The 57,671-nt window shown below is 68.1% G+C and carries 44 protein-coding genes and 1 pseudogene; 14 read left to right on the top strand and 31 right to left on the bottom strand.

The window, feature by feature from the left end:
- Positions 1-284: 284 nt before the first annotated feature.
- From ACWEF2_RS22070 to ACWEF2_RS22035, 8 genes are all read right to left on the bottom strand, one after another.
- Positions 285-1,103: a VOC family protein gene (locus ACWEF2_RS22070; RefSeq protein WP_453817931.1), complete on the bottom strand. Its 819-nt coding sequence runs from the start codon at positions 1,101-1,103 to the stop codon at positions 285-287.
- 439 nt (positions 1,104-1,542) lie between these two features.
- The gene (locus ACWEF2_RS22065; protein WP_453817929.1) at positions 1,543-2,322 is read right to left on the bottom strand and encodes an SDR family oxidoreductase; all 780 of its coding nucleotides are present in this window, start codon (positions 2,320-2,322) and stop codon (positions 1,543-1,545) included.
- 123 nt (positions 2,323-2,445) lie between these two features.
- Complete coding sequence (locus tag ACWEF2_RS22060) at positions 2,446-3,963, bottom strand: MFS transporter (RefSeq protein WP_453817927.1); 1,518 nt, start codon at positions 3,961-3,963, stop codon at positions 2,446-2,448.
- The gene (locus ACWEF2_RS22055; protein ID WP_453817925.1) at positions 3,960-5,054 is read right to left on the bottom strand and encodes an ABC transporter ATP-binding protein; all 1,095 of its coding nucleotides are present in this window, start codon (positions 5,052-5,054) and stop codon (positions 3,960-3,962) included. The genes ACWEF2_RS22060 and ACWEF2_RS22055 overlap by 4 nt, the downstream gene beginning before the upstream one ends.
- The gene (locus ACWEF2_RS22050) at positions 5,051-6,091 is read right to left on the bottom strand and encodes an ABC transporter ATP-binding protein (RefSeq protein ID WP_453817923.1); all 1,041 of its coding nucleotides are present in this window, start codon (positions 6,089-6,091) and stop codon (positions 5,051-5,053) included. The genes ACWEF2_RS22055 and ACWEF2_RS22050 overlap by 4 nt, the downstream gene beginning before the upstream one ends.
- Positions 6,092-6,201: 110 nt before the next feature.
- A complete protein-coding gene (locus tag ACWEF2_RS22045; RefSeq protein WP_453817921.1) occupies positions 6,202-7,299 on the bottom strand; it encodes an ABC transporter permease subunit in 1,098 nt (365 codons plus the stop codon).
- A complete protein-coding gene (locus tag ACWEF2_RS22040; protein WP_453818021.1) occupies positions 7,292-8,308 on the bottom strand; it encodes an ABC transporter permease in 1,017 nt (338 codons plus the stop codon). The genes ACWEF2_RS22045 and ACWEF2_RS22040 overlap by 8 nt, the downstream gene beginning before the upstream one ends.
- A 5-nt stretch (positions 8,309-8,313) precedes the next feature.
- The gene (locus ACWEF2_RS22035; protein WP_453817919.1) at positions 8,314-9,822 is read right to left on the bottom strand and encodes an ABC transporter substrate-binding protein; all 1,509 of its coding nucleotides are present in this window, start codon (positions 9,820-9,822) and stop codon (positions 8,314-8,316) included.
- A 1,237-nt stretch (positions 9,823-11,059) separates the two neighbouring features.
- Between ACWEF2_RS22035 and ACWEF2_RS22030 the strand changes: the two genes are divergently transcribed.
- The 3 genes from ACWEF2_RS22030 to ACWEF2_RS22020 all read left to right on the top strand — a co-directional run bounded on the left by ACWEF2_RS22030 (position 11,060) and on the right by ACWEF2_RS22020 (position 15,562).
- The gene (locus tag ACWEF2_RS22030; protein ID WP_453817917.1) at positions 11,060-13,240 is read left to right on the top strand and encodes an acyl-CoA dehydrogenase; all 2,181 of its coding nucleotides are present in this window, start codon (positions 11,060-11,062) and stop codon (positions 13,238-13,240) included.
- Between the two features lie 7 nt (positions 13,241-13,247).
- Positions 13,248-14,645 carry an amidase family protein gene (locus tag ACWEF2_RS22025; RefSeq protein ID WP_453817915.1) on the top strand — a complete coding sequence of 466 codons (1,398 nt, stop codon included), beginning with the start codon at positions 13,248-13,250 and terminating at the stop codon, positions 14,643-14,645.
- Positions 14,646-14,716: 71 nt separating this feature from the next.
- A complete protein-coding gene (locus tag ACWEF2_RS22020) occupies positions 14,717-15,562 on the top strand; it encodes an enoyl-CoA hydratase-related protein (protein WP_453817913.1) in 846 nt (281 codons plus the stop codon).
- Positions 15,563-15,740: 178 nt separating this feature from the next.
- Here the strand turns inward: ACWEF2_RS22020 and ACWEF2_RS22015 are convergent, their stop codons facing one another.
- The 4 genes from ACWEF2_RS22015 to ACWEF2_RS22000 all read right to left on the bottom strand — a co-directional run bounded on the left by ACWEF2_RS22015 (position 15,741) and on the right by ACWEF2_RS22000 (position 19,320).
- Positions 15,741-16,358, bottom strand: a complete 618-nt coding sequence (locus tag ACWEF2_RS22015; protein WP_355599365.1) for a TetR/AcrR family transcriptional regulator — start codon at positions 16,356-16,358, stop codon at positions 15,741-15,743.
- A gap of 316 nt (positions 16,359-16,674) precedes the next feature.
- Positions 16,675-17,490, bottom strand: coding sequence for an amino acid ABC transporter ATP-binding protein (locus ACWEF2_RS22010; protein WP_453817911.1), 816 nt, complete (start codon positions 17,488-17,490; stop codon positions 16,675-16,677).
- 28 nt (positions 17,491-17,518) lie between these two features.
- Positions 17,519-18,403 carry an amino acid ABC transporter permease gene (locus tag ACWEF2_RS22005; protein ID WP_453817909.1) on the bottom strand — a complete coding sequence of 295 codons (885 nt, stop codon included), beginning with the start codon at positions 18,401-18,403 and terminating at the stop codon, positions 17,519-17,521.
- Positions 18,400-19,320, bottom strand: a complete 921-nt coding sequence (locus tag ACWEF2_RS22000) for an ABC transporter substrate-binding protein (protein WP_453817907.1) — start codon at positions 19,318-19,320, stop codon at positions 18,400-18,402. The genes ACWEF2_RS22005 and ACWEF2_RS22000 overlap by 4 nt, the downstream gene beginning before the upstream one ends.
- 481 nt (positions 19,321-19,801) lie before the next feature.
- Here ACWEF2_RS22000 and ACWEF2_RS21995 point away from each other — a divergent pair, with 481 nt between their 5' ends.
- On the top strand, positions 19,802-20,965 hold the full coding sequence (locus tag ACWEF2_RS21995; protein ID WP_453817905.1) for an amidohydrolase family protein: 1,164 nt from the start codon (positions 19,802-19,804) through the stop codon (positions 20,963-20,965).
- A 46-nt stretch (positions 20,966-21,011) separates the two neighbouring features.
- Here the strand turns inward: ACWEF2_RS21995 and ACWEF2_RS21990 are convergent, their stop codons facing one another.
- From ACWEF2_RS21990 to ACWEF2_RS21975, 4 genes are all read right to left on the bottom strand, one after another.
- A complete protein-coding gene (locus tag ACWEF2_RS21990) occupies positions 21,012-21,947 on the bottom strand; it encodes a LysR family transcriptional regulator (RefSeq protein ID WP_453817903.1) in 936 nt (311 codons plus the stop codon).
- A gap of 170 nt (positions 21,948-22,117) precedes the next feature.
- Positions 22,118-23,791, bottom strand: coding sequence for a thiamine pyrophosphate-binding protein (locus ACWEF2_RS21985; protein ID WP_453817901.1), 1,674 nt, complete (start codon positions 23,789-23,791; stop codon positions 22,118-22,120).
- The gene (locus ACWEF2_RS21980; RefSeq protein WP_453817899.1) at positions 23,784-25,298 is read right to left on the bottom strand and encodes a flavin-containing monooxygenase; all 1,515 of its coding nucleotides are present in this window, start codon (positions 25,296-25,298) and stop codon (positions 23,784-23,786) included. Before ACWEF2_RS21980 ends, ACWEF2_RS21985 begins: the two co-directional genes overlap by 8 nt.
- A gap of 89 nt (positions 25,299-25,387) precedes the next feature.
- The gene (locus ACWEF2_RS21975) at positions 25,388-26,239 is read right to left on the bottom strand and encodes an alpha/beta fold hydrolase (RefSeq protein WP_453817897.1); all 852 of its coding nucleotides are present in this window, start codon (positions 26,237-26,239) and stop codon (positions 25,388-25,390) included.
- Between the two features lie 363 nt (positions 26,240-26,602).
- Here ACWEF2_RS21975 and ACWEF2_RS21970 point away from each other — a divergent pair, with 363 nt between their 5' ends.
- The 4 genes from ACWEF2_RS21970 to tcuA are packed head-to-tail and all read left to right on the top strand — an operon-like array spanning position 26,603 to position 30,883.
- Positions 26,603-27,781 carry an FAD-dependent oxidoreductase gene (locus ACWEF2_RS21970; protein WP_453817895.1) on the top strand — a complete coding sequence of 393 codons (1,179 nt, stop codon included), beginning with the start codon at positions 26,603-26,605 and terminating at the stop codon, positions 27,779-27,781.
- Positions 27,778-28,515, top strand: a complete 738-nt coding sequence (locus tag ACWEF2_RS21965) for an enoyl-CoA hydratase/isomerase family protein (RefSeq protein ID WP_453817893.1) — start codon at positions 27,778-27,780, stop codon at positions 28,513-28,515. The genes ACWEF2_RS21970 and ACWEF2_RS21965 overlap by 4 nt, the downstream gene beginning before the upstream one ends.
- A gap of 41 nt (positions 28,516-28,556) precedes the next feature.
- Positions 28,557-29,333 carry an SDR family oxidoreductase gene (locus ACWEF2_RS21960; RefSeq protein ID WP_453817891.1) on the top strand — a complete coding sequence of 259 codons (777 nt, stop codon included), beginning with the start codon at positions 28,557-28,559 and terminating at the stop codon, positions 29,331-29,333.
- A gap of 44 nt (positions 29,334-29,377) precedes the next feature.
- Positions 29,378-30,883 (top strand): FAD-dependent tricarballylate dehydrogenase TcuA, encoded by a 1,506-nt coding sequence (gene tcuA / locus ACWEF2_RS21955; RefSeq protein ID WP_453817890.1) that lies wholly within the window; start codon positions 29,378-29,380, stop codon positions 30,881-30,883.
- A 114-nt stretch (positions 30,884-30,997) separates the two neighbouring features.
- On the opposite strand, the gene ACWEF2_RS21950 is transcribed toward tcuA, so the two are convergent.
- From ACWEF2_RS21950 to ACWEF2_RS21885, 14 genes are all read right to left on the bottom strand, one after another.
- Entirely contained in the window at positions 30,998-32,071 is a 1,074-nt protein-coding gene (locus ACWEF2_RS21950) for an acyl-CoA dehydrogenase family protein (RefSeq protein WP_453817888.1), read from the bottom strand.
- The gene (locus ACWEF2_RS21945) at positions 32,068-33,231 is read right to left on the bottom strand and encodes an acyl-CoA dehydrogenase family protein (RefSeq protein WP_453817886.1); all 1,164 of its coding nucleotides are present in this window, start codon (positions 33,229-33,231) and stop codon (positions 32,068-32,070) included. The genes ACWEF2_RS21950 and ACWEF2_RS21945 overlap by 4 nt, the downstream gene beginning before the upstream one ends.
- Positions 33,231-34,406 (bottom strand): CaiB/BaiF CoA transferase family protein, encoded by a 1,176-nt coding sequence (locus ACWEF2_RS21940; protein ID WP_453817884.1) that lies wholly within the window; start codon positions 34,404-34,406, stop codon positions 33,231-33,233. Before ACWEF2_RS21940 ends, ACWEF2_RS21945 begins: the two co-directional genes overlap by 1 nt.
- Before the next feature lie 88 nt (positions 34,407-34,494).
- Complete coding sequence (locus ACWEF2_RS21935) at positions 34,495-35,352, bottom strand: p-hydroxycinnamoyl CoA hydratase/lyase (protein ID WP_453817882.1); 858 nt, start codon at positions 35,350-35,352, stop codon at positions 34,495-34,497.
- A 45-nt stretch (positions 35,353-35,397) separates the two neighbouring features.
- Positions 35,398-36,921 carry an aldehyde dehydrogenase family protein gene (locus ACWEF2_RS21930; protein ID WP_453817880.1) on the bottom strand — a complete coding sequence of 508 codons (1,524 nt, stop codon included), beginning with the start codon at positions 36,919-36,921 and terminating at the stop codon, positions 35,398-35,400.
- Complete coding sequence (locus ACWEF2_RS21925; RefSeq protein WP_453817878.1) at positions 36,918-37,493, bottom strand: amino acid synthesis family protein; 576 nt, start codon at positions 37,491-37,493, stop codon at positions 36,918-36,920. The genes ACWEF2_RS21930 and ACWEF2_RS21925 overlap by 4 nt, the downstream gene beginning before the upstream one ends.
- A gap of 177 nt (positions 37,494-37,670) precedes the next feature.
- A complete protein-coding gene (gene dapC, locus ACWEF2_RS21920) occupies positions 37,671-38,783 on the bottom strand; it encodes a succinyldiaminopimelate transaminase (RefSeq protein ID WP_453817876.1) in 1,113 nt (370 codons plus the stop codon).
- Positions 38,784-38,897: 114 nt separating this feature from the next.
- Positions 38,898-40,103 (bottom strand): M20 metallopeptidase family protein, encoded by a 1,206-nt coding sequence (locus tag ACWEF2_RS21915; RefSeq protein WP_453817874.1) that lies wholly within the window; start codon positions 40,101-40,103, stop codon positions 38,898-38,900.
- Between the two features lie 62 nt (positions 40,104-40,165).
- Positions 40,166-42,388: an ABC transporter ATP-binding protein gene (locus ACWEF2_RS21910; protein ID WP_453817872.1), complete on the bottom strand. Its 2,223-nt coding sequence runs from the start codon at positions 42,386-42,388 to the stop codon at positions 40,166-40,168.
- A gap of 9 nt (positions 42,389-42,397) precedes the next feature.
- On the bottom strand, positions 42,398-43,411 hold the full coding sequence (locus ACWEF2_RS21905; RefSeq protein ID WP_453817870.1) for an ABC transporter permease: 1,014 nt from the start codon (positions 43,409-43,411) through the stop codon (positions 42,398-42,400).
- Positions 43,412-43,508: 97 nt separating this feature from the next.
- Positions 43,509-44,522 (bottom strand): ABC transporter permease, encoded by a 1,014-nt coding sequence (locus ACWEF2_RS21900; protein WP_453817869.1) that lies wholly within the window; start codon positions 44,520-44,522, stop codon positions 43,509-43,511.
- 108 nt (positions 44,523-44,630) lie between these two features.
- Positions 44,631-46,355: an ABC transporter substrate-binding protein gene (locus ACWEF2_RS21895; RefSeq protein ID WP_453817867.1), complete on the bottom strand. Its 1,725-nt coding sequence runs from the start codon at positions 46,353-46,355 to the stop codon at positions 44,631-44,633.
- Positions 46,356-47,067: 712 nt separating this feature from the next.
- Positions 47,068-48,189: a hypothetical protein gene (locus ACWEF2_RS21890; RefSeq protein ID WP_453817865.1), complete on the bottom strand. Its 1,122-nt coding sequence runs from the start codon at positions 48,187-48,189 to the stop codon at positions 47,068-47,070.
- A gap of 412 nt (positions 48,190-48,601) precedes the next feature.
- Positions 48,602-49,225 (bottom strand): TetR/AcrR family transcriptional regulator, encoded by a 624-nt coding sequence (locus tag ACWEF2_RS21885; RefSeq protein WP_453817863.1) that lies wholly within the window; start codon positions 49,223-49,225, stop codon positions 48,602-48,604.
- Between the two features lie 282 nt (positions 49,226-49,507).
- Between ACWEF2_RS21885 and ACWEF2_RS21880 the strand changes: the two genes are divergently transcribed.
- On the top strand, positions 49,508-50,950 hold the full coding sequence (locus ACWEF2_RS21880; protein WP_453817861.1) for an APC family permease: 1,443 nt from the start codon (positions 49,508-49,510) through the stop codon (positions 50,948-50,950).
- Between the two features lie 14 nt (positions 50,951-50,964).
- Complete coding sequence (locus ACWEF2_RS21875; RefSeq protein ID WP_453817860.1) at positions 50,965-52,788, top strand: serine hydrolase domain-containing protein; 1,824 nt, start codon at positions 50,965-50,967, stop codon at positions 52,786-52,788.
- Positions 52,789-52,958: 170 nt separating this feature from the next.
- Here the strand turns inward: ACWEF2_RS21875 and ACWEF2_RS21870 are convergent, their stop codons facing one another.
- Positions 52,959-53,765, bottom strand: a complete 807-nt coding sequence (locus ACWEF2_RS21870; RefSeq protein WP_453817858.1) for an SAM-dependent methyltransferase — start codon at positions 53,763-53,765, stop codon at positions 52,959-52,961.
- A 434-nt stretch (positions 53,766-54,199) separates the two neighbouring features.
- Here ACWEF2_RS21870 and ACWEF2_RS21865 point away from each other — a divergent pair, with 434 nt between their 5' ends.
- The 4 genes and pseudogenes from ACWEF2_RS21865 to ACWEF2_RS21850 all read left to right on the top strand — a co-directional run.
- Complete coding sequence (locus ACWEF2_RS21865; protein WP_453817856.1) at positions 54,200-55,171, top strand: DUF2637 domain-containing protein; 972 nt, start codon at positions 54,200-54,202, stop codon at positions 55,169-55,171.
- A 341-nt stretch (positions 55,172-55,512) separates the two neighbouring features.
- Positions 55,513-56,016: a hypothetical protein gene (locus ACWEF2_RS21860; RefSeq protein WP_453817854.1), complete on the top strand. Its 504-nt coding sequence runs from the start codon at positions 55,513-55,515 to the stop codon at positions 56,014-56,016.
- Between the two features lie 188 nt (positions 56,017-56,204).
- A pseudogene (locus ACWEF2_RS21855) lies at positions 56,205-57,363 on the top strand (IS701 family transposase).
- Positions 57,364-57,458: 95 nt separating this feature from the next.
- Positions 57,459-57,671 (top strand): transposase domain-containing protein (locus tag ACWEF2_RS21850; protein WP_453817852.1); only part of this gene is annotated, 213 nt, incomplete at its 3' end.

Below are 57,671 nucleotides of genomic sequence, written 5' to 3'. Positions count from 1 at the left end.
TCGGCGAGACCGACGCCGATGCCGGACGGTGCCGCGGACAGGAACGACTCCTGCGGACGACACCGAACGGTGACCACGGGTTGTGCACGCTGACGTCACGCGAGGGAGCCGGCATGACCGATCTCCCTCAAGACGATCTCGGCCGGATCGCTCGCAAGCCGGTTGGTCCGGCTCCCGGAGCACCCGCTCCCGGAGTCGTCACAACCGTTCAAGCCCGGCTTCCGGCAAGGCCGTCCGAGGTGGCTCGGAACGGCGGTGGCTTGGAACAGCGGTGGCTCGGAACGTCAGTCCGAGGTCACCGGGTGATCGACCATCCAGACCGGCGTGTGTGTCAGCGGATCCTGGGGCAGGAGATCGGCGTCGACCCTCCTTGTGGCGATGTCATCGACCGAGAGGGTCACGGGCCCGAACATCAGGTGGGCGACACCGGGGAAGGGCGCTTGCGCCCAGAGCTCGGAATCGCCGGGAGCACCGCTTGCGTCGCGCAGCAACAATCCGCGCGACGGTCCCCACGACAGCCGTGCCCACCCCGGCCCCTCCTCGACGACGTTGCCCTTCAGTACGCCGACGAAAAGATCCTTGGCCTGGTCGAGTGATTCGACGCTCAGGCCGATCCAGGCCACGCCATGCTGTGGCCCGAGCTGTTCCGGGAAGTCCTCCGGCCGCTTGGCGCCGATCTTCATCCGATCCATCGCCTCTTCGTCGATCTGCGCGACCTGGATGAGCGTGCCGACACCGGCGAGCTTCGGGTGCAGAAAGGCCTCCTGCCAGAAGTCCATGTTGGTCCGGCCGCCGAGGACGGAGATATCGAGGTCGCCGATCTCCTCCAGTGCCCTGTCGAGTGAGGGGACCTTGAAGGTGATGTGGTGCGCACCGGGACCGTTACGGTCGATGAAGCGGCGCATGAAGCCGGCGACGCTGTCGCCGGGGGAGATGAACTCAAGCCGCATGTCGTCGCGATACGTCAGCTGGTAGGGCCAGAACTCACCGGCGCCGCCACCGTGGCTCCACCGTCCGCCCAGTTCGACGGCGAAGCGTGGATACGCGTCGGCCCACTGCTTCACGCCGATGGCGAGGTGGTCGAGCTTGAATGGCATGGACATCAGTTACCGCCCCTCGCCGGGCCGAGCGTCCGAGACGCACGCGGGCTTGAATACGCAAAAGATCTAGACTTCAAATTCAATTTGATCACGATGACCCATCGTTGGACGTTGCCGTATCTGCAACGTTAGGTCAGTTCAACGACCACCTGCAAGGACCGTGCCGGCCAAGCACAGCTAAGTGATATTGGATTCTCGTTCTAAGCTAGTGTGTGGGTCACTGTGGTGATTGTGGGCGCTGTGGACTCGCGTCCGCGTCCCCGATGACGGGTGGTCGAGCGGGCCCTGGCCAGGCTGATGCCGCATCGGCGGCCGGCGCGTGATGACGAACGCCGTCCGCCGATCGGCGAGGCGACGGGGTGGGGGGGTGGCGATCAGCGCGCCGCTGTGGCGGATCATCCGAGGATGACCTGCCCGGCGGCCCGGGCCGCGGCTCTTCGAATCAGCGCTGGCCCGCGGTCACCGGCAGTTCGACGCCCGTGATGCGGGCGCCCCCGGGCCCGGCGAAGAACAGCACCGCGGCGGCGATGTCCTCCGGGTCGACGTGGCTGCGGAGCGCGGCCGTCTTCGCGAGCCGCTGAGAAACCTCCTCTACCGGCTCTCCGGTGCGCTGGGCGACGCCGGTGAACAGGCTGTCCAGATTGGGCCCGGTCGTGTAGCCCGGCGTCACCATGTTGACCCGGATGTTCTTCGGCCCGAGTTCCTTCGCCAGGGTCTGCGACGCGGACAGCAGCGCTTCCTTCGTCGAGGTGTACGCCCCCTGACGAACGGGCCGGCTGTGCGTGCCGAACGTGCCGATCTGGATGATCGAGCCGCCACCGTGCTGCATCATGATCTTCGCGGCCAGGCGGCTGAGCTCAAGATTACCGATCACATTGAGCTCGAAAGCCCTCCGCCACCCATCCCAGTCCGCGTCAATGATCGGCGTATTGGATCCACCGCCGGTCGCGACGTTGACCAGGACGTCGAGGCGGCCGAAGCGTTCTTCGGTCTCCGCGATAAGGGTCTTGCAGGACGCGAGGTCTCCAAGGTCGGCCTCTAGGGGGATGATCAGCTGTCCGGTCTGGTCGGTGAGCTCGGAGGCGAGTGTCTCCAAGCGCTCCAGGTTGCGTGCCGCTATGACGACGTTGGCGCCCGCATTGGCCAGAGCGAGAGCGGTCGCGCGACCGATGCCCGGCCCCGCCCCCATCACGACGCCTACCTTTTTGTCCAGATCTCCCATTTCCTTGACCTATTCTCTCCGTGATTGCCGCGCAGAATCGTGCTCGATGTGTTGCGGCCAATCAGCCGCCCCTGCCGGCCTGTTTCGATGTAACTCTGATGTGATGAATCAAGGTTTTCGCAGTCAGGCTTCCGATGCGCCGCCTGACTCTGGATTCCGAGGCCGACGGTTCCTGCTCGCCGACCGGCCCTTACCTATGCCGAAGATGAGCACGGTCAGCGCGAAGGAGACCATCGCGATGCATGCGCCGCCGAGTATCGCCTGCGCGTATCCATGGGCCATGGCGGCGTGACGTACCTGCTCGGTCACCGCGCCGGTGCCCGCGGACTCCAGGTCGTTGTTGGTCACCATGACCGACACCGTGGCCAGGACGGCGAGACCGATCGCGCCGCCCATGCGCTGGCAGGTGCTCTGCACAGCCGAGGCCAGGCCGGCTTCGGCGTCGCTCACGCCGGACACGGCGGCGAGAACGAGCGGGACCATCGCGGTGCCGGATCCGTACCACATAACCAGTTGTGGCAGCAGAATGTCGATGAAGCTTGAATTCGCGTCCATCATGCTGAGCCAGCCCAGCCCGAGCGCGTCCACGAGCGCTCCGATGGCGATCAGCAGATATAACGGATACCGGTTGACCAGCCGCGATGTTACCTGCGTTGCGATGATCACCACGGCGGCGATCGGCAGGAACGACATGCCCGTTTGCAGGGCGCTGAAGCCCAGGACCTCTTGCAGGTACAGGGTGACGAAGAAGAACGCGGCGACGCTGCCCGTGCCCAGGAAGAAACCGACGATGTAGGCCCCGGCCCGGGTTCGGTCCTTGAAGATGCGCAGCGGCATCAGAGCGTGGGGTGTACGTGCTTCCCAGATCACGAAGACGACAAGCAGCGCGACTCCGCCGATGAGCGACCCCAGGACGCTCGCGCTCCCCCAGCCGTTCGACGCGGCGTCCGTCAGACCGAAGACGAGCAGGACCATGCCGGCGGTGACCGTCAGCGCGCCGATGCCGTCGAGCCGCCCGCGGTGGTGCCGGCCCTCGTCCAGCGCGCGCCGGGCGAGGTACATGATGAGCAGGCCGAACGGCACGTTGATGAAGAAGATCCAGCGCCAGCTCACCATGTCCACCAGCAGGCCGCCGACGATCTGGCCGATCGCACCACCGATCGACGACATGCCGGCGTAGGCACCCATGGCCTTGTTGCGCAACTTTCCTTCCGGAAAGTTCGTGATCACCAGGGACAACGCGGTCGGGGATGCGATCGCGCTGCCGATTCCCTGCAGGCCACGTGTGACGATCAAGGAGATGTCGTCGACGGCCAGTCCACCGAGCAGTGACGCGACGGTGAACAGGCCGATGCCGATGATGAAGAGTCGCCGCCGGCCGTACAGGTCACCGATCCGGCCGCCGAACAGCAGGAATCCACTGAAGGTGAGCGTGTACGCGGTTGTGACCCACACCAGGCCGACCGTCGACATGTCCAGGCCGCGCTGAATGGAGGGCAGGGCCACGGTAACCACGGTGCCGTCCAGCACCATCATCAACTGGGTGACGCAGATGACGACGAGAGCGAGACGAAGCCGGCCGGTTATCCGGCCGGAACCGGCTTCTTCGGGTACCTCTACCGTAGGGCGGGAGCCTCTCATCCAGTCGCCTGCGCAAGCGCGGAGGTCGTACCCGCCCGCGCCGTGTCATCCGTTCTCACGAGCTTCTCGCCCGGTTCGAGCGGATGATGGCAGGCCACGAAGTGGCCTTCGGCGTCCGTGAAGGGGTCCAGCGGCGGCACCACGTTGCGGCAGATGTCCGTCGCACGTGGGCAGCGAGTGTGGAACCGGCATCCGGACGGTGGGTTGACCGCCGAGGGGAGGTCGCCTTCGATCGGTGGCCGCTGTGGCTCCCGGGTGGGGTCGGGCTCGGGCAGCGAGGCGATCAGAGCCGAGGTGTACGGGTGCCGCGGCGCGTCGTAGACGGCGTCGCGTGGCCCGATCTCGCAGATCACGCCGAGATACATGACGCAGATCCGGTCGGACATGTGCCGGATCACCGACAGGTCGTGGGAGATGAACAGCAGGGTGAGCTGATACTTCTCCTTCAGTTCCTCCAGGAGGTTCAGGATCTGCGCCTGTACGGAGACGTCGAGCGCCGAGACCGCCTCGTCGCAGACGATGAAGCTGGGCTCCAAGGCCAGGGCGCGCGCGATCGCGACGCGCTGGCACTGGCCGCCGGACAGCTCGTGCGCGCGGCGATCGCCGAAGACCTCCGGGTCGAGCCCGACCGCGTTGAGCAGTTCGTCGACCCGCTTCTTGCGTTCGGCCTTGTTGGGGTAGGTCTTCCAGATCACGAAGGGCTCGGCGACGATCTCCGAGATCTTGCGCCCACTGTTCAGCGCGGACGTCGGGTCCTGGAAGATGATCTGCATCCGGGTGCGCATCTTGCGCAACTTCGCCTTTGAAAGGTTGGCGATGTCGACACCCTCGAAGATGATCTTCGCGTGCTCGGGTTGCGGGAGACACACCAGGGCTCGACCGGCCGTCGACTTCCCGCATCCCGACTCACCGACCAGACCCAGGGTCTCGCCCTTCTCGATCGTGAACGAGATGTTGGAAACAGCCTGCAGACGGCCGGTGGGAACCTGATAGGTGACCGACAGGTTGCGAACGTCGACGAGTACCTCGCCGGTTCGATCGGCGTCGGCGGCGGCGGCGGGGTTGGGTTCTTTTGACCCGGGGGCGTTCACATTCCACCTTCCGTAGCTGCCGGGGGGCCGGTCACGGCACTGACGGCGACGGTGCCGGGCCCTTCGCGGACCTCTGAGGACACACGAATCGCTTCGCCGGTTCCGGCACCGACCAAGCCGCCCGGCACGTTGCGCGGGAAGTGGCACGCCACCGCATGGCCGGCACCGTTGCCGACCAGGCCCGGCTGCTCCGTCCGGCAGCGCTCCTGGGCGTACGGGCACCGCGGGGCGAAGGCGCAGCCCACGGGAATCCGGCCCAGGTTGGGGGGCGCGCCGGGGATGGCGTTCAGCGGAGCGTGCGGGGTATGGCTGTGGCGCGGTATCGAGCTGAGAAGAGCCTCGGTGTAGGGGTGTTGCGGAGAGGCGAACAACGCGCGTGTCGAAGCCGACTCGACGATCCGTCCGGCGTACATCACCTTGACCTCGTCGGTCCGGGTGGCGATGACGCCGAGGTCGTGGCTGACCAGGACCATGCCCATCTCCCGCTCCTCCCGGATCCGGCCGAGCAGATCGAGAATCTGGGCGGCCACGGTCACATCCAGCGCGGTGGTGATCTCGTCGGCGATGAGCAGGCTCGGGTTCGCGGCGAGCGCGAGCGCGATGGTCACCCGCTGACGGAGACCGCCGGACAGCTGATGCGGGAACACCTTGCTGCGTTGCTCCGGGTCCGGAATACGCACGTCGTGCAGGAGCCGGATCGCTTCGGCCTTCGCCTCACCGCGCGACATCCCCAGGTGATGGCGGAGTCCGTCGGCGAGTTGCTGTCCGATGCGCCGGGCCGGCGCCAGCGCCGTCATCGGATTCTGCATGACCATGGCCAGTTCCGGGCCCCATAGCTTCGCGAGTTCCGCGCGGCTCTGTGTGGTCAGCTCCGTACCCTGGAAGCGAACCGAGCCGGTGTATGTCGTGTATCGCCGAGGCAGTACGCCCAGGATCGACCGGCCCAGCACGGTCTTCCCTGAGCCGGTCTCGCCCACCACGCCGATGGTCTGGCCACGGTGAAGTGTGAAGCTGATCGAGTCGTTCGCCCGGATCAAGCCCCGTGGCGTGGTGAACGTCGTGGACAGGTCGGTGACCTCCAGCAGCGGAACATCGCTCGACGCTGAGGCTGAGGCGGAAGGAGAGGCAGAGGTAGCAGAGGTAGTTGTCACCCGAGAACCGACTCTCTCGTGTCCGTGGCAGCTCTTGCGCCCTCACCCAGCCTGTTGAAGGCCACCACGGTAATGAACAAGACGATGGAGGGGATCAGCACGCCCTGCGGGTGCTGCTGCAGGACGTCCTGAGCGTCCGAGATCATGCCGCCCCATGTGGGAGCAGGCGGCGGAATGCCCAGCCCGAGGAAGCTCAGCGACGCCGCGGCGATGATCAGCACCGCGACGATGATTCCGCTGAACGGGAGGAGCACGCGGGCCACGCCGGGCAGCAACTCCCGCGCCATGATGCGCGGGCCTCGCGCGCCGAGTGCCTTCGCGGCCAGCACGTGTTCTCGTGCGGCGAGCCGTGCCGCGGTTCCCCGCGACAGGCGCACCATCGACGGGACGACGAAGAACGAGAAGGCAAGGAACAGCGTGCTGAAGGTCGGCTTCAGCACCGCGACCAGGGCGAGCAGCAGGACGAGCGGCGGAAAACTCAGCAAGCTGTCGGTGACGACCCGAATAATCGCATCGAGGAGTCCGCCGTAGTGCGCCGCGAGGACGCCGATGCTCATTCCGAGTACTACCCCGATCACGGCGCTGCCGACACCGAGGATAAGGGAGACTCGAGATCCGTTGATGACCCGGGAAAGGACGTCACGTCCATTACCGTCGGTGCCGAGGATGTAATCGCCGAAGGGGTTGGCGGAGATCCAGGACGGCGTGTCCAAGGGGAGGTAGGTCGGGCCCTGCAGGGGCAGCAGTGGCGCGATCACGGCCAGCAGGACGATGAATCCGGTCCAGATGGCGGCCATCCACAGCCCGGTCTGGAACTGAGGCCCGAAATGGGCCTTCGCCGCTCTGTCGGTCCCCCGGAACCAGGCGAACAGACCCGCGAAGGCGATCAGCCAGCGCGCCCACGCGGGGAGGTGCGCCGCAGGCAGAATGGCCAGGAACAACAACGCCAGTCCGCCGGCGACGATTGCCAGGCCGAGCCACTTTCGGCGGGTCCGGGTGTGCCGGGTGCCCGCGGGTGGTGTCACCGTTCCGGCGGCTGTTGTGGTGTCGGCGGCTGTGGTGTCGGTGACGCTCTCTGCCGCGGTTCTAGGCATTTCGCATCCTCGGGTCGATCAGGCTGTAGGACAGGTCGACGAGCGCGTTGATCACCACATATGCGACGGCGGTCAAGAGCACGCCACCCTGAACCAGCGGGTAGTCGCTGTTGACGACTGAATTGAGCAGCAGATGACCCATGCCGGGTAGCGCGAAGATGGACTCCACGATCACGGTGCCGCCGAGCAGGGATCCGAGTGTCACGCCCGAGATGGTTACCAGCGAGACGCACGAGGGGCGCAGGACGTAGCGGAACAGAATCGTCCTGATCGGCAGGCCACGAAGCCGTGCGAACAGGACGAAGTCCTCCTGAAGCGTTTGGAGAATTTCCGCCCGGAGTACTCGGGAGAAATAAGCGATCATGGGCATGGCCAGCGTCAGGGCCGGCAGGAATGAGCTTCTGATGCTGCGCAACGGATCGGTGCTGAATGCGACCCATCCTGTACGCGGGAAAAGGTGCACCTGCAAAGTCAGCAGCAGTGCCAGCACGAGCGCCAGTACGAAGGCCGGTACGGCCAGCGAACCAATGCTGGTGGCGTTCAGGATCCGGTCGACCTTTCCGCCGGGACGGTATCCCGCGTAAACCGCGGTGGGGACCGCGATGAGAAACGCGATGAGCAGCGCTATGGCGGCGAGTTGGATGGTGACGGGGAGGGCGGTCTGGATACGCGACGCGACGGTGCCGTACGGCGCGACGAGTGCGTTTCCGAAGTCCCCCTGCAGAGCGTTGCCCATCCAGTTCAGGTACTGGTCGAGCAGTGGCTTGTCCAGACCGAGCTCGCGATTGATCTGATTTATCGCCTCAGGGGTGGCGGACGGGCCGAGGATGGCGGCCGCCGGACTGCCCGAGGAGATGTGGATGAGCATGAATGTGCAGAAGGACACGAATAGCAGGACGATGATCAGGTGGGGGAGCCGGGCCAGGAGCGGCCCGATCACCGGGATCCGGGTGATCGCCCGGATCCCGTCGCCCAACCTTCGCGGGAAGGACATGTGGTCAGGCGTCATTGAGGTCACGACACCGAGACCTTGTCGAACTGGATCATCTGGCCGCCGACCTGCTGCAGACCATGTACATTGGGCTTGTAGAAGAAGTTCCAGGTGGTTGTGCCACAGGAAATCGCGGGGACGGTTTCTATGTAGAGCGCAAGGAACTTCTTCATTACCGCCTGACGCTCTTCAAGCGTGGACGCGGCACCCATTTCGTTAGCAATCTTCACCATCTTCGGGTTGCTGTACCCGAGCGTGTTCGTCGGCGTGACATAGTTGTTGTTGATGCTGCCATAAGGTGTGGCGTCGGCGATGCCGCCGCCCCCGCCGGCCAGGTCGAAGTCATGGTCGGCGTAGACCTTGGTGAAGAAGTTCGCAACCGGAAGGTTCGTCACGTTCAGCGTGATGCCGATGGGGTTCAGCATCGACGAGAGGATTACAGGCTGGTTGGTCTGGGTGCTGGGGCCGACCCAGTTCAGCTTGCCGTCCCACTTGGTTTCAGCCTTGACCTGCTCGACGAGTTGCTTCGCCTCCGCCGGGTCGTAGGGGATCCTTTGCTGGTCGGGGGAGTGGAAGACCGACCCCTTCATGAAGAGCATGTCGCTGGCGACTTCTTCACCGCCGTTGTTTCGCTCGTTCCAAACTTTGGGGTTGAACGCGAGCTGGATGGCCCTACGCAGCCGCACGTCGTGCAACGGCGAGTTCTTCCGGTTGTTCAGCAGGATGGCGACCCCGGAGGTCTGCCTGGTTGAGATCGTCGGGATCTTCTTCTCCCGGATCTCCACGTCCGAGTGGGAGTCGAGCACGATTCCGGCCTGCAACTGCCCGGACTCGAATGCCTGCAGCTGGGCCTGCTCCGTGCCCGCCACCTGGAACTTCAGGCTCGACAGCAGCGGCTTGTCGAGGGCGTACGTCGGGTTCGGCTTCAATGTGAGGCTGCTGCCCGGCTTGAATTCACTCACCACGAACGGGCCCGCGCCGACCGCCGGCGCGGTCTTGTCGCCGCCGTCCACCTTGTCAATGTAGCTCGGTGCCGCGATCATGCCCGGCCCGATGGCGAGCACATATGAGAACTGGGCGTCCGACTGCTTCAGCTTTATGACGACGGTCGCGTCGTCCGTTGCCTCGATCGAATCAACCACCGCGAGCGAGTTCGCGATCGAGAAGAAGGACTTCCGATCCCGGTCGAGGTTCTTCACCACGGCTGCGGCGTTGTACGGAGTTCCGTCTGAGAAGACCATTCCCGGACGCAGCTTCAGCGTCCACTCCGTGTGATTCTCGTTGTGCTCCAGGCTCTGTGCCATGTACGGCACGGCTTCGCTCTTTCCGGTGTCCCAGCGGACCAATGTACCGTAGATGGCGAGAGTCTCGTTGCCTCCGATTGTTATGCTGCCCGTATTCATCATCGGGTCAAGCGAATTGATGCCCGAGTACTCACCCACTACGATGCTCGACGGCCCTGCTGCCGCTTCTTTTGGTTTCGAACTGGAGCACCCTGCGAGGGTGGTGGTGGCGACCGTAGCCACCGCCACCAGAGTGAACCGCCAAGACCCGTTTCTGACCACGCTGTTTCTCCGTCCTGATGTGTGTTCGCAGAGGGGGATCGGGACCAGTGCGCTCGGCACATCACATGGACAAACCCCTAACGGCTACCGCAGGGGCGGGCTGTGGCGCCTATCATGGAACTAGATTGCAGTGTCGTCAAGGCTCAGGCAGGGTCGGACCTGTGGTAGCGCTGCTCCCGGCGGGGCGCGGCCGTGGCGAGAGGCGACGGGTCGCCTTCGCCCGCGTTCAAGGGGAACCGCGTTGTCGTCGGTGCGGGGTGCCGGTTCGCGCCGCGCCGGCGCCATGTCTGGTTCGAGCGTGGTCCCAGCGGCGCCCGCCACGGCATCGCCGCTGGTCGACCGGTGGAATCCGGGAGAGTGGCCTTGATCGGCTCCGGGCCGCAGCCGGGGAGGCCGGGGAGGCCGGGGGGACGGCGGACGTGGACTCCACCGTCGACCGGGCACGTCGGCACGCGGCCGGAGCGCCCCGCCCTCCGGCCGTCGACGCCTCGGAGGTGCCTTTGAGACGCTCGCGCCGCCGCACGGCCGCCGGGGCCGGCCGCCCGCGCCACTCGTGGGAGCCCGACCGTGACACCTCCGGCCAGGCGCGCGTTTTCGCGATGGCGTGATCGGCACTCTCCGCGTCGAGGAGCTCGAACCGGGCGGTTGCCGCGTCTCGCCCGGGAAGAAGGCCGGGGCTTTTTGCGGGTGGCCTCGCCGTCGCGTGGTCCGTGCCGAGGGCCGTTACCCGCTCGCCGCCGATGACGTCGCACCGCGACCGGCAGCGCGTGACCGGGGGAAACAGGCAGGACATCTTGACGGTATTGAATTCTCGTTCCATGATGAGCGTGCGGGCGGTGGGGTGAGAGTGATCGGAGGGAGGTGTCGACCGGTCGGACGTATCGCGGACACCGCGATCGATCGTTCGCCGTAAAACTTCGCCGCTGTGCGACGTCATCTCCCGGCAGACCAAGACGTGCTCGTCTCCTGCACTAATCGGATCCCTCTGGGCACATGGTCGCTCAGGAACATGTGCCCCTGAAGGTCAGGATAGGTAAAGCACACCTGGCGCGGACAAAATGGTTTACGCCGGGTTCTTCCCGATATCCCTGTCCTTTGATCGCAGCTCATCTGATCTACCGCATGTCCCGTCCGGGATGAGATGCGGCGAAGTTTTCTGTCCGAAACGTACGCGGTGTACTTAAGATTGGGGAGCTGGGACTCCATGGGAATCGCCCTGACCGAAGACCAGCTGGCATTGTCTGACGCCATACGCCAGTTTGTGAAGCGCAATATATCGGTCTCGACGACACGGGCCGAGTTCGATGACCTCGCCGCGGGGATCTGGCCGGTCGTCTGGCCGTCCCTCGCGCAGCAGGGTTTCCTCGGGATGCATATAGACCCGTCGGCCGGCGGTGACGGCGCGACCTTGGTCGACGTTGCCATCTTGCTGGAGGAGGCAGGGCGGGCCCTCGTTCCCGGGCCGCTGCTGCCGACCGTTATGACCAGTGTCGCACTCGGCCGCTACGGGTCCGAGTCGATCACCGAAACCATACTTCCGCAGTTCGTCACCGGTGCGACCGGCGCCTGCCTGACGACCACGGAGGGCCTTACGGCCGTGCCGGACGGCGACGGATGGCGGGTCAGCGGCACCAGCGCCCCGCTCCTCGGAGCCGCGAGTGGCCAGTTCCTCATCCTCGGCGCGCAGGCCGCGGAGCGTACGGTGTGGTTCGTCGTCGAACGGTCGGTCAGCGAATCGGTCAAGGTCGAGCAAGGCGTCAGCGTTGACCCGACGCGAGATGTCGGTCGAGTGACCGTGTCCGATCTTGTGGTGCGGCCGGAGAACCTGCTGTCTGCGAGTAGTGACGACATCCGGACGCTCGCAGCCGTTCTCTTCGCGGCCGAGGCCGCCGGGGTCGCCCGTTACCTTCAAGAGTCCGGGCTCGCGTACGCCAAGATCCGGGAACAGTTCGGTCGAACGATCGGCTCGTTCCAGAGCGTGAAGCACAAGTGCGCGCGGCTGTACATGCAGACCGAGCTGATGACGGCGGTGGCGTGGGACGCCGCCCGCGCGTTGAACGACCAGCCCGCCGACCAGGCGAGTCTCGCCGCTGCGGCAGCGGCCGTGTACTGCTTGAACGCAGTCGCCGATATCGGTCTGGAGACGACCACCCTCTTCGGCGGCATCGGGTACACCTGGGAGCACGACACGCACCTGTACTGGCGTCGGGGGTTGTCGCTGGCGAGCCTGCTCGGGCCGGCCCGGGTATGGGACGCGCGGCTGGGACACCTGGCCGCGCGGACCACCCGGCGACGTCCTCTGGACCTGGGGGCCGAACCCGAGGGATTCCGGGCCGAGATCGCGAGCACGCTGGCCACGATCGCGGCCGCGCCGGAGAACCGGCGTCGGGCGATGTACGCCGAAGCCGGACTGGTCTCGTCCCACTATCCGAAGCCCTATGGGCGGGAGGCCGACCCCATTCAGCAGGTGATCATCGCCGAGGAGTTCGCGCGCGCCGGCGTGACACAGCCGTCCACGATCATCGGCGAGTGGGCGCTGCCGACCATCCTGGCGCACGGGACCGAGGAACAGCGAGAGGCCTTCATCGGGCCGACACTGCGCGGTGAAATCGTCTGGTGCCAGCTGTTCAGCGAGCCGGGCGCCGGTTCGGACCTGGCGTCGTTGCGCACCAAGGCCGAGAAGGTCGACGGTGGCTGGCTGCTGAACGGTCAGAAGGTATGGACGTCCGGCGCCCACGAGTCCGACTGGGGTATCTGCCTCGCCCGCACGGACCCGGGCGTGCCGAAGCACAAGGGCATCAGCTACTTCCTCGTCGACATTCACTCGCCCGGCGTCGAGGTTCGTCCGTTGCGTGAGGCGAGCGGCGCCTACCTGTTCAACGAGGTCTTCTTCAACGACGTGTTCGTGCCCGACTCGCGCCTGGTCGGTGAACCCGGTGACGGATGGCGGCTGGCCCGCACCACGCTCGGCAACGAGCGGGTGAGCATGGGTTCTGGCATGGCCGGCATGAGGCGAGATCCCGTACACGTGGCGCTCGCGCTCGGCTCCGAGGGGTTCGAAGAGGTCGTCGGCGAAGCCGGCCGGCTGCAGGCGCAGCGGGAGGCGTCGGACGCACTCGGCCAGCGCACCCTGCTGCGTCAGCTGACCGGCTTGCAGCCCGGTCCCGAGTCGAGCGTCCTGAAGCTCGCATCGGCGTGGAACTCGGCGGCTATGAGCCGTGCCGCGCAAGGTTGGGCCGGCCCCGAAGCGGCGGAGATGGGTGAGCCGTTCAGTGGCGCGGCGCAAGGTCTGGTGTCGGTGGGGCCGTCCCTGCTCGGCGGTGGTACCTCTGAGATTCAACTCAATGTGATCGCCGAGCGGGTTCTCGGGCTACCGCGAGACTGAGCTCAGGATGACGTCGCAGGGCACGATTGCCGTTGCGTCCGCAACGACGCAGCTCGCAGCGCTCAGGTCGGGAGAGCTCTCCAGCAGCGAGCTGCTGGAGGACTTTCTCGAACGCATCACCACGTACGACGGCGATCTCAACGCCGTCGTCACGATCGACGAGGAGGGCGGGCGTCGTGCGGCCGCGGCCGCCGACCGGTCCCGCGCGGCGGGGGAACCACTCGGCCCGCTGCACGGTCTGCCCATCACGATCAAGGACGCGATCGAAGTGGCCGGCCTGCGCTCGACCGGCGGCGCGCAGGAGTTGGCCGAGTACGTGCCCGATCGGGATGCGCCGGCAGTGAGACGTCTGCGAGCGGCCGGCGCCGTGATCTTCGGCAAGACGAACGTGCCGACCTGGTCGGCGGACATCCAAACGTCGAATCAGCTGTTCGGAACGACCCGCAATCCGTGGGATGCCACGCGAACGCCCGGGGGATCGTCCGGTGGCTCCGCGGTCGCGGTTGCCTGCGGCTTCACCGGCTTCGAGCTCGGCACCGACATCGGCGGCTCGATTCGAATTCCCTCCCATTTCTGTGGCACGTTCGGCCTCAAACCCACGTATGGAGTGGTTCCGCAACGGGGCTACCTCGATCGTGTGGGCGGAAGCACGGCCGATACGGATATCAATGTCTTCGGACCCCTCGCCCGCAGCGCGGACGATCTCGCATTGGCACTGGCCGTCCTCGCCGGTCCCGATGGAGCTCAACCGCCCGGCCGGCGTCCAGCCCTCCCGGTCGACGAGCCGCGGCGTGCGCCGGGACGCATCGGGGTGTGGCTGGACGAGCCGTCGTGTCCGGTGGGAACCGCGGTACGACAGCTCCTGTCGGTCGCGGCGACGCGGCTGAGCGAGGACGGATGGGTGGTCGAGGACGAGCACCCGCTGGTGAGCTTTCCACGGCAGGCGCAGCTTGCTCAGCGGTTGATCGGAGCGGCGGTGTCGGTCGGCTCCGACGCCGACATCGGTGACGCGTTCGGCGGAACACACCGCGCGCGGTCGCTCGCGCGGGCCGAGCGAAAGGCGTTCGAGGCCGTCTGGCGCGAATGGTTCGGCCGGTTCGACGCCCTGCTGTGCCCGGTGCTCGGAGTGCCCGCATTCGAGCACGACACCGGGCGGCCGCTGATGGAACGCGCCGTCGACGTCGACGGGCAGAACGTTCCGCACGTCGCGATGATCGGCTGGCTGGGCCTGATCGGCGTCATGGGCCTGCCGTCGGTGGTCGCGCCGATCGGCCGAACGGCGGACGGGCTGCCGGTCGGCGTCCAAATTGTCACCGGGTGGCATCAGGACTATCGCGCGATCGCGATCGCGCGTCGGCTGGAAGTGCTCTGCGGTGGCTATCAGGTGCCGCCTGGCCTTCGGTAGCACCGGCACCGGGGAAACGTAAAGACCCAACACGCGAACCTAGGCGGTTTGCGACAGCTAAAGGAGTAGATATGGACTACACGGTGGTACAGATCGACGAGCCGGCGCCGCACGTGCGGCGAATCACGCTGAACCGGCCGGAGAAACGCAACGCGCTGAGCGGCCGGCTGCGGACCGAGATCAACGCCGCGGTTCGCGAAAGCGAAGCCCTTGACAGCGTTCGCGTCACCATCATCCGGGCGAACGGGCCGAGCTTCTGCGCGGGGTACGACCTGAGCCCGAGCCCGGGCGACAACGTTTCGCTTGAGTACGGCAACCAGGGCCTCGCGGGCTACCAGCGTAGTGTCGTGGATCTGTGGACGGGCATGTGGGACCTGTGCAAGCCCGTGATCGCCCAGGTGCACGGCCACTGCCTGGCCGGTGGCACCGAGCTCGTCACCGGCTGTGACCTGGTGTACGTAGCCGAGGACGCGAAGATCGGTTACCCGGCCGTCCGGTTCGGTGTGCCGGACATGCAGTACCACGCCTGGCTGCTCGGGATGCGCCGCGGTATGGAGCTTGTGCTCACCGGTGACACCATGAGCGGCGTCGAAGCCGCGGACTGGGGATTCGCGAACCGAGCGTTCCCGGCCGACAAGCTTGAGGAGGAGACTCTGAAGATCGCGAGCCGGGTCGCGCAGATTCCGTCCGACATCCTCCAGATCAACAAGCGCACGATTCACCGTGCGATGGACTACATGGGAATGCGCCAGTCGCTGTACGCGGGAACGGAGATGTGCGCGCTCGCGACCCACACCGAGACTTTCAGGGCGTTCCTCGGCAACATCATGGACAAGGGCCTGACCAGCGCGTTGACCGAGCGGGACAAGGCGTTCGGCGACGGGCGCACCGCGACGCGCGCGAGCGTGGACACGTAGCACAACCGCGGTCGGCCGGTGGTGGACGGCGTCGGCCCGGGGTACGGCGTCAGGTGGTTACGGCCCGCGTGGGAAAGGGCGCTATGACCACGACGTCGACCACGGGCCGGACGCCGGGCGAAGCGGACCGGATCGGTGTCCGATCCGGTCAGCGGTGGCGGAGAGACAGGAGACGCGGTTATGCCTCAGGGCCGTCACCGTAGATCAACCTGATGGCGTCGTCCACGCTCCGGAAGACATCTTTGATCGACGACCGGTTCATGACCCAGCTCCGCAACTGGGTGACGAGCACCGACTCTATGGTCATGATGATCGCTGTGCGGTTCGTATCGATCGGGCCGTCGAAAGCCAGCTGCAGGGTTTGCGTGTACTGCGAGCCCATCGCACTGCTGTAGACCTCGGCCGCGTAGGTGTCGGTCGTCGTCTCCATCATCATCAGCACCCGGAAGAACTGTGGCTGCACCTGGAAAGCCCGTATCGAGCGGGAGAAGATTTCCCGCAGCCGGTCGGCTTCCGTCTCACCCGCTGGATGGGATTTTTCCAGCTTCACCTTGAGCGCCTTCTGCCATTCAACGAAGACCGCCGCGAACAGGTGCTCCTTCGAGGCGAAGTATCGATAGAGCGTGCCCAGCGCGACGCCTGAGTCGCGCGCGACGTCGGAGATCTTGACCTGCTCGTAGTCGCTGTCCGCGAGCGCTCGCAACGCCGTCTTGATAATGCGGTGCCTGCGCGCAGCCTGATTACCGTGCAGCGTCTCCGGCGCCGGAGGCCCTGTGATTTGCAATACCGTCTCCATCCCCCGTCTCGGATGTTGACACGATTTCTAGAACTAGAGCCTAGCAGCTAGGTCAACCCGTGGTGGCCCACTCCGACGAGAGGGACGGGTGACGGTTCTTCGCCGAAACGGTCCCCCAAGCACAGAACCTGGCAGGCGACCGGCGGTACGGAGACCCTCCCGGGTGATGCCGGCCGGAGTGTGGGCGCGCGGGACCCGGCCGCCCAGAATAGTGGACTTGACCTCCAGGTAGGCGGTCTCGACCACCCACCCCCTAAAACCGGTAAAGCCGATCACCGGGGAGACATCCCCCGGCGACCGGCCACACCACTTCAGCCTACGGTGTCCCCGCGGCCGCGAGGAACTGACGGGTTCTCGCGTGCCGCGGGTTGCTCAGGAGCTCACGTGGGTCACCCCGTTCGACGACGAGGCCGGCGTCCATGAAGACGAGCTGGTCGGCGACGTCGCGGGCGAACGAGATCTCATGGGTGACGACGATCATCGTCATGCCGGAGCTCGCGAGAGAGCGGATGACGTCGAGCACCTCGCCGACGAGCTCGGGGTCGAGGGCCGAGGTCGGCTCGTCGAAGAGCATGACCTCGGGATTCATCGTCAGAGCCCGGGCGATCGCCACCCTCTGCTGCTGTCCGCCGGACAGCTGCGACGGATAGGCGTCGGCCTTGTCGGCCAGGCCCACCTGGGCCAGGGAGGAGCGAGCGATCTCCTCGGCCCGGGCCCGGGCCATCTTCTTGACCCGGACGGGCGCCTCCATGACGTTGCCCAGCGCCGTCATGTTGGGGAACAGGTTGAAGGACTGGAAGACCATGCCCATGCGCCGCCGCTGCCGAGCGATCTCCTTGGCCCGCATGTCGTAGAGGCGCCCGTTCTTCTCGCGGTAGCCGATGAGCTCCCCGCCGACCCGGATACGTCCCGCGGTGATGGTCTCAAGCCGGTTGACGCACCGCAGGAAGGTCGACTTGCCCGAGCCCGACGGCCCGATGATGCACATCACCTCCTGGCGCTCGACCTCAAGGTCGACCCCCTTGAGGACGTGGTGGTCACCGTAGAACTTGTGCACGCCCTCGGCCGTGACCATCGGTGCCGTCGCGGTCGGCCCCTGGTCGTCCCGCTCGGTGGTCGGTGATTCCGTCATGGTCGGTCCAATCTCTCGCGCCGGGAGCTCAGCGGGAATAGCCACGTGAGAGGCGCCGCTCAAGTACGCGCTGTCCGAAGGTGAGCAGCGAGACGAAGAAGAGGTACCAGAGCGTGGCCACCATCAACATCTCGATGACGCGGTAGTTCGACGTCGACAGGTCGGTCACCGCGTTCATCAGCTCGCCTCCGGCGATGACCGAGACGAGGGAGCTCTCCTTGAGCAGGATGATGAACCGGTTGCTCATCGGCGGGACGACGGTGCGCAGTGACTGCGGCAGGATGACGCGGCGCATGACGAGTCCGTCGGACATGCCGAGGGACTGCGCCGCCTCGCGCTGCCCCTGGGGGACACCGACGAGACCGCCGCGGATGACCTCCCCCATGTAGGCCCCCTCGTGGAGGGAGAGGGCGATCCAGGCCGCTACGAAGATCGTCAAAACCGAGTTCGTGTCCACCCGGAGGAAGTCCACGTCGGTGAAGGGCAGGCTGATGCTCAGGTGGGAGAAGAGGATCGCGAAGTTGCCCATGATGAGGACGAGCGACAGCAGCGGGACGCCGCGGAAGAACCACGTGTAGAAGCCGCTCACCGCTCGGAGGATCGGGTTGCCCGACAGCTTGGCGACGGCGACCAGTGTCCCGATGAGGGTGCCGAGGATGCCGGCGGCGAAGGTCAGCTCGAAGGTGACGAGGATGCCCTTGAGGACCTGTTCATGGAACAGATACCGCCACACGACCCCGTACTCAAGTGTCTCGTTGCGGGCCACGGACACGATGAGCTGCGCGGCATAGAGCGCGACGACGGCGGCTATGGCCCATTGACCGTATTTGCGTACGGGCACGGCCTTGATGGGCTCGACGGTCCCAGACGGAGAACCTGTCTCCGTCTGGGTGGCGGTGGTCCGAGAGGTCACGGCAGCCCGTTCCCGACCCCGTTGACGAGGATCTCGTCCTCGGTCAGTGCCGAGGAGCCGATGTCGTACCTGTCGAGGATCTTGGTGTACTCACCGTCGCGGACCGTGCCCTTCAGCGCGGCCTGCATGGCGTCGCGGAGCCGGGTGTTGTCCTTGAGGAGGGCCATGCCGAAGATGCCCGGCAGGAAGGTCGCGTCGGCGACCTCGAAGACGGTGCCGTCCTTCACGGTCTTGGCCTGGTACTGGTGCGAGGGCTTGATGCCGAGGAAGGAGTCGACCTTTCCCGACTGCATCGCCGTCTGGATGCCGAGCCGGTTGTTGTAGAGGAGAATCTCCATTTCCGGCTTGCCCTCGGCCGCGCATTTCTTCTTCTGCTCCTCAAGGAATACCTGGTCGAGACCCCCCTTGACGGTTCCCGCCCGTGTCCCGCAGAGAGAGTCGGCGTCGGTGATGTTCTTCGGGTTTCCCTTGTGGAGGAGCAGGCCGTGATCGGAGCGGAGGAAGTCGACGAAGTCCATCGTCTCCTGCCGTTCCTCGGTGTCGTTGATGACGCTCCAGTTGATGTCGATCCGCTTGGCCTGGAGCGCCGGAATGAGTCCCGCGTAGTCCATCCCGATGATCTCCAGTTTGACGCCCATCTTCTTCTCGACCTCGGCGGCCAGGTCCGGAATGATGCCCACGTTCTTATCGCCCGAGGCGTGGATCAGGGGCGGCGAGTTCGGGGAGACGCCGACCTTGATGACTTTCGACTTTTTGATCGAGTCCGGTAGCATGTTGAAGATCTCCCGGTCCGTGCCGGTCGACTCGGCGGAGCTCTCGGCGTCGCCTCCGCCGCCCGAGCAGGCGGTGGCGAGGAGCAGGGAGCCCGCGAGGACAAGCGGGAGGGTGGAGCGTCGTCGGGCGCGCCGTATTGTCATGCGATCCAACTTTCTTCAGTCTGGGGCCGTCGAGGCCCGAGGGGCTTGGAGGAGTTGGAGGAGATGGGCACCCGGCCCCCTCGAAGGATCAGACCGTGACCGAGTGGTGACGCCTCTGGGTACGGACACGCTATGTCCCTTGCTGGAGGCGAGGAAGCTGTGCCTGCCTATGCGAGGGATAGCTCCCGGTTATGCGCTGACATGTACCAGTGGCATTGATGTCGTATTTGTGGTTTTGATCACACTCTTCTAAAAAATGGGGCTATATGGCGTTTTGGGGTAGCTCCCCAGAACCTCCGCCGCGTTCGGACGGCCCGGCTCCCGGAACGGCCGGCCCGCAGCCCTTTTCCAGGTGTCATCGCACCTGCCTATTCCCGCCATAGGCAAGTGCGTCTACCTGTCTCCCGGACGAACAGGTTGAATCTCCGAGAGCACTCCGCGCGGTCCGACGACGGCCGCACCCACCACAGAGGCGGACCAGATGACCCTTGCCCTGACCAACGTTGGTGACTCGCACGACGGCACCGCATCGGGAACCGCCCTCCCGGGCGACGCGATCGTCGTCGAGGGGGGCTCGATCGCGTGGATCGGCGACAGTGGCGACGTGAGCCCGAACGACCACGAGGTCGTCCTCGACGTCCGCGGCCAGACCGTCGTGCCGGGCTTCATCGACTCACACGTCCACACGACCTTTGGCGACTACACGCCGCGGCAGAACACCGTGGGGTTCCTGGAGAGCTACGTCCACGGTGGGACGACGACGTGCATCTCGGCGTCCGAGGTCCACGTCCCCGGCCGCCCGACGAGCGTCGTCGGGGTGAAGGCCCTCGCGATCGCCGCGGCCCACAGCTACCGCGACTACTTCCCCGGCGGCATGACGGTCCACGCCGGATCCGTCATCCTCGAACCGGGGCTCACGGCCGCCGACTTCGCCGAGCTCCGGGAGGCGGGGGTCTGGATGGCCAAGGCCGGGTTCGGTGCCTTCGCCACGCCCTCCGCGTACGTCCCGGTCGTCCACGCCGCCCGCGAGGCGGGGATCGTCGTCATGTGTCACTCGGGCGGCGGCTCGATCGCCGGAAGCCTGGAGAAGATCGATGTCGACGTCCTCCTCGCGATGCGGCCGGACATCGCCGGCCACGTCAACGGCGGACCGACGTCACTCAGCCCCGAGGAGAACACGCGCATCGTCGTGGAGGGGGCCGGGACCGCCCTCCAGCTCGTTCACGCGGGCAACCTCGCCTCGGCGATCGACATCGCCGAGAAGGCCCTTGAGCACGACCAGTTCGAGCGGGTCCTCATCGCGACGGACACCCCGACGGGCACCGGCGTGATTCCCCTGGGGATGCTGCGCCAGATGGCCGAGCTCTGCTCGCTCGGCCCGCTGACGCCCCGTCAGGCCCTCAGCGCCTCGACCGGTCACGTGGCCGCGGTCTACGGCCTGGCGGAGGGTCTTCTCCAGGTCGGCCGTCCGGCCAACCTCGTCGTCCTCGACGCGCCCCTCGGCTCCCGCGCCGGCACCGCCTTCGACGCCCTCGCGCTCGGCGACCTGCCCGCGGTGACGACGGTGGTCTCCCGCGGTGAGCTGCGCCTGATGAGGAGCCGCAACACGCCGGGTGGCCGGCGCGCCGTCGCCCTCGTCTCCTGACCACCGGCCCGGGCCCCGGACGTTCCTCCCGGGGCCCGAGCCGGAACTACGGCTGAGCGCGGCTCATCCGGACGATCCGTTCACGCAGCCAACGGTGCGCGGGGTCGTCCATCCGGCGAGGATGCCAGTAGACGGCCTGGGTCACCGGCCGCAGAGCGACCGGAGACTCGAAGAGCTTGAGATTGAGCGAGCTCGGCATGAAACGCCAGAGCCGCTCGTGCACCATGGCGATGAAATTGCTCCCCGTGACGATGTGGGGGACGACGACGAAGTTCTCCGTCGTCATCTGGACATTGCGCGGAACCCCGAGCAGGTCGAACTGCCCGTCGACGTTCGAGCGCTTCCCGTCCGACCGGTACGCGATGTAGGGCAACTGGGAGAACCGCTGCGTCGTCAGGCCCTCGATCGCGTCGTTCTGCGCACTCGCCACCCCGACGAAGCGGTCCCGGAAGAGGGTGGCGCTGAGGAGGTCGGTGACCTCCCCCATGACCTCACGCGGCGTGATGATCATGTCGATCCGGTTGTTGCGCAGGTCGTCGAGGTGGCTGGCCATGACCGGCTGCACCTCCAAGTGGATGTTCATCGACATGCTGAGGTCGCTGACGAGATCCTTGAGGAGGACGAGGGTGATGTAGTCCGTCGCCGCGATGACGAACTGGCGCGACTCCGAGGTCGGGTCGAAGACCGGTCGCGTCGAGAGCGTGAACTCGATCTCGCGGAGGACCGCGGCGACCTGGTCGCGCAGGCCCTCGGCGTACGGCGTGAGGACGAGCCGGCGACCGGCGCGGACCATGAGCGGGTCGTCGAGCAACCGGCGCAGCCGGGCCAGCGAGGCACTCATCGAGGGCTGGCTCACCGACATCCGCTCGGCCGCCGCCGTCACCTGGCACTCCTGGAGCAGGTAGTGCAGGCTGACGAGGAGGTTGAGATCCACCCGGCGCAGGTCGAATCGAGACATGCCGGCGTCGGGCGGTTTCGTCATGGCCTGGCCACTTTCTCTCACCAACCGGTGGGCGCCGTAAGCCCCGACGGCGCTGCCGCCCGCATTCGATCGTGCGGTACCAGTGGCCTGCCCCCGATCTCGCCTGACCGCTTCACCGATCACTGGTCTTGCTTTCATGCTCCCAACAGACTACCTGTCCGATTTTCCGTTCAGGCGAAGCCCCGGGCGAGTACGGCCTCCGGCGCGACGAGCAGATCGATGAGGACCGGGCCGCGGCGCGTGCGCACGAACTCGGCGACACCGTCCAGGTCGGCGGGGACCCGCACCGTGAGCGCCTCGGCGCCGAGCGCGCGAGCCACTCCGGCGATATCGGGCCAGGCGAACGTCGTGAGATCGGGATCGAGGCCCCGGTTGCGGAACTGCACGTGCTCGGCGCCGTAGGCCCCGTCGTCGACGACCACGACGATGAGATCACGTCCGTGGCGCACCGCCGTCCCCAGCTCGGCGAGCCCTCCCATCATGAACCCGCCGTCACCGGTCACGAGGACCACCGGCTCGTCCGGGCGCGCGTACGTCATCCCGATCGCGTACCCCATGCCGAGGCCGATGGATCCGAAGTTGTTCGTGTGGACGTAGGCTCGCGGGGCGGTGACCGTCACCGCCTTCCACGCGTCGATGACGAACCGGCCGAGGTCGGTGGTGACCGACCGTCCCTCGGGGATGGCGCGGGCGATCTGCGCCAGGGCCGCACGCACGTCGAGCGGCCCCTCGGGGGAGTCGTGCCCGAGCGTGCGCTCCCGCTCCTCCGCCAGGCGCCGGGCGAGCGACTCGTCGCGGGCCCGGAGGCCGCCGATCTCCGCCTCGACGAGGCTCGTCAGCATGGCCTCGGCCACCCGGCCGGCGTCACCGAGAACGGTCGCGTCGACGGGCGCGTAACGCCCCAGGGCCTCGGGGTGCATGTCGCACTGGACGACGGCCTTCCCGGACAGGAGGGCCCCCTCGACCGTCGTGTGCCGGTTCAGGCCCGCCCCGAAGGAGATCACACAGTCGGCCTCGCCGATCGCCTCAAGGGCCGTCTCGGTCGACAGGGAGCCGAACAGGCCGAGGTCGTAGGCGTGTCCCTGGAAGATCGACTGACCCTGCAGCGTCGTCGCGAGCAGGGCGCCGATGTGGTCCGCGAGGGCGACGAGTCCGTCCCGGGCGTGCTCGGCACCTCGACCGGCGAGGATGAGAGGACGCCGCGCGCTCGCCACGATGCCCAGCGCGACGTCGAGGGCCTCGGGGTCCGGTCCGGGCGACTGGGGCGCGGACGGGATCACGACGGTGCCGGCGTCCTCCGTCACGGCGAGCTGAAGCTGCCGCGGGATGTTGAGGACCACGGGGCGCCGTTCGGCCACCGCGCGCCGGAAGGCCGTCGCGAGGTCCACCAGGGCCGTGGCCGGTGAGCGCATGAGCTCGAACCCGGCACCCGTCGGTATGACGACCTCGCGCTGAGCGAGCTTCTGGCTGTGGTCGCGCATTTCGGCGGGGGTGTCGCCGGCGATGACGACCATCGGGATCCGGCCCCGGGCCGCGTCGGTCAGAGCGGTCACCGTGTTCGTCAGGCCGGGGCCGTGCGTTACCGTCGCGACCCCGATCCCGCCCGAGCGCTGGGCGAAGCCGCTGGCCATGAGCACCGCGTTCGCCTCGTGCGTCGCCCCGACGTAGGTCCCGCCCTGCTCCTTGACGAAGGAGTCGATGAGCCAGAGATTCCCGTCGCCCATGAGACCGAACAGGGTGCTCACCCCAAGATCGGCGATTCCCCGGGCAAGGACCTGGTGGACCCGCGGGCCGGCCGTTCCCTCACTGTCACGCAGGGTCGGGGATCCTTGTGCCTCAGCCATTGCCGGCCTCACTTCCCGACCGTCCGGGCGCGGTCGACACGATGTACGGGGAGGGATCGAAGACGCCGTTCTCACGTCGGAAGCTGTGGGCGAAGTCGGGCCACAGGCTCGTGAGCCGGCCGTTCCTGGAGTCGACGTACCATGTCTGGCAGCCCTCGGACAGCCAGACGGTCCCCTCCATCTTCGTCTCCAGGTTACGCATGAACTCCTCCTCGACCTTTGCGTCGATGTCGACGACCCGGGCGGGGTCCTCGGCGAGGAAGTCGAGAACGCCGAGGATGTAGTCGACCTGAGACTCGATGATGTAGATGGCGGAGTTGTGCCCGAGACCGGTGTTGGGTCCACCCATGACGACGAGGTTGGGGAAGCCGTGGGGTGAGACCGTCGCGAAGGCCTGCATCCCGGTCGCCCACGCCTCGGACAGAGCCCGGCCGCCGGCCCCCCGCACCCGGTAGGAGATCGGCAGGTCGGTCGCCTCGAAGCCGGTCGCCGCGACGAGGACGTCCAGCTCGTGGGTCCGGCCGTCCACGGCGTGGACGACCGCCCCCTCGATCCGCTCGATACCCGACGCCTGGAGCGTGACGTGGGGCAGGTTGAACGTCGGGTAGTAGTCGTTGGACTTCAAACCTCGCTTGCACCCGAACACGTAGTCCGGTTTGAGCAGCTCGCGGGTCACCGGGTCCTTGACCTGGGTTTCGCGGTGCGCGTGCGCGTCCGCCGACGCCTTCTCAAGCAGGGCCGGCAGCGCCTGCCGCTCGACGAGGCGTGCCTCGTTGGCCCAGAAGAGCTCCTCGCGGAGGGCTTCGACGACCTCGGGAGACCGTTCGAAGGTGCGCTTCTCCACCTCGGTGTACGCGCGGTTGGTCCGCGGGCGCACGTACGCGGCGCCGCGCTGGAACACCGTCAGGTGACCGGCGACCTTCGCGATCTCGGGGATGATCTGGACCGCCGAGGCGCCGGTCCCGATGACCCCGACGCGCAGCCCGTCGAGCGCGGCGTCGTGGTCCCAGGCCGCGGAGTGGAACAACTTTCCGGAGAACGAGTCGATCCCGGGGATGTCCGGCATCTTCGGATCGGACAGGCGTCCGCTCGCGAGGACGAGGACACGGCCGACGAACTCCCTGCCGCCCGCGACGACCCGCCACTCGCCGGCCTCCTCGTCCCAGTCGGCGTCCGTCACCTCGCTGCCGAACCGGATGTGGTCGAGCAGGCCCTCGCGGGCCGTGTCCTTGAGATACTTGAAGATCTCCGGCTGCGGTGAGTAGACGTGCGTCCAGTCCGGGTTGATCCGGAAGGAGTACGAGTAGAGGTGCGACGACACGTCGCACGCGGCCCCGGGGTAGGTGTTGTCGCGCCACGTGCCGCCGACGTCGTCCGCCCGCTCAAGCATGACGAACGACTCGTACCCGGCACGCTTCATCCGCGTTCCCAGGCCGATCCCCGCGAACCCGGTCCCGACAATGATGACCTCGTACCGCTCCGGCCCCTCGTGCCTCGACGCCGTCACCGCGTCCTCCTCTTATTTCTCGTCATGACTGTCCATGGGTTCTTGGGTGGCTGCCCGGCGGGGCTGGACGAGATCGTGGACCGCGGCCATCAGACGACGATCGGCGGGATGTGGGCGCCCGCCGGGTACTCGTCCGGTCGCTGGGTGAAGGCGTCGACGAGCTGGTAGACCTCGGCAGGTCGCTCCGTGAGGACCGCGTGGCCCGCGCGCACCCGGGCCATTCTCGCGTCGCCGATGGCGCCGAGCATCTGCCGGCTGTGGTGCGGGGGGGCGATCTGATCGTGGTCGCACCCGATGATCAGCGTGGGAGCGCTTACCCTGGTCGCGGCCTCCAGCACGTCCACCTCGGCGTTGAGCCGCATCTGCCGCGCGCGGTCCGGCCCGGGGGACGAGCGCTCGACGAGCGCCGCCGCCTCCGCCGGGCTCAGCTTGGCGAGGTACTGCGCGCTGTAGGCGTTGAGCACGGCGAACGCGCCGAGCGCGTCGGATCCGGCCTCGAAGAGGGTGCGCCACACCCGGTTGCGGATCCGCTGGTGGGAGTCGGTCCGAAGCCACCCGGCTATGAGGGTGAGCGACGCGCAGCGCTCCGGTCGCTCGGCCGCGAGCGCGATCGAGACGACGGCGCCGAGTGAGTAGCCGACAAGATCGACCGGCTCGCCGGGCACGGCGTCATCGAGCACCGCACGGACTTTGGCGACGAGGGCGTCGAGGGTCAGCTCGCGGTCAGGGGCCGGGACGGAGCCGTAGTCGAGGGCGATGACCCGGCGACGGCTCGCGAGCATCGGGAAGAGCGCACCGAAGTGGGAGCGGGCCGTACCACCACTGCCGTGGACCAGGACGATGGGCCGCGGCTCGCCCTTGGACCGGACGGAGTCGACGTAGGGTACGACGTCGCCGTCAACCTCGACCTCGGACTCGTTCGCCCCTGGGTAAATGCTCACCGAGTTCCTTTCGAGACGCGCCCTCCCGGGCGACGGGGCCGGTTCGGCCAGTGGCGGACCGCCGCGACGCCGGCCTCGCCGGTGGCCGCTGCCGGCTCCCGCATGCCTGACGTCCGTCGAAGCCTAGGAGACCGCCGGACCGGCGGAGAAGGCACATCTCCCTATGGACGGGATAGGTGTCGGCTATGCCACTCGGTCCCGTCGGGCCGCCCCGTCCACGACCCCCGAGTCGTTGACCTCCAGGACTTCTGAGGGCATAGACGTAGGCTATCTCGCGCATACGAACCATTGCTTTTTCGTGGCCTCTCCCCCTCTCTTACGCTGACGGTCCCACCAACCCACTGACGGAGGAGAACGAGCACCATGGGGCGAGTCGGACGGGTCCTCGTCGTCGGAGGCGGTGTCGGTGGCTTGACGACCGCGACGGCACTGGCGCAACGTGGTGTCGAGGTCACCCTCGTCGAGAAGCAGGCGGACTTCTCCCTCCCCGGTGTCGGCCTGGGGCAGCCGGCCAACGCCCTCCGGGTCTACCGCCACCTCGGTGTCCTCGACCAGGTCCTCGACGCGGGCTTCGTCTACCGGGCGATGCGCTACTTCGACCACGATCGCAACCTCGTCGTCGAGCACCCCTTCCTCCTCGGCGACGCCACCACGCCCCCGGTCTGCGCCCTGACACGCCGGCGGCTCCACACGATCCTGTACGGCGCCGCGCTGCGCGCCGGCGCGTCGATCCGGATGGCCACGACGGTGACGGACCTTGAGGACACCGGCGACGCGGTCCGGGTGACGCTCTCCGACGGGACGGTCGAGACGGCCGACGTCGTCGCCGGCTTCGACGGCATCCGTTCGACCACCCGAGCGGCGATCTTCGGCGGGCGTTTCCGCCCGCGGCCCTCCGGCTACGGCGCCTGGCGCATCCAGGAGCCCCGGCCCGCGGAGGTCGACGCGATGGAGTTCCTCCAGGGGATCGGGTCCAAGACCGGCGCGATGCCACTGGACGAGAACCTCATGTATCTCTTCCACATCCGGCGGGAGGACCCGGAGGTGTGGTTCGACCACGCCACGCTCCACGTCGAGCTGCGCGAGCGGCTCGCCGGCTACGGCAGCTACGTCGCCGCCGCGCGCGACCGCCTCGGCCCCGACTCCGACATCGTCTACGGCCCCCTTGAGCTTCTTCTCATCCCGGGACCGTGGTATTCCGGCCGTGTCGTCCTCGGAGGCGACGCCGCCCACGTCGTGCCGCCCCATCTGACCCAGGGCGCGGCGATGGCCGCGGAGGACGGCCTCGTCCTCGCCGATGAGCTGACCCGCACCGACGTCGGTGTCGAGGAAATGCTCCGCAACTATACCTTCCGCCGGTATGCCCGGTGCGCGTTCGTCTATACCTTCGCCCGCCAGATGCTGGACGACGAGCAGGCCGTTCACACGCCGGCCCACCTCGCCCGGCACCGCGAGGACACCGCGGCCTACGGTTCGCCCCGCATCGGCGTGAGCGACCTCGTCCTCAACGAACCCGTCATCAAGGAGAGCGTCCCGGCATGAGCCTTCGCACCCAGCGCACCGACCGCGTCCTGCGCGTCACCCTGGACCGGCCCGACCAGGGGAACCGGCTCAACGCCGAGGTGCTCAACGCCCTCACCGACGTCCTCGCCGAGGCCCAGTCCGGACCGGACCCGGTCTCCGTCGTCATCCTCGACGCGGCGGGGGAGGACTTCTCCCTCGGACGCGAACGCGTCCCCGGGGCGCCGACGAACCCGAAGGCCATCACCGCCGAGTTCGAGCTGATCCAGCGGACCAACGAGGCCCTCGGCTCGTGCACCGCCGTGACCGTCGCCGCGCTCCACGGACGCGCGGAGGGCGCCGGGCTGTCCCTCGCCGCGCGGTGCGACATCGTCGTCGCCGCGGACGACGCCGTCCTGTCCTTTCCGGAGATCCCGCACGGCATCCCGCCGACGATCGTCCTCAGCCACTACCGGTACGTCCTGCCCCAGCACATCCTCGGCGACCTCATCTTCACCGGACGCGAGCTCGACGGCCGGGAGGCGGTCGCCTTCGGCCTGGCGGCGCGGCACGTCCCGAGGGCCGCGCTCGCGGACGAGGTCACGGCCATCGCCGACCAGGTCGCCGGCTACGACCAGGCCTCGATCCAGCTCGTCAAGCGCTTCCTGCGGATGACGACGAGCCTGTCCCCGAACGACGCCCCGAGCACCGGCATCGCCCTCTACGCCGTCGAGATGGCCGACCGGGCCCTCGCCGCCACGTCGCCGCGCCGATGACACGATCCCCGCATCCCTCTCTCGACTTCCAGGAGCTCCCCATGTACGACTTCTCAGGCAAGGTGACCCTCGTGACCGGGGGTGGCGGCGGGATCGGCGAGGCCACCGCGCGTCTCTTCGCCGAATGCGGCAGCCGCGTCGTCGTCGCGGACCGCGACGTCGAGGCGGCCGAGCGGGTGGCCGCCGACATCGGTGAGCTCGCCGCGGCGACGCGCGTCGACGTCGTCGACCCGGGCTCCGTGTCGGACATGGTCTCCTTCACCGAGAAGCGGTTCGGCGCGTTGCACGTCCTCGTCAACAACGCCGGGATCTCAAGCCCGAAGTCGCCCGTCGAGAACTCCGACATCGCGAACTTCGAGCGCGTCTTCGACATCAACGTCAAAGGCGTCTACCTCGGCGTCCGGAGCGCCGTGCCGCTCCTGCGCCGCAGCGGGGGAGGGTCGATCCTCAACACGGCCTCGGTCGCCGGTCTCTTCCCGCGTCCTCAGTCGTCGATCTACGCCGCGTCCAAGGCCGCTGTCATCACCATGACCAAGGCGCTGTCGATCGAGCTCGCCCCGGCCATCCGCGTCAACTGCGTGTGCCCCTCGACGATCGACACCGGCTTCATGGCGAACGTCTTCCCCGACGAGCGGGCGCTGGCGAACTTCCGGGAACGCCTCCACGCGAACCCCGGCGCGTCCATGCCCCTGAACATCCTCCTTGAGACGAAGGACGTCGCGCTCGCGTACGCCTTCCTCGCCTCCGACCACGCCAGGGGCATATCCGGCGTGGCGTTGCCGATCGACGGCGCCCGCAGCGCCGGCGACATCAGCTGAGGCGTGGTGCGGTCTCCCATTCCACGGCGCCGGAAAGCACTCTCATGACCACAGCATCCCGCCGAGTCGTCGTCGTCGGGGCCGGGCTCGCCGGTCTCTGCGCGGCGCTGAGCGCCCGTGAGCACGGGGCGGAAGTCCTCGTCCTCGAAGCCTCGCCCCGTGACGCACGCGGCGGCAACAGCCGGTTCTCCAACGGATCCTTCCGCTTCGCGCACGACGGCCTGCACCACGACGGGGAGCTCGCCCTTGAGCTTCTCATCGACGTCGCGTCCGACCCCGACGCCGCACGCCTCCGGATCGCGCCCTACACCCGCGCGGACTTCCGGGACGACATCCTCCGGACCTCTCACAACCGGTCCAACCCCGAAGAGCTCGACCTCGTCGTCGACGCGTCGTTCGAGACCCTGCGCTGGCTCCGGGCACACGGGGTGTCGTTGGGCTTCAACCTCAAGTTCTCCCATGTCCAGGAGGTGCGGTCGACGGATTCGACGACCCTCGACCCCGGGGCCTGTGTGGCGGCGCACGACAGCGGTGAGGGTCTCATGGAGTCCCTCTTCGGAGCGGCCGAGGACGCCGGCGTCACGATCCGCTACAACGCCGTACTCCAGGACCTCCTCGTCGAGGACGGCCGTGTCGCCGGCGTCCACGCCATGGTGGGCGGCCGGCCGGTCGAGGAGCGCGGCACGGTCGTCCTCGCGAGCGGCGGTTTCGAGGCCAACCCGGAGATGCGCCGCAAGTATCTCGGGCGGGGGTGGGACCTCGTCGCGGTGCGCGGCAGCCGATACAACACCGGTCTCGGCCTCACCCGCGCGCTTGAGATAGGGGCCATGCCGGGCGGCCACTGGGGGGGCTGTCACTCGGTGCCCACCGACGCCGACATCCCCCTCGTCGGGGACCTGGACCGGTCGCCCCGGAGCGAGCGTTACTCCTACGCCGACGGCATCCTCGTCAACGAGCTCGGGGAACGCTTCGTCGACGAGGGCGAGGACCTGTTCACGATGACCTACACGAAGGTCGGGGCGGCGATCTGCGATCAGCCCGCCGGCCTGGCCTATCAGGTCTTCGACGCCCGGACGAGCCACAACCTCCAGCAGCACTACTATTCGCACGGCCACCCGACCGTCGCCGACACCCTTGAGGAGCTGGCGCTCGCGATCGGCGTGCCCGCACACCGGTTCACCGCCATGGTGGCCCGCTTCAACGAGGCCTGCGCCACCCCCACACCGGACGGTCCCCCGGAGGACCTCGGGGCGGCACCGGCCGGACAGCCGGCGAAGTCGCACTGGGCGCTTCCCATCGACAGACCGCCGTTCGTCGCCTACAAGGTCACCTCCGGGATCTCGTTCACCTATGGCGGCATCACCACGGACACCGACATGGCGGTCCTGCACGTCGGCGGCCACCGGATCGGTGATCTCTTCGCGGCGGGTGGCGTCGTCGGCGGCCTCTTCTACCACAACTACCCGGCGGCGGCGGCGCTGACGCGGGCCGCCGTCTGCGGCCGGAGGGCCGGACGATCGGCTGCCGGGGCTCTCGCCGAGAGGCCCTGACCGGCGGACGGGACGGCGGGAGAGGGAAAAGGAGAAGGGAGGAGGGCTCCGCGGCGGCCGCGGAGCCCTCCTCCCCGTGCGGTTCTCTCCGGTTCCCCTCGCGCCCCGCCCCGGTCACACCGGGGCGAGGACCGGCCACAGCCCGGAGCCGTAGGCGCGAGAGGCGATCTGGCGCCCGAGCACCCCCGACCAGTACTGCTCGTCTCCGTCCTCGTCGCGCCAGGCCCACAGACGACGGGAGCTGAGACCCAGCTCGTGCTCCTCGGTCGTCCCGATCGCCCCGTGCACCTGGTGGCCCAGCAGGGTGATGACCTCCGCACTCGCACCGGCGCGCGTCTTGGCGGCGGCGACGGCCATGGAGTCGACCTCGTGGGGCGCGGACTCCTCAGCGGTGCGCGCCGCGCCCTCCAGGGACGCACGGGCCGCGACCAGCTGGGTCGTCATCGTGGCGAGGTAGTGCGCGATGACCTGGAACCTCGCCAGCGGCCGTCCGAACTGCTCGCGGACGGTGACGTGGCCGAGCGACAGATCGACGACCCGTTCGAGGGCCCCGACCATGAGTGCGGCCCGGCCGAGCGCCGCCCGGGCGTGAGCACCTTCGATGCTCACGCCGGGGAGGTCGTGGACCTCACGGCACACGGCTCCGGTCAGCCGCACCTCGTCCCGCGGTTCGCCGGCGACGTTGCTCCCGTGCGTCCAGGTGAGGGCGGCCCCGGCCGCAGCCGGATCGACGACCGCGAGCTGGGTGGCGTCACCCTCCTCAATGACGACGAGGAGCTCGCGGGCGTGACGCCCCCAGGGGACCGCCACCGTGCCGGTGAGCCGCGACCGGCCGTCGGAGTCGTCGAGGTAGACGGACCTGTTCCGGCAGAGGGCCGTTCCCGACGGCCCCTCCGAGACCGGAAGACCGGCCTGTGACTTCAACCAGCCGCCGACGAAGGCGGACTCGGCGAGTGGGATCGGGGCGTTGTGGTAGCCGGCGACCCGGACGACCGTCAGCGCCTCGGCGGTCGTCCCGCCCCCGCCGCCAAGGCGCTCGGGGACGTCGACCGTCGTCATGCCGAGACTCTCAAGCTCGCCCCACAGGTCGGCGGCCCACGTCCGTCCGAGGTCGCGGACCGTGTCGGGCCCGAGCCGCTCCGCCAGCAGGTCGCCGACGACGCCCGCCAGTTCCTCCGCGTCGCTCACAGTCCCAGCTCCTTCGCCACGATCTCCCGCAGGATCTCGTTCGTTCCTCCCCGGAACTTCATGCCGGGCCCGAAAAGGACGGCGTCCCGCAGAGCTCGTCCAAGATCCGTCTCGATCGTGCGGCGGTGCGCGGGGACCGCCCTCCGGACGGCGTCGGGAATCTTGTGTTCGAACTGGGTCCCGAGGTCTTTGACGAGCGCGCTCATCAGCGTGGGGCTCCGTCCCGAGTCCACCTCGGCGGCCACACCGGCCGACAGGCGGCGCAGGGTCGTGAACTCCGCCATGAGCTCGCCGAAGGTCTGCTCCGCCTGGGGGTCACCGTGCCTGGCGACCTCCCGGGCGAGCGCTTCGAGCAGCGGGTAGTTGCTCATGAAGCGCTCCGGGCCGCTGCGTTCGAGGGCCAGCTCGGCGCGGAGCTGTGCCCAGCCCTCCCCCTCGTTCCCGAGGAGCATCCCGTCCGGGACGAAGACGTCGTCGAAGAAGACCTCGTTGAAGTGGTGGCTGCCGTCGAGGATGCGGATCGGACGGATGTCGACACCCGGGGCGGCGAGGTCGACGATGAGCTGGCTCAGGCCGCGGTGGCGGTCCCCGTGCTGACCACTCGTCCGGGCCAGCACCATGACGAACTGGCACCGATGCGCATGGCTCGTCCAGATCTTCGAGCCCTGAAGCACCCATCCGCCGTCGCAGCGGGTGGCCTTCGTCCGGACGCTCGCGAGGTCCGATCCGCTGCCGGGCTCACTCAGTCCCAGGGCGAAGAACAGGCGGCCGGCCGCCATCTCAGGCAGGAGGGTTTCCCGCTGCTCCCGGGACCCGTACCGGAGGAGCGCCGGCCCGGTCTGCCGGTCCGAGACCCAGTGGGCCGCGACGGGCGCACCCGCCGCGAGCAGCTCCTCGGTCACGACGAAGCGGTCGAGCGCCGATCCGCCCTGGCCGCCGGCCTCCTTCGGCCAGCTGACCCCGAGCCATCCACGCGACCCCAGCTCGGCGCTGAAGCCGGGATCGAAGCCGACGTGCCACGCGTCGCACGACGGCACGTACCGGCCGTCGGCCCGGGCTCTGGTGAGGAACGTCCGGACCTCCAGGCGCAGCCGGCGCGCGGACTCGGGGAAGTCGGCCTCACCGATCACGACCCGATCCCCGATCTTCACGGCGGCCATCAGCCGACCACCGCGGCGGCCCGCAGGCCGGCGACCTCGGCGGCGGAGTAGCCGAGACGCTCCAGTACGGCGTCCGTGTCGGCGCCGAACGCCGGCGGCTGGCGCAGCCTGCCCGGCGTGGAGGTCAGGCGGGCTCCCCGCCCGGCCACCCGCAGCCCGTCCGGGCCGTCGAGGGTGACCTCAAGTCCCAGGTGCCGGACCTGGTCGTGTTCGAAGGTCTCACTCGTCGTGAGGACCGGGGCGGCGGGGACGTCCTCCTCGGCGAGCCGCTTCAGCCAGTGGTCCCGGCCCGCCCCCGCGAACGACGTGGACAGCTCCTCCCGCAGCTCGCGGTAGTTCTTCACACGCCGGGCATAGGTGGAGAAACGCGGATCGCCGTCGAGTTCCGGCCGTTCGACGACGGCCAGGAGCCGGTGCCAGAACTTCAGGGGGGACGACAGATGGATCACGAACGGACGCCCGTCCCCGGCGCGGAAGCCGAACGACTGGGACTGACGGGGTCTCGTCAGCCAGTCCTGCTCCTCGCCCGTCCTGAAGTAGTGCGCCGCAGGCTCGGCGAGGAAGCTCACCGTGGCCTCGATCATCGACGTCTGGACGTACTGGCCTCGCCCCGTGCGGGACCGCTCGACGAGGGCGGCCTGAATCGCCAGCGCGGCGGTCATCCCGGTGATGCTGTCCGACAGCGCCGGCCCGACCGGCTGGGGATACTCGATCTCCGACAGCTGGGCCATGAGCCCGGACAGGCCCTGGCCGATGGCGTCGTACATCGGGAGCGAGGCGGCGGGCCCGTCGGGGCCGGCCCCGGTGATCGAGCAGTAGACCAGACCGGGGTGCTCCCCGGCCACCCGGTCGTAGTCGAGCCCGAAGCCGGCCATGACCCCGGGCCGGAAGTTCTCGACGAGAACGTCGGCGTCGCCGAGAAGGCGGCGGAGGACGACGCGACCGTCGTCGGTGGCCAGGTCGAGACCGATGGACTGCTTGTTTCGGTTGTACGCCAGGAACCGGGCCGAGATCCCGGGCTCACCGGCCTGGCGGAACGGGTCGCCGCCGGTGACGGGCTCGACCTTGACGACGGTCGCACCGAGGTCGCCGAGCAGCATCGCCGCGTACGGCGCCGTGATGAACCGGCCGATCTCGACGACCGTGATCCCCGCCAGCGGGCCACCAGCACTCATCCTCAAACCCCTTCCGGCGTCGTGGGCTCGCACACGCGTCCAGACGCCGTCGTCGCCGGCGGAATCCCGCCGACGTGTATGGCGCCTCTCATACCGACTGGCCGGCCTGGCTCTGGTCAGGATTCGGGTACGGCTCGTGCGCGGGCCGGTACGACTTCTCGTCGATGAACTGCGACAGCCCCGTCCGGTAGCCGTTCTGGGGGTCTGTCGCCTTGAGCTGGACGAACTTGGCCGCCATGTAGTCAAGCGACTGGTCGAAGTCCATGCCGCGCCGGAGCGCGCGGTAGACCTGCTTCGTGGCGTTCACGACGGCCTGGTTCTTCGCCATCATCATCTCGGCGAACTCCTGGGTGCGGGGCCGGAGGTCGGCCGCCGGGACGGCGAAGTTGGCCAGACCGAGCTCGACCGCGCGCCGCCCGTGGAAGCGCTCACCCGTCATGCAGTAGTACATGCCGTCGCGGTAGCCCATCGCCTCGACGACCGCGCGGCTGACCATCCCGCCGGGGATGATGCCCCAGTTCACCTCGGAGAGGCTGTACTGCGCCTCCTCGGAGGTGATGGCGAAGTCGCAGCCGATGAGGTGGGTGAAGGCGCCGCCGACGCACCAGCCGTCGACCATCGCGATGGTGATCTTCGGGAAGTTCCAGAGGCGCTCCCAGCGCCACTTCCAGAACTTCTGCTCCTGGAGGTAGCGCTCCGTCGCGTCGTTCTCAAGCCCCCGGAAGGAGTCCTTGAGGTCCTGACCGGCCGAGAAGACGCCCCCCTCGCCGTGGATGACGACGACCTTGGTCTCGGCGTCGAGCTCAAGCTCGTCGAAGGCGGCCGACATGTCCCGGTGGACCTGCGGGCTCATCGCGTTGCGCTTCTCCGGCCGGTTGATCGAGACCCAGGCGATTCCGTCGCCCTCGCGGACGATCCTCACGGTCTCAAGTTCCTTGGTGGTCACTGTTCGTACTCCGTTCTGCGCGCGTAGAGGTGTCGGCGGGAGGACTCAGCGCCCCAGCGCGACGTGGACGGTCTTCTGGCGGGTGTAGCTCACGACTTCCTCGACGCTCTCCTCCCGGCCGATGCCGGAGTTCTGGAAACCGCCGAAAGGCGTGCCCGCGAAGTGCGTCGCGGCGTCGTTGACCCAGACGTAGCCGACCTCAAGACGCTGGGCGACCCGATGGGCCACCGTGATGTCCCGCGTCCAGATCGCGCCGGTCAGGCCGTAGTCGACCGCGTTGGCGATCTCGACGGCCTCGTCGAGGTCGGACCACCGGATCACCGACAGGACGGGGCCGAAGATCTCCTCGCGGGCGATCCGCATCCGCGGCGTCACATGGTCGAAGACCGTCGGTGCGATGAAGTGGCCCGCGTCACCGGCGACGCCGGCGGGGCGGTGGCCACCGGTGACGAGGGTCGCGCCCTCCTCACGGGCCGAGTCGATGTAGGAGATCGTCTTGAGGTACTGGCCTTCGGTGGCCAGCGTCCCCATCTGCGTTCCGGGGTCGAGGGGGTCTCCGACGGCGACCTGCTCGGACAGGACCCGGATCCTCTCGACGAGCTCGTCCGCGATGGACTCGTGGACGAGAAGACGGGAGGTCGAGCTGCACGACTGGCTCTGCCAGCCACGGAAGTTCATGCCCTTGACGACCCCCTCCGCGGCGGCGGCGAGGTCGACGTCGGGACAGACGATGATCGCGTTCTTGCCGCCGAGCTCCAGGGTGATGTCCTTGACCGCGACCTCGGCCGCCTCGCGCTGGATCGCCCGCCCGGTGGCCTCGCTGCCGATGAACCCGATCCGGCGGATCTCGGGGTGCCGGACGATCGCCCGAGGCACCTCAAGCCCCTGGCCGACGAGGACGCTGAGCAGCCCCGCGGGCAGGTGGGGCGCGAACAGCTCGCCCATCCGCAACGCGGAGAGCGGGCTGGCGTCCGACGGCTTGAGGATGACGGCGTTGCCGGCGATGAGCGGGGCCGCGATCTTCTGGAGGGCGAAGCTGACCGGATGGTTGAAGGCGACGATGCGCGCGACGACCCCGAACGGCTCCCGGAGGGTGTAGTGGAGGTGGCTCGACGTGGCCGGCAGCGTGCTGCCGCCGAGGTGGGTGGCGGCCCCGGCCATGAACTCCATGACCTCGATGCCGAACTCGACGTCGGGAACCATCGACGAGACGGTGTTGCCCACGTCGACGGCGTCGAGCACGGCGAGCTCGCGCCGATGGTCACGGGCGACGGCGGCGAGCCGGAGGACAAGCCGGACCCGTTCCTGGACGGTGACGGACCTCCACTCCGCCGCGGCCTTGAGGCCGGCGTCGACCGCGCGGTCGACGTCGTCGCGACCGCCGTCGGGGATCCGGCACACGACCTCGCCCGTGACCGGGCTCACCTTGTCGTAGGTCCGTCCGCTGAGGGCCGGCACCGTCGTGCCCCCCAGGACGAGGCCCCACTCGTGGTCGCCGACCCACGAGGCGTCGACCGGCGTGCCGGGAACCCAGGTCTCCTCCGCGTGACGCGGTACGGCGGGGCTCATCGGAGCCCGTCACCGACGAGGTTGACCGCGGTGGGACCGCCGGAGCGCTCATGGACACGGCCACCGGTGGCCACCGCGGCGCAGATGAGGATCTCGTCCGGCTTCGGCCCGTCGGGAACCGTGAGCGTGACGGCGTCGTAGTGGCTACGGACGTAGAGCGCGTCCTTGTGGGCCAGGGGGATGTCGATGCTCACGCCGGCCGCGGCCACCTTGGTGACCGACGAGATCCACGCGAGGCCACCGCCGACGCTCTCCCGGAGGGCGTCACCGAAGAGGGAGGTCACACAGGCGACGGCGTGTTCCTGTTCGCCGGCGAGCCCCGCGACACCGCCCTTGCCGAAGCTCTCGATCGGCCGGCCTCCGAGCAGCGCCTGGGCGCGGCGGCCCAGTTCGCGGCCCAGCCAGGGGCTCGGGTCGATGAGCTCTGAGAGGTCCTTGTCGCGACGGCCCGCGTACGGGTTGACGAAGACGACTCCGACGGCGGCCTTGACGAGGGGCAGCCCGGAAGGCTCGTGTCCGTCGTGGACGACCTCGTCGACGTGGCTGACCCAACGGCGGATCTGGTAGCTCATACTTTCCCTCGGTTTACGTTCGGCGACCTTGCCGACCATTGAATCCCCTCGTCGAGGGCCGCAGGAAGACGAATCTCCCTATGGCGACCATCAGACGCGCTGATGTCCGTGGACGGCGAAGATCGCGATCGCCGCGGCCGGCTCCAAAGCCACTCCCGCCCACGGATCACGCTCACTTCACAGCCGCTCACAGGCCGCGTCGACGCGCTCGTCCGTCGCGGTCAGCGCGATCCGCACATGCCGGGCACAGCTGGGTCCGTAGATGGCCCCGGGTGCCACGAGGATGCCCTTCTCTGCGAGGTCGGCCGAGGTCACCCAGCAGTCCTCGTCACGGGTGGCCCAGAGGTAGAGCCCGGCGTCGGAGTGCTCGACACGCAGGCCGGCACGGCCGACCGCCGCGAGAAGCCTCTCCCGGCGCCGGCCGTAGACCGCGCGCTGCGCCCGCACGTGCTCGTCGTCGGAGAGAGCGGCCGCCATCGCGTGCTGTACCGGGGTCGGCATCATCATGCCCGTGTGCTTTCGCACCTGGAGCACTCGGGCGATCAGCGCGGGGTCCCCGGCCACCAGCCCCGCCCGATAGCCGGCGAGGTTCGACTGCTTGGAGAGCGAGTAGACCATCAGCAGGTTCTCGTGGCTCCCACCGCAGACCTCGACGTCGAGAATGCTCGGGGTGGCCCTGGCGTGGCCTCCGTCCCGCCAGTCCAGCTCGGCGTAGCACTCGTCGCTGGCGACGACGACGTCGTTGGCGCGCGCCCACTCGACGACCCGTCGCAGGTACGCCACGTCGTGGACCTCACCGTGGGGATTGCCGGGCGTGTTGAGCCAGATGAGCTTCACCCTCCCCTTCTCCCCGAGGGAGTCGAGCGTCGCCGGCGGCCCGAGGAGGCGCACCTCGGCACCTGTGATCTCCGAGCCGACCAGATAGGTCGGGTAGGCCACGGGCGGGACCCCCACGATGTCGCCCGCGCCGATGCCCAGCATCGTCGGAAGCCAGGCGACGAGCTCCTTGCTCCCGATGGTCGGAAGCACCGCCTCGGGGCCGAGTCCCACGACGTTCCTTCTCCGCTCGCACCACCCGACGATGGCCCGGCGCAGGTCGGCCGAGCCCGAGGCCATGGGATACGGGGCCGCGTCGGCATGCGCCTTGAGCGCCTCCTGGACGACGGCCGGCGTCGGATCCACCGGCGTACCGATCGAGAGATCCACCAGCCCGTCCGGATGGGCCTCGGCCTTCCTGCGTGCGGGGATCAGCAGATCCCAGGGAAAGTCCGGAAGTTTTCCTATACCCATCGGGTGAGCTCCTTGTTTACCGTCGGCGACGGTACGCGTACGGGAACCGGGCATTGAGGATCCTGCCCGGGAAAGGGGGGTGAATGGCCGTGATCACCTGTCGGACACCGGGCTTCAGCCGCGGGCCAGGCGCCGGATCGCCAGCTCGGCGAGGAACGCGGACGTGTCGCGCAGGATCGCGTCGTCGAAGACCGCGCGCGGGGAGTGGCCGGCGGCCGCGGCCTCCGGGTCCGCGCTCGCGCAGGCACCGACGCCGAAGTACGCGCCGGGCACCTGCCGCATGACGTAGGCGAAGTCGTCGCCGCTGCCGGACGGGTTGACGGAGTGCTGGAACCGGTCCTCGCCGAACAGGTCGACAACGGTCTGCCGGGCGTGCTCGAACTCCTCGACGTCGTTCACGCACGCCGGATATCCGGGAATCCGCTCGACGGCGACCTCCAGGCCGTGCGCCTCGGCTATGCCCTTCGCGCAGCCGTCGACGATCTCCCGGACCTTCGCCAGGGCGCCGTCGGAGAAGCAGCGGATCGTTCCACCGAACTCGACCACGTCGGGGATGACGTTGTCCTTCGTGCCGCCGAGGAAGCGTCCGATCGTCAACACGGCCGGATCGAAGATGTCGATCGACCGCGTGATCCGCGCCTGCATCGCCAGCACCATCTCGCAGGCCGCCGGCAACGGGTCGAGTACCCGCCACGGCGAGGACGCGTGGCCACCGGCGCCGATGACACGGACGACGAACTCCTCGTTGTGGGCGTTGATGATCCCGGGACGGCTGCGGAAGACGCCGAACGGCAGCCCGGCCGAGTGGACGTGGACGCTGTAACAGGCGTCGACCGGCCGGCCGGCCGCGGTGAGCAGGCCCTGCTCAAGCATCGGCACCGCCCCGCCGGACTGCTCCTCTCCCGGCTGGAACATGAAGACCACGTCGCCGCGGAGGTCGTCCCGCATACCGTGCAGGATCCTGGCGGCACCCACGAGACCGGCGGCGTGCAGATCGTGGCCGCAGGCGTGCATCCGGCCTTCGTGCGTGGACGCGTACGGCAGGCCGGTCGCCTCCACGACCGGCAACGCGTCCATGTCGCCGCGGAGCAGCACGACCGGACCCGGTCCGCGCCCCCCGCGCAGGACGGCGGTGATCGAGGACAGGCCCTCACCGCGGGTGATCTCCAGGTCGAGATCGGCCAGCGCGTCGAGCAGCAACGCCTGCGTCTTCGGCAGGTCGAGGTCCAGCTCGGGCACCTGGTGCAGCGCGCGGCGCAGGCGGACGACGTCCGGCAAGAACTTCTCGGCCAGATCGAGCGTCTGCTGGGTTGCCTGCATGGGCACATCCTCCTCGTTGTCGTGTGGGTACGTCGGCGCCGGCGGCGCCTGCGGGGCAACGGCTACGGTCGTCCGGTGAGGACCGCGGTCGCCTCGTGCGGGAAGTGGCAGGCCACGAAGTGGCCCGGCTGCAGCTCGCGCCGCTCGGGAACCTCCGCGGCACAGCGTTCCCGCGCCTCCAGGCAGCGCGTCCGGAACACGCAGCCGGACGGCGGATTCTGCGGGCTGGGCAGGTCGCGGGAGAGCAGGATGCGCTCGCGGCGGGCCTCGTGCTCGGGGTCGGGAATCGGCACCGCCGAGAGCAGGGCGTGCGTGTAGGGGTGGAGCGGCCGCTCGCACAGCACGTCCCACGGCGCCTCCTCCATGACCCGTCCGAGGTACATGACCGCGATGCGGTCGGCGATGTGGCGCACCACCGACAGGTCGTGCGCGATGAACACGTAGGCGACGCCGGACTCCTCCTGAAGATCCTTCAGAAGGTTGATCACCTGCGCCTGGATGGACGCGTCGAGCGCCGAGACCGGCTCGTCGCACACGATCAGGTCCGGCTTGAGGGCGATCGCCCGGGCCACGCCGACGCGCTGCCGCTGACCTCCGGAGAACTCGTGCGGGAAGCGGTTGTAGTGCTCGGGGTTCAACCCCACCCGGTCCATCAGTTCGCGCACCGCGTGACGGATGCCGCCCTCCGGACTGATTCCCTGGATCTTGAACGGTGTCGCGATGATCGCGCCGACGGTCTGGCGGCTGTTGAGCGAGCCGAACGGATCCTGGAAGATCATCTGCATGTGGCGGCGGAGCCGGCGCAGCCGCTGCCCGTCCAGCCGGGTGATGTCCTCGCCCTTGAACTCGACCGTTCCACCGGTCGGCTCAAGCAGGCGCAGCATCGCGCGCCCGGCCGTCGACTTGCCGCAGCCGGACTCGCCGACCAGGCCCAGGGTCTCACCGGAGCGGACGTCGAAGGTGATGCCGTCGACGGCGCGCACCGGTGGCGCGGCACGGCGCAACAGCTTGCGGGTGTACTGCGGGTAGTACTTCTGGAGGTTGGTGACCCGCAGGAGCGGAGTGGTGTCGACCGTCGCACCCGGCTCGGCCGGCGCCGTGATCGACAGAGTGGCGATCGATGATCCCCGGGCGTCGGCGGGGCCACCGGGGCCGTCGTCGCCGCCGGGGCCATCGGGATCGCTGAGGCCGCTGGAATCGCCAAGACCGCCGGGGTCGGCGGGGTCGGCGGGGTCGGCGGGGTCGGCGAACAGTACTCGCCGACGGTCGCCGGGCAGGTGGCATCTGACCGGATGCGTCCCGGCGCTCGCCTTGAGCTCGGGGACGGTCGAGCCGCAGCCGAGCCGGTCGTCGCGGAACGCGCACCTGGGGTGGAAGGAGCAGCCCGACGGAACGTTGATCAGCGACGGCGGGCTGCCCGGGATCGCGGCGAGCCGTTCCAGCCGAGGAAGATCCAGTCGCGGAGCGGACCCGAGCAACCCCCAGGTGTAGGGGTGCTCGGGCGCGGCGAAGATCTCGCCGACCGAGCCCGTCTCGGCGACCTTGCCGGCATACATGATCATCACTCTGTCGGCGATGTTCGCGACGACACCGAGGTCGTGGGTGATGACGATGTTCGCGGTCCCGAGCTCGGTCTGCAGATCGCGCATGAGGCTGAGGATCTGCGCCTGCACGGTGACGTCGAGCGCGGTGGTCGGCTCGTCGGCGATGAGCAGCTTGGGCTCGTTCACCAGCGCCATGGCGATCATCGCCCGCTGCCGCATACCGCCGGAGAACTCATGCGGGTACTGGTCGAATCGCGCCTTCGGATTCGGGATGCCGACCATGTCCAGCATCTCGACGGCGAGCGTCCGCGCACTCTCCCCGGAGATCTGCCGGTGCGAGTGGATCGCCTCCACGATCTGGCTGCCGATGCGGTAGTACGGGTGGAAGGCGGAGAGCGGATCCTGGAAGACCATCGCCACATGATTGCCGCGTAGCCGGCGCATGGACTCGTCGTCGATCGTCATCAGGTCCGTGCCGTCGAGCATGATCTGCCCGGAGACCACGCCCCGGCCGCGCCGGTGCAGCCCGAGGATCGCCTGCGCGGTCACGGACTTTCCCGAGCCCGACTCGCCGACGATGCTCAGCGTCTCGCCCTTGGCGACGCTGAAGCTCACGCCGTCGACCGAGCGCACCACTCCGTCGGCCGTCGGGAAGTGTACTCGCAGGTCCCTGACATCGAGCAGGGGTGCCTGCTCCGGCGTCGTCGCGCCCTGCTCCTGCTGCCTGGTGAGTGCCGTCATGGGGGTCCCTCATTTCAGTCGGACGCGCGGATCGATAACCCCGTAGAGGATGTCGACCACCAGGTTGGCGATGGTGTAAGCGGCCGCGGCGACGAGGACCACCGCCACGATGGTGGGCAGGTCGACATTGGTCACCGACTGGACCGCCAGCTTGCCGAGACCGTTGAAACCGAACACCTGCTCGGTGACGACCATGCCGCCCAGCAGTCCGCCGAGGTCGAGCCCGGCCATGGTCACGATCGGGGTGAGGGCGACGCGCAGCCCGTGCTTGACGATGACCCGCGGCTCGCGCACACCCTTGGCGCGCGCGGTACGGACGTAGTCCTCCGACAGAGACTCGATCATGTACGCCCGGGTGAGCCGGACATAGGCCGCGGCGAAGACGACGGCGAGCGCCGTCCACGGCATCACCAGCCCGGCGGCCCACTGCAGGGGATTGTCGAGAAACGGCGTGTAGCTCGGGATCGGCAGGATCGCCCACCGGATCGAGACGAACGTGAGCAGCAGCAGCCCGATGAAGAACGTCGGCAGCGAATAGCCCAGTAGCGCACCGCCTACGATCAGCCGGTCCAGCCAGCGGCCCTTGTACAGCGCCGCCACGCACCCGGCGAGGACACCGATCAGCATCCACAGGACGAACGCGCCGACGGCCAGCGACACCGTGACCGGCAGGGCCTGCGTGACAAGCTCCGTCACCGGTGCCTGGCGGAGGAACGAGTAGCCCAGGCAGGGCGCCTCGCAGTGCACGATGGTCTCGGGCGCCTGGGCCTTCTGCACCGGGTCGTCGGGGAAGTCCCGCCCGGTGAAGAGCCCTTTGACGAAGTCGCCGTACTGGACATAGATCGGCTTGTCCAGGCCCATCGCGTGCCGGTTGGCGTCGATCAGGTCCGGCGTGCACTCCCGGCCGCAGGTCAACGCGGCCGGATCGGTGGGCGCGGCGAAGAAGAGCAGGAAGGTGACCACGCTGGTGACCACCAGCATCACGCCGATGGCGAGGAGCCTGCGGATTACGAAGAAGACCATTGTGTCGACGACGGCTCAGTGGCCGCCACTCACCCCAATCACCTGAACCATGGCGGCGGATCGCTAACCGGATCGCCGCTGCCTGTGAACCCCGTCCTCATGCACGGGTTCCCCCCTTCGGATCCAGCACATCGCGCAGCCCGTCACCGAGCAGGTTGAACGCCAGCACGACCACAGCCAAGGTCGCTCCGGGAAAGATGAAGTAGGCCGGATCGACCACGGCGTAGGTGACCGAGTCGTTGAGCAACGAGCCGAGTGACGGCGTCGGCGCCTGGATACCCACTCCGAGGAAGCCGAGCGTGGCCTCGGCCGCGATGTACTGCGGCATGACGAGGGTGACGTAGACGAGGATCGGCGCCCACAGATGGGGCAGGATCTCCTTGAAGTACAGCTGAGCCCGCCTCGCGCCGAGCGACCGCGCGGCCTCGATGAACTCCTGCTCACGCAGGGAGAGGACCTGGCCGCGCACGATACGGGCGATCTGCGGCCAGCCGAAGCAGCCGAGGACCAAAACCATGAACCCGATCTGCGACGGCGTTCCCTCCGGCAGGTGAAGACGCTGATGCATGACCCCGACGAGAATGGGCGCCAGGCTCAGGAGCATCAGCAACTGGGGGAAGCTCAGCACGATGTCCATGAGCCGGCTGATCGCCCAGTCGGTCTTGCCCTTGCTGATCCCGGCGATGATTCCCAGGCAGGTCCCCATGACGACGGTCAGGAGGCTCGCCAGGACCGCGACCGTCAGCGAGATGGTGAGCCCGGCGACGATCCGGGACAGCAGGTCCCGGCCCGTTCCGGGCTCGACGCCCATCCAGTGCTGCCAGCTCATACCGCCCGCGGGGCCGTTGGGCAGCGAGCCCACCTCGGTGACCAGGTGCGGGTTGTTGCGGAGGGGGTCGATGACCCCCCATTGACTCAACATCGGCGATACGGCGGCGACAAGGAGCAACACCGCGCACACCACCAGGGCGGTCAGGGTTACCTTGTCCCGCCGCAACCGCGCCAGGGCGAGCTGCCCCCGGCTCCGTCCGTGAATGGCGGTCCTGGCCTGATCCGACCCACCCTCCGGGGCCGTCTGGCTCACGGCGGCGACAGGAGGGGTGGATGCCATGTCAGTGTCCTGCCTTCCGCGTGGTGCGTTCCTCGAATGTGCCGACCGGCGGCCAGGGGGACCGTAGCAGTCTCGTCATCGCGCGAGGTCCGCGGTCTCGCTGCCGTGTCATCGAACCGAGGCCGCAGCCAGGTCGATCTGCCCGACGATGCCGCCACCCTTGTAGCTGGTCAGCTTCACCCCGGAACCGGCGGGGAACATGTACCGCTTCTGCGTGAGCGCGATGTAGCCGCCGTCCTTCGCGATCTTCTGCGAGATCGTGCCCCAGGCGGCCTCGCGCTCCTTGAAGTCCACGATCAGCGAGGTCGCGTCCATCTCCTGGTTGATGGCGTCGTTGTCGAAGTAGCCGTTGTCCAGGCCGGAGCCGGCCGGCGAGAGGTTGGTCCGGCTGTCGAACGTCGGCGACAGCACCGTTGACGCGGACGGCCAGCCGGTGCCCCAGGTGGTCCAGACGACATCCGTCTGGGTCGCCATGCTCGGGGCGGCGATGGCCGAGTAGTAGTTCTGGCTGATGCCGTTGAGCTTGACCTCGAAGCCGGCCTTCTGCCAGCCCTGCGCCAGCGCGCCGAAGGCCTTGTCGGAGGTGGAGTTCTTCATGTACGTGACGGTGATGGGCACCGGAAGGGACCGGCCCGTCGACTCAAGGACCTTCTTCGCCTCCACCAGGTCGCCGTTCAGCGGGTTGCCGAAGGGACTGGAGTCCGAATGCGCGATCAGGCCGCTGTAGAGGATGTCGAAGGTCGGCGGGTACATCGTCGCGCCACCGTACGCCTGGGCGTAAGCGCCGCGGTCGGTGGACATCGCCAGGGCCTGGCGGACCTTCGCGTCACTCATCACCGGGCTCTTGTAGTTCGGCAGCAGGAAGTCGACCCCTGTGCCGTCGATGAAGGCGGTGCGGTCCTTGACCCGGGGGTCCCCGACGATCTGCGGCGCCTGCGCCGGCGAGGCGGGCGTGTAGGTGACGGCGTGCTTGTCGTTGCCGGCGTCGGCGATGATGCGCTGGGACGGGGTGTTCTCCGCCAGTCCCTCCTCAAAGACGATCTCGTCCGGGTACGCCTTGCGGACCGGATCGGAGTCGGCCTTCCAGGACGGGTTGCGGACGAAGGTCCCGCCCTTGTCGCTCTTCCAGTCGCCCTTCAGCATGTAGGGGCCGCTTGAGAAGACGGTGTACGTCGACTTCGCGCCCTTGTCCTGGTCGGCGCGGTACGCCTGGAACGCGCTGGTGGTGAGCGTCTGGTTGAAGTCGAACCGCGGCCCCTTCAGATGGAACACGATCGTCTTGCCGTCACAGGTGACTGCCTTGTCGAAGAGTTCCTGCCCGGTCTTCTTGTACGGGCCGACGTAGACGCTCTTGCCCTTGTCGTCCTTCGGGATGTCGAGGTACTTGATCGCGTACGACGACCCCCCGGTGATCTGGTCGGTCGCGAAGGTCCGCGAGATGCCGTACTTGACGTCCTCGCACGCGACCGGCTTGCCGTCCTGCCAGGCGGGGCCGTCACGCAGCGTGAACGTCCAGGTCTTGCCGTCCTGGGAGACCTTGCCGGTGTCGGTCGCCAGGTCGCCCACGAGTTCACCGGTTCCGGGCGCGAGTGCGGTCAGCGAACGCCAGATCGTCCGGCTGGCGAACCCGAAGACCTTCGCGTCGGTGTTGCGCTGCGGGTCCAAACTCGGCGCGGACGACACATTCAACACGTACAACGTGCCCCCGGCCGCGGGTGCGGACGTATCCGCGCCGGAGGCGGGGCTCTCGGCTTCTCCGCCACATCCGGCGATGCCCAGCGCCACTCCCGTCGTCAGCGCGACAGCAGTGCTGAACCTCTTTGTTCGCTTCACGTTCTCTCCTAGTGTCCGGAACCGCAAACTCGGCTCGCCGGGAGGATCAGGTTGCGGCCCTGACCAACAGCGCTCCAAGCAAGTAGACACACCGGCTCGCGGCTGAGGAAGAACCATCCTCAGATACCAGTAATAGGCACGGACGATTACCCGAGAGCGCCGCCAGGTCTGTCACCCTCGCGGGATGACGTCAAAGTCGCCTGATCGAGAGCCGGGTCGGGCGTCTCCGCCGGGCGCGAACGCGCCGTCGCCGCCGGGCGCGAACGCGCCGTCGCCGGTGGAACCGCGGAGAGTGGAGATACGTGTCCGAGGGGGAATCGTGGCCGGGCGGGCGCGCCTGTCGGCTCGCGTCCTCACGGGATCGCCGTACGCTGATCTCGATTGGGGCTGGAGGTGACAGTGATGGCGCAGGCCGATCAGCCGATGCCCGTACGGTGGGTGCGGGCGTTCACCGAGTGGGTGGGACAGGGGCGCAAGCTCACGCAGACCGGGCGGATCACGCTCGCGCGCTGCTCGTCCTCCTGGGGATCGACGACGAGATCGATCCCCAGATCGGTGACAGAGTCTTCAGGGCCACGTCGAGTGACGAGCTTCCCCGGCTGCGGCTGATCGTGGAGTGGAGCAAAGCGGCGGGGCTGGTGCGCGTGGTCAAGGGGTCGTCGACAAACCACAGGACAGGAATTGATCTGGGCCATCCCGGCCGGGTCGGCGATCAAGGGTTCAGATCGCGGAGGTATTTCGCCATCTCGTCGCTGACGGGAACGTTACCGGGCAGTCGCGGAGCGTCGAAGTGGCGGGCCTTGTGCTTGCGCAGCAGGGCTTCTCCATGCGTCTCCCAGCTGAAGTCCCGCTTCTTGAGCAGTTTCTGGAAGACCGCGCTCGCCTTGCCGGGATCGCGCTCCGCCAGGCGCCTGATGGGGACCGGGGAGATGGTGTCCTCGTGCAGATAGTCGGTGAGGGTCTCACGGTAACGCCGGCGGGCGATCAGAGCGGGGTTGGCGAAGGCATCTTCCAGCAGCCCGAAATCGTGGTAGAGGCTCAGTCCCGTGTCCGGGTCGAAGTGGATCGCCACGGTGTCGGCGTCCGTCGTCTCGGCTGTGAAGTCGGAGATGACCTGCTGTGACGGCTGGGCCCCGGGCTGCGCCTTGGCGGCGACCGCACTCCAGAACGCGTTCATGTGCTCGTCCAGCTCCCAGCCGGGCACCACGATGAGATCCTCGCGGTACAGCTCGATGAATATCTCTCGCTGCTCGGCCAGCATGCGGCGGGCCGCGGAGAGCTTGTCCGGATTGCGGAACACCGCCTCGGGATTCCTCATCACCAGCTCCGCGGCCTGGCCGATCATGACGTCGCGACTCCCGGCGGGGAAGGCCGCGGGATTCCCGCTGAGCATCCAGTCGCTTCCAAGGGGAACAGCGCGGCCGATGAGGAACATACCTTTCGTGATCGAGCGGAACGCCTTTCTGCCGACGTTGGAGCGGGTGTCATAGGTGAGCTCGTCAACGAGGTTGAACAGGGTCAGCGCGTCCCCGTTCTTCCGCTTGACCTCGAAGACCCCCTCGACGACGTCCTTCCAGCCGAGGAGCATGTCCCGATCCTCGGCGCTCAGCTCCGGGTGGGCCGACACGAACCGGTCGACCACGGTGTCACCGCCGGTCAGTCCGTGCTGAAGGACGAAGTGATCGATGACCATGGACAGGATGCTCTCGTCGTGGACGACGCCGCCGGGAAACTCTCGCTCGAACACCGCGGAGAGCTCACGCTCGAAGCGGTCCGACAGGGCGAACTCCACGAGCATCGGCTTGAGAATCCCCGCGCGTTTCATCGGATCCATGTGACTCATCCCCTTCATCGGCTCGCGGACGGCTCATCGACCACCGCGGCCCTCCCCCTCCGGGGACGGCGTTTTCGCGGATCGTGTAAGGCTCGCACGACCGAACCGCCCTGGTTGCCGCGGAGGAAAGCCGGATCTCCGGATCGCCGGAGCTCGACCTGTTCCGCCGACGAACCTATCGTCGGCGTGATCGGGAGCGGTCGATTCCGCGCAGGATGCTTTTCATTCCAGGCGGCGGCCGTTTTTGGCACGTCATGGGATGAGGTGTCAATTCCGGTTCGGTTACGGAGATTGGTGTCCGCCGCATTTCAGGGTGAGGGGTTTGTGGCGACCGTATCGGCTGGGCGGGCCGCTGTTCCGCGGGCTGTGCGAGCGGCGGATGAGGGACTCTCTTTCGGGAGGCGTGAGCCTGTCAGTTCTCACATTCCGCGCCGCCCCCCTTCGCCTCGACGGCGTCGAGGATGAGTTCCACGGAGAAGAGGAAGACCTTCTCGTTCTCGGGGTAGATGAACGGCGCGGCCGTGGCCGCGCTGGGGAAGCGGGCGGGGTCGAGCGCGGCGTACACGCGCCGCTGCTCGTCCCGTAGCTCCGCCACCGTCAACCACGGCGAGAAGGCCGCCACGAGCCCGTTTCCGACGGTGAAGTTGTAGATCGTCTGATAGAACAGGCCAAGCTGGTCCTGGGAGATGCCGGCACGCATGAGTTCACGGACGGTCCACTCCGTGATGTGGAACAGTTGCGGCTCGTCGTCGGGCTGTCCGGCCATCGCCTGGGACAGCCCCTCATGACGCCGGTAGAGCTTCCACCAGTCGACGATGATGTCCCGCAGGTTGTCGCGCCAGGCGCGCTCGGGCTCCGGCGGGCGGACCTCACGAAGGAACAGGTCGTCGATGAGCGCCGAGAGCAGGTCGGCCTTCGACGCGAAGTGCCGGTACATCGCGGTCGCGTCCACGCCCAGCTCCCGGCCGAGGCGCCGTAGCGTCAGAGCGGCCAGCCCCTCCTCGTCGCAGACCCGCTGCGCCGCGCGCAGGATCATCGCACGGTCCAGGCGAGTTCCACGACGCGTCTCGGCCGGGGGGGAAGGGGCTGTGTCTCGACTCATGCAGCACAGCATCCCATTTCTCCTCACTGGGCTGTGCTGAGCGAGGCAGCACGTGAGGGACGACGACATCTAGCTGGGGAAACATAGTTGTCAACGTCGTTGATGTCAACACCGTTGACATCAACGACGGGGCATGCGAGGCTCGCCTCCACGCCGACCGCCGTGACTCGACACGGCCCGCGACGCTGTGAGCCGTCACGAAAGGAGTCGATACGCATGAGCGCGCCCGCACGACAGCGGTACACCCAGGAACTCAAGAGAGACCTCAAACTGTGGGAGAACGTCTCTCTCGTGGTTTCGGCGGTCACCCCGGCGACCGGGGCCTTCATCATCGCGCCGATCCTGTTCAGCCTGAACGGGACCGGCGCCCCGCTGACCTTCGTCGTCGCCGCCTTCCTCGGGCTCTCTCTCGCCTTCTGCTGGGCCGAGCTCGGCAGCGCCTACCCGATCGCCGGCGGCGACTACACCTTCGTCTCCCGGATCCTCGGCCGGGGAGCCGGCTTCGTCTCCCTGCTCCTGAGCGGACCGGTGCAGGCGGTGCTCATCCCCGCCGTCGTCGCCCTCGGCATGGCCGAATACCTGCGGGTCGTCATCGACGTCGACGCCAACGTCCTCGGCGCGATCATCCTTCTCGGCGGCATGGGGATCGCGGTGTTCGGGGTGCGGCTGAACGCCCTCGCGGTGGCGGTGCTCCTCGTCATCGAGTTGGTGGCTGTCGTGCTCGTGACCGCCCTCGGGTTCGTCAAGGCGAATCGCGACGTGTCGGTGCTCTTCAGCCCCGAGGTGTTCGAGAACGGGGCCGCCCAGCCCCTGACCTTCGGCGCGCTGATCGCCGGCATCGCGGTTGCGAGCTTCGCCTACAACGGTTTCCAGGGAGCGCTGCTCTACTCGGAGGAGACGGTCGGGGATCGGAAGAACGTCGCGCGCGCGGTTTTCATCGCGCTCGGCGTGGCCATCGCGTGCGAGGTGCTTCCCGTTGCCGCGGCGATCCTCGGCGCGCCCTCGGTTCCCGCCCTCGCCGCGAGCGGCAACCCGTGGCAGTACTTCCTGACCTCCATCGGGGGCGAGACCTTCAACACGATCATCAGCCTCGGCATCGCGGTCGCCGTCCTCAACGCGGTCATCGCCCTGATGCCGTTCTTCGCGCGGATCCTCTACAGCTCCGGGCGGGACATGGCCTGGCCACGGCCGGTGAGCCGATCACTGGCCAAGGTGCACCCCAAGTACGGCACTCCGTGGGTCGCCACGATCGTCGTGGGGGTCGCCGGCGCGCTCCTCATCCTCGTGACCGATGTCGTGACCCTGACCACCTGGGTGGGCGCGGTCCTCGCCGTCGAGTTCATCCTCGTGGCGACGTCGGCGATCGTCGACCGCGTGCGGCGGCCGGACCAGGACCGGCCCTACCGCATGCCCCTGTGGCCGCTCGCGCCGATCGTCGCGATCGTCATGTCCATCGGCGTGATCACCCAGCAGGCGCCGGCCGACCTCGCGGTCGCCGGAGGACTGGTCCTCGTCGCGGTCCTGTACTACGTCCTCTACCTGCGGCCCCGCTCGCGCACCCACATGCTCGTCCTCGACCCGGTCCTCTACGACGAGGGGAAGGAGTCGGCGCAGCCGCCGGGGAGTACGCGGCGGACCCCGAACGCCCCGCAGAGATGACGGAGGAGAGACCTGTGAACGAGGCTCGGGCCCAGGCCACGGCACACCGCGCGTCCGTTGGCTTCGACGCCGTCGACTTCGCCGCTGTCGACGAGATCTTCGCGCGATTCCACGCCGACGGCGCCCGTGCTCCCGGTGTGGCCTACGGGATCGTCCACGGCGGTCGAGTCGTCCACGGAGGCGGGTACGGCCTGGCCGGTCTCGAATCCCCGGGGACACCGGGGTCGGCCACGGTCTTCCGCATCGCGTCGTTGAGCAAGAGTTTCACGGCGGCCGCCGTCCTCGCGCTGCGGGACGAGGGGGTGCTCAGGCTCGACGACCCTGTTGGACGGCACGTCCCGATGCTCGCGCGGTTGCCGCGGGCCACCCGTGACTCCCCGCCGATCACCGTCGCGGACTGCCTGACGATGAGCGCCGGGCTCCCCACCGACGACGCCTGGGCGGACCGGCAGGAGGAGCTGACCGAGGAGTCGCTCGGCGCGCTGCTGTCCGCCGGGGTCGGATACACGGCGGCCCCCGGCACCCGCTTCGAATACGCCAACCTCGGCTACGTCTTCCTCGGCCAGGTGGTCGAGTCGCTGACCGGGCGACGGTTTCCGCAGTTCGTGTCCGACCGGTTTCTTGATCCTCTCGGGATGACCTCGACGACGTACGACCACCGGGACGTGACCGGGGAGCGGCTGGCCACCGGCCATAACCGTGCCGGTGATCACTGGGAGCCCCAGGCGTTCACGGCTCCGGGCATGTTCTCGGCCATCGGCGGCCTGCTCAGCACGGTCGAGGACCTCGCCGTCTGGGTTCACGGCCTGGCGAGCGCGTTCCCCGCCCGCGACGAGCCCGAGGACGGCCACCCGCTGTCCAGGGCCACCCGCCGGGCCATGCAGCAACAGTACCGGGCGATCACCCCGCTGGTGTCCGTGGACGAGCACGGTCTGCCCACCGTGCGCACCGGGGAGTTCCCCTGGGGGCTGTCCGGCTACGGCTACGGTCTGTTCGTCGAGTACGACCCCAGGTGGGGGGAGTTCGTCCACCATATCGGCGGCTACCCCGGTTTCGGCTCGCACATGCGGTGGCACCGGGAGACCGGTGTGGGGGTCGTGGCCTTCGGCAACGCCCGCTACTGCCCTGTCTGGGAGCCGGCGGACGCGGCACTACGCAAGGTCCTCGCCACGATCGCTCCTCCGTCGCGCACCGTCGTGTCGTGGCCGGTCGTGCATGAGGCGCGGCGGGTGATCGATCGCCTCGTTGACGGGGACGACCTCGCGGTGCGTGATCCCGTCTTCTCACCGACCCTCTTCCAGGACGAGCCGGCCGCGGCACGCCTGGCGGCGCTCGGCGAGGTGCGCCGGCAGGCCGGATCACCCACCGGCCCGGCCGAGCGGCTGAGCGCCACGACTCCGGGACATCTCGTGTGGTGGCGCCCCGCCGAGCACGGGCGGATCCGTCACGAGGCGTGGCTGACCCCGACCGTGCCGGCGATGGTCCAGCGCCTGCGGGTCGACGCGGTGCCGGACCCCTCGCCGGAGCTCGCCCCGGTGGTCGAGGTCGTCGCCGAGGCTCTGGCCGGTGGACGACCGGACTGGCCCGGGCATATCGGCCCCACCGGGGACACGACCCCGCGGCAGGTGGTCGAGGAGCTCGCCCGCCTCGGTGAACTGATCGCTCCCGTCGGCCGGGCCACGGTGATCGGCGCCGCGTCCCCCGACGAGGTCGTGATCGAATGCGTGGGCCGGCGTGGTGCCGTCGAGGTCCGAGTGGTGCGTACGGGTGATCGAGTGCGCCTCGACCCGGTCCTCCGGCGCACCCCGGAGGACCATCTGACCCGTCACGACCCGTGACGACGCGCGGCCGGGGCCGTGAGGAGCCCTCCCCCTGTTCGCGCGGCTTCGCACAGCCCGGCCGCTTGGGGATTCACCGTCACCTGGATCGCGGTCGTCTCCCGGGGATCGAGTGACGGGGGCGCGTCGAGGTTCCTTCCGGCACGGCATCTGGGTGCCGTCGTCGCCCCCTATGGTTTACGGCCCACCGCGGCGTACATGTTGGTGGCGGTGTCCGGGAGAGGCCGCTCGTCGGGGCCGGGGTGCCAGCGGGGCATCGGGACGATCCCCGGGTCAAGCAGTTCCAGGCCGGTGAACAGGCGTTCCACCTCGGCGCGGCCGCGCAGGTACATGGGAATGCCTCTGCTGGTGTACTCGCGGGCGAGACGCTCCGACTCGGGGGCGAGCTCGTTGGTTGGGATGGTGATGGCGAGATGGCTGCCCGAGGGGAGCGGTGCGAGGAGCGACTCCACCACTCCCTGGGCGTCCTCCACGAACTGGAGCATCGCTATCACGGTGAGCGCGACCGGCTGGGAGAAGTCGATCACCTGGTGGAGCGTGGAGTCGCCGAGAAGCGCCTCGGGGGTGTGCATGTCGGCCTGGATGTAGGCGATGCGCCCCTGGGGCGTGCCGGTCAGCAGGGCGCGCGCGTGCAGCAGCACGATGAGGTCGTTGTCGACGTAGACGACGCGCGCGTCGGGCGCGGTCTCCTGGACCACCTCGTGCAGGTTCGGCGATGAGGGGATGCCGGTGCCGACATCGACGAACTGCCTCACCCCCAGGCCGGTGAGATGGCGGGCCATCCGGTGCATGCAGGCCCGGTTGGCCAGCATCGAGGTACGCAGTCCGGGCCAGTCGGCCAGCACCTTGGCCGCGGTCTCCCGGTCAGGGGCGAAGTTGTCCTTGCCACCCATGATGTAGTCGTAGACCCGCGCCGAGTGCGGCCGGTTGGTCTGCAGGTCGACTGCGGCGATCCGGTTTTGGGGGGCGTCTGACACCTCTGATCATTGCCTTCCGCTTGCTCCTGCCGTGATGTCACGGTCGCGCACTCAAGATCAACCTTAGTCTGCGAATCGAGCGTTATACCGCTAATTCATTCATACCGCCCCCTCGTATCGATGCCAGAAGAATCGGGCAATTCGGGTGGTGTACTCAGAGGCTGCCCGGGGTGGACCACCTCCCACCGGCGCGGGGAGGGCAGATACGATCCTCAAGGAGGTCGCCGGACGTGCCTGTCATCATGGGCACCTCCTGTTTTCTGAGGATTTCGGCAGGTCGCCGCGATCTATCGGTATGTGAGGAGCGGGCTCTCCGTCAAGGTCCTAAAGCGCTGACCGAGCTGTGAGGTATGTCCTATTGCGTGCTTCAGGGGGTCGGAATAGATTTTTGCGCTTCGCATCGAGAACATGAATTACAAAGGCGGCGAGGGTGCGTGTCTCGCGAGACGTCCCCCCGCTACACCGGTCACCGGGTGTGGAACAGGCAGCGCGGGGACGGGGTCCTGATCGACGCCGACGACACCGGCCGGGCTGACGCGGTCCCGGTTCTCGCCCAGATGGGTCCACCGCGTAAGGCGAAGATCTACGCCGACCTTGGGCTGCGGCTCGTCTATCAGCCGAGAAACCGAAAAGTCCTGGTCGCCGCGAGCGATGACCAGGACCTCATAGGTCAAGGGTCTGTGTCCGAGGGGGGAGTCGCACCAAATGCACACGCCTTCACGCTGACCACCAGGTTCCTGCTGGGACAGGGGGGAGCGGCGATGGTACCGAACCCTCTCACGGTCCGCCGGATCCAGCGTACGACCATCGCCTGCGTCTCCTTCCTGGCGGTCATCGCGGCCGTCGTCTCGTTCCGGCACATGCACGAGCTCTGCCTGCGACACGGTGAGGACTACCTGGCGGCCGTGCTCATCCCGCTCGCCGTCGACGGCATCATCGTGGTGGCCTCGATGTCCATCCTGCTGGCTAACCGGTACGGCTTCCGCGGCGGCGCCCTGGCCTGGACTCTGCTCGTGGTCGGCAGCCTGGCCAGCCTGGGCGCCAACATCGCCGTGGCCGAGCCCGGTTTGATCGGCCGCATCATCGCCGCCTGGCCAAGCATCGCGCTGATCGGCAGCTACGAACTCTTGATGTCCCAGATCCGCCCGGTCTCCTGGAACACCGAACGGCAGAACCCGGGGGCTTGCCAGGGCGATGACCTCGCTGGGGATCAAGGATCAGAGGACGAGCATCCTCAAGAAGGTGTGGCGGCTTTGCATCGTGAAGCGTGGCGGTGGGCGCGGGAGAACCGCCGGCCAGACGGGACGCTTCCCTCGGGAAAGGCGATCGCCGAACGCTTCGAGCGCAGTCCTCGCTGGGGTCGCTGGATCAAACGAGCGGGCCTGACCGGGACACTGGATGAGTAGCGTAGCTGTTGTTTTTTGAACACGATCTTTTGGAGGGACGGATCCGGTAGCCTGGGCAATCGTTGGATAAGCGGGGGCAAGGCGGTTTCGGCAGGCTGATCGGGACCAGCAGTTCCGCTTTCACCCAACACCCTCACCACGAGCCGGGCCCTCCTGCCCGTCGCGGCGGCCGAACCCAGCGCGCCCTGCCTCGCCGAGATGGTAGTCGCGGTGCACACCGCCGTCGATCACCTGAGCACGCAGGCGCGCACCGCCATCGAAGCCGGAGTCTCCGAATCGACCCGCTGCTCCTACGCCGCTGACTGGAAAGCGTTCACCGCTTGGTGCGTGAGCGTGGGCCGGTGGCGCTGTTGGCGACCGCGCAGACCGTCACCGAGTACGCCGCCCACCTGACCGTCACTCCGTCGGCCAAGACCGGCTTCCCGCCGGGGCCCTCCAGCATCGAGCGGGTGCTGACCGCGATCCGCTCGATGCACGAGGCCGCCAACCCGGTCGTGCCAGAGACCTCCGGAGCCCGCAAGGTGCTGCTGGCCAGCCGCTGCGAGCAGCTCGCTCTGGCCCATGATTCGGCCACGACGGTCCACAAGGCCACTCCAGCGCTTCCGGCCGAGATTCGGCGGATACTCGCCCCGATGGATCGCAGCAGCCTGACCGGGATGCGCGACGCCGTCCTGGTCCTGCTTGGCCACGCCACCGCCGCCCAGTCGTCAGAGCTGGCCGCTCTGGACATCGACTCCGGCTCGAAACTGCGTCTGGTCTTTCCCATGTCGGGCCTCTCCCTTAGGTCAGATCTCCGCACTACAGGGGAGAGCCGGTTCTTCTTTTACCTGGACCCGATTCTCTGATCATTGATGATGGCGCATACGAAAGTGAGAGAAGAGGTTAAAGATGATTTAGTACTCCAGCCGCAGATCGTGAGGCGGGGTGAGACTGTGCGCATGTGAACCTGTGGGGACAGGGCCACAACTACGACGGACGGCCACCGCTGTGATCATTCAGGTGTGTTGGAACTGAAGATCATGCGGTGGCCGCGTTGGCCAGAGTAGAACACACCGGCCTCACTCGTCTGCGCTCTGGTCTGGATGACGCCTTCGCCCGGATCGCAGGCCGGTTCAAGCGGCGAGAAGTACGCCTGCGCGCCCGTTCGCACATCGAGGGGCTGCTGTCCGGCGTGGAACGCAAGACCGGCTGGTCGCTGGCCGAGTACGCCGGCGAAGCCACCCCCGACGGCATGCAACGACTGCTGACCAGCGCGAAGTGGGACGCCGACGGGGTGCGGGACGATGTCCGCGACTACGTGATCGAGCACCTGGGCGCAGCCGATGGAGTCCTCATCGGCGACGACACCGGCTTCGAGAAGAAAGGCAGCCGCTCGGCCGGGGTGCAACGGCAGTACACCGGCACCGCCGGGAAGATCACCAACTGTCAGATCGGGGTCTTCCTCGGCTACACCCCCTCCCGCGGGCACGCGCTGGTGGATCGGGAGCTCTACCTTCCCCGCACCTCCTGGATCTCCGACGCTCAGCGCCGTGCCACGGCGAAGATCCCCGAACAGGTGGATTTCGCCACCAAGCCGCAACTGCTGCAGGTGATGATCACCCGGGCGATCGCCGCCGGGATCCCGTTCGGCTGGGTGACGGCCGATGAAGCCTACGGCGACAACGGGCCGTTGCGCCGTTTCCTGGAGAACCAGCAGCTCGGCTACGTGCTGGCGGTGGCATGCGACCATCAGATCACCACCGGCGCGGGCAGGGTCCGCGCCGATGTCATCGCCAAAAAGCTCGGCAAGGCCGCCTGGCAGCGGCTGTCGTGCGGCAACGGCGCCAAAGGCGAGCGGCGCTATGACTGGGCACTGGTCGCCACCACCGGCCCAGCTCACCGGCTGCTGGTTCGCCGCTCCATCGCCAGGCCGTCAGAACTGGCCTTCTTCCTGTGTCACACCCCGGATCCGGTGCCGCTGCATCGCCTGGTGGCCGTGGCCGGTATCCGCTGGACGATCGAGGAGTGCTTCCAGACCGGCAAGAACGAGGCCGCCTTCGGACCACTACCAGGTCCGGCTCTATCCGGCCTGGTACCGGTATATGACGCTGGCCATGCTCGCCCTGGCCTTCCTCGCCGTCACCCGGGCCACGCTTCTGGGCGAACCGAGCCCACCCGGCCGAGACGGGCAGCCATCCCCCAAGGCCGGGTAGTTAAGGGGATTTGGTTCTTGTCAATCGGCTGAGACGGGCAACGGGACTCGTGTAGATCAGATGTCGGCGAAGATCATCTGAAGAGTGGAGTCCCGTTGCGGGATCAGTCTGTCATTTCCCGGGTGGTGCGGGTGGCCGCGGGGGTGTTCGCGCCAGGGCACCTGGGGGAGCTCACGCAGGTCGTGCCGTTCGAGTTGGTGGATGCTGTGCTGACGGAGACGGGCCGGGTGCAGCACCGGCTCCGAGAGCCTCCCTCGCGGGTCGGGGTGTATTTCCTGCCGGCGATGTGCCTGTTTCCGGAGGTCGGC

Source organism: Streptosporangium sp. NPDC004631 (assembly GCF_053601935.1).
Note: the sequence above shows the minus strand (reverse complement) of the source record. Positions and strands in the feature narration are given on the sequence as shown.

Excerpts from the sequence above, each read along its gene's own strand:
- ACWEF2_RS22070 (WP_453817931.1), bottom strand. The coding sequence starts at position 1,103 with ATGTCCATGCCATTCAAGCTCGACCACCTCGCCATCGGCGTGAAGCAG.
- ACWEF2_RS22065 (WP_453817929.1), bottom strand. The coding sequence starts at position 2,322 with ATGGGAGATCTGGACAAAAAGGTAGGCGTCGTGATGGGGGCGGGGCCG.
- ACWEF2_RS22060 (WP_453817927.1), bottom strand. The coding sequence starts at position 3,963 with ATGAGAGGCTCCCGCCCTACGGTAGAGGTACCCGAAGAAGCCGGTTCC.
- ACWEF2_RS22045 (WP_453817921.1), bottom strand. The coding sequence starts at position 7,299 with ATGCCTAGAACCGCGGCAGAGAGCGTCACCGACACCACAGCCGCCGAC.
- ACWEF2_RS22040 (WP_453818021.1), bottom strand. The coding sequence starts at position 8,308 with ATGACGCCTGACCACATGTCCTTCCCGCGAAGGTTGGGCGACGGGATC.
- ACWEF2_RS22030 (WP_453817917.1), top strand. The coding sequence starts at position 11,060 with ATGGGAATCGCCCTGACCGAAGACCAGCTGGCATTGTCTGACGCCATA.
- ACWEF2_RS22025 (WP_453817915.1), top strand. The coding sequence starts at position 13,248 with ATGACGTCGCAGGGCACGATTGCCGTTGCGTCCGCAACGACGCAGCTC.
- ACWEF2_RS22020 (WP_453817913.1), top strand. The coding sequence starts at position 14,717 with ATGGACTACACGGTGGTACAGATCGACGAGCCGGCGCCGCACGTGCGG.
- ACWEF2_RS22015 (WP_355599365.1), bottom strand. The coding sequence starts at position 16,358 with ATGGAGACGGTATTGCAAATCACAGGGCCTCCGGCGCCGGAGACGCTG.
- ACWEF2_RS22010 (WP_453817911.1), bottom strand. The coding sequence starts at position 17,490 with ATGACGGAATCACCGACCACCGAGCGGGACGACCAGGGGCCGACCGCG.
- ACWEF2_RS22000 (WP_453817907.1), bottom strand. The coding sequence starts at position 19,320 with ATGACAATACGGCGCGCCCGACGACGCTCCACCCTCCCGCTTGTCCTC.
- ACWEF2_RS21995 (WP_453817905.1), top strand. The coding sequence starts at position 19,802 with ATGACCCTTGCCCTGACCAACGTTGGTGACTCGCACGACGGCACCGCA.
- ACWEF2_RS21990 (WP_453817903.1), bottom strand. The coding sequence starts at position 21,947 with ATGACGAAACCGCCCGACGCCGGCATGTCTCGATTCGACCTGCGCCGG.
- ACWEF2_RS21985 (WP_453817901.1), bottom strand. The coding sequence starts at position 23,791 with ATGGCTGAGGCACAAGGATCCCCGACCCTGCGTGACAGTGAGGGAACG.
- ACWEF2_RS21970 (WP_453817895.1), top strand. The coding sequence starts at position 26,603 with ATGGGGCGAGTCGGACGGGTCCTCGTCGTCGGAGGCGGTGTCGGTGGC.
- ACWEF2_RS21965 (WP_453817893.1), top strand. The coding sequence starts at position 27,778 with ATGAGCCTTCGCACCCAGCGCACCGACCGCGTCCTGCGCGTCACCCTG.
- ACWEF2_RS21960 (WP_453817891.1), top strand. The coding sequence starts at position 28,557 with ATGTACGACTTCTCAGGCAAGGTGACCCTCGTGACCGGGGGTGGCGGC.
- tcuA (WP_453817890.1), top strand. The coding sequence starts at position 29,378 with ATGACCACAGCATCCCGCCGAGTCGTCGTCGTCGGGGCCGGGCTCGCC.
- ACWEF2_RS21945 (WP_453817886.1), bottom strand. The coding sequence starts at position 33,231 with ATGGCCGCCGTGAAGATCGGGGATCGGGTCGTGATCGGTGAGGCCGAC.
- ACWEF2_RS21940 (WP_453817884.1), bottom strand. The coding sequence starts at position 34,406 with ATGAGTGCTGGTGGCCCGCTGGCGGGGATCACGGTCGTCGAGATCGGC.
- ACWEF2_RS21930 (WP_453817880.1), bottom strand. The coding sequence starts at position 36,921 with ATGAGCCCCGCCGTACCGCGTCACGCGGAGGAGACCTGGGTTCCCGGC.
- ACWEF2_RS21925 (WP_453817878.1), bottom strand. The coding sequence starts at position 37,493 with ATGAGCTACCAGATCCGCCGTTGGGTCAGCCACGTCGACGAGGTCGTC.
- dapC (WP_453817876.1), bottom strand. The coding sequence starts at position 38,783 with ATGGGTATAGGAAAACTTCCGGACTTTCCCTGGGATCTGCTGATCCCC.
- ACWEF2_RS21915 (WP_453817874.1), bottom strand. The coding sequence starts at position 40,103 with ATGCAGGCAACCCAGCAGACGCTCGATCTGGCCGAGAAGTTCTTGCCG.
- ACWEF2_RS21910 (WP_453817872.1), bottom strand. The coding sequence starts at position 42,388 with ATGACGGCACTCACCAGGCAGCAGGAGCAGGGCGCGACGACGCCGGAG.
- ACWEF2_RS21905 (WP_453817870.1), bottom strand. The coding sequence starts at position 43,411 with ATGGTCTTCTTCGTAATCCGCAGGCTCCTCGCCATCGGCGTGATGCTG.
- ACWEF2_RS21900 (WP_453817869.1), bottom strand. The coding sequence starts at position 44,522 with ATGGCATCCACCCCTCCTGTCGCCGCCGTGAGCCAGACGGCCCCGGAG.
- ACWEF2_RS21890 (WP_453817865.1), bottom strand. The coding sequence starts at position 48,189 with ATGGATCCGATGAAACGCGCGGGGATTCTCAAGCCGATGCTCGTGGAG.
- ACWEF2_RS21885 (WP_453817863.1), bottom strand. The coding sequence starts at position 49,225 with ATGATCCTGCGCGCGGCGCAGCGGGTCTGCGACGAGGAGGGGCTGGCC.
- ACWEF2_RS21880 (WP_453817861.1), top strand. The coding sequence starts at position 49,508 with ATGAGCGCGCCCGCACGACAGCGGTACACCCAGGAACTCAAGAGAGAC.